This window comes from Mycoplasma sp. AC1221 (assembly GCF_054353815.1).
In genome coordinates, this window is record NZ_JBTHHH010000001.1 from 1 (window position 1) to 57,671 (window position 57,671).

46 protein-coding genes (1 of these 46 running past the window's edge) are annotated in these 57,671 nt (G+C 28.2%); 23 read left to right on the forward strand and 23 right to left on the reverse strand.

Features of this window, described 5'->3' with window-relative positions:
- Window positions 1-71: 71 nt before the first annotated feature.
- On the reverse strand, window positions 72-779 hold the full coding sequence (locus ACXYRK_RS00005; RefSeq protein WP_458617387.1) for an Mbov_0400 family ICE element protein: 708 nt from the start codon (window positions 777-779) through the stop codon (window positions 72-74).
- A gap of 161 nt (window positions 780-940) precedes the next feature.
- On the opposite strand from ACXYRK_RS00005, the gene ACXYRK_RS00010 reads away from it, so the two are divergent.
- Window positions 941-2,332: a DUF2179 domain-containing protein gene (locus ACXYRK_RS00010; protein WP_458597357.1), complete on the forward strand. Its 1,392-nt coding sequence runs from the start codon at window positions 941-943 to the stop codon at window positions 2,330-2,332.
- Window positions 2,333-2,579: 247 nt separating this feature from the next.
- On the opposite strand, the gene ACXYRK_RS00015 is transcribed toward ACXYRK_RS00010, so the two are convergent.
- From ACXYRK_RS00015 to ACXYRK_RS00025, 3 genes are read right to left on the reverse strand one after another with little or no spacing between them, the layout of a single operon-like run.
- The gene (locus tag ACXYRK_RS00015; RefSeq protein WP_458617388.1) at window positions 2,580-3,524 is read right to left on the reverse strand and encodes a hypothetical protein; all 945 of its coding nucleotides are present in this window, start codon (window positions 3,522-3,524) and stop codon (window positions 2,580-2,582) included.
- Window positions 3,512-4,561, reverse strand: a complete 1,050-nt coding sequence (locus ACXYRK_RS00020) for a hypothetical protein (RefSeq protein WP_458617389.1) — start codon at window positions 4,559-4,561, stop codon at window positions 3,512-3,514. The genes ACXYRK_RS00015 and ACXYRK_RS00020 overlap by 13 nt, the downstream gene beginning before the upstream one ends.
- Before the next feature lie 30 nt (window positions 4,562-4,591).
- A complete protein-coding gene (locus tag ACXYRK_RS00025) occupies window positions 4,592-5,380 on the reverse strand; it encodes a DNA-methyltransferase (protein WP_458607348.1) in 789 nt (262 codons plus the stop codon).
- Between the two features lie 151 nt (window positions 5,381-5,531).
- Between ACXYRK_RS00025 and ACXYRK_RS00030 the strand changes: the two genes are divergently transcribed.
- The 16 genes from ACXYRK_RS00030 (at window position 5,532) to ACXYRK_RS00105 (ending at window position 24,090) form a co-directional block, all read left to right on the forward strand.
- Entirely contained in the window at window positions 5,532-6,752 is a 1,221-nt protein-coding gene (locus ACXYRK_RS00030; RefSeq protein WP_458607349.1) for a class I tRNA ligase family protein, read from the forward strand.
- Between the two features lie 15 nt (window positions 6,753-6,767).
- Complete coding sequence (gene rlmB, locus ACXYRK_RS00035) at window positions 6,768-7,490, forward strand: 23S rRNA (guanosine(2251)-2'-O)-methyltransferase RlmB (RefSeq protein ID WP_458597352.1); 723 nt, start codon at window positions 6,768-6,770, stop codon at window positions 7,488-7,490.
- Entirely contained in the window at window positions 7,480-8,073 is a 594-nt protein-coding gene (locus tag ACXYRK_RS00040) for a hypothetical protein (protein ID WP_458597351.1), read from the forward strand. The genes rlmB and ACXYRK_RS00040 overlap by 11 nt, the downstream gene beginning before the upstream one ends.
- Before the next feature lie 65 nt (window positions 8,074-8,138).
- Window positions 8,139-9,260, forward strand: a complete 1,122-nt coding sequence (locus ACXYRK_RS00045; RefSeq protein ID WP_458617390.1) for a M42 family metallopeptidase — start codon at window positions 8,139-8,141, stop codon at window positions 9,258-9,260.
- Window positions 9,261-9,276: 16 nt separating this feature from the next.
- Window positions 9,277-9,513, forward strand: a complete 237-nt coding sequence (locus ACXYRK_RS00050) for a YneF family protein (RefSeq protein ID WP_458597349.1) — start codon at window positions 9,277-9,279, stop codon at window positions 9,511-9,513.
- Window positions 9,514-9,528: 15 nt separating this feature from the next.
- Window positions 9,529-11,316, forward strand: a complete 1,788-nt coding sequence (locus ACXYRK_RS00055) for a potassium transporter TrkG (protein ID WP_458617391.1) — start codon at window positions 9,529-9,531, stop codon at window positions 11,314-11,316.
- A gap of 8 nt (window positions 11,317-11,324) precedes the next feature.
- The gene (locus ACXYRK_RS00060) at window positions 11,325-11,999 is read left to right on the forward strand and encodes a potassium channel family protein (RefSeq protein WP_435130478.1); all 675 of its coding nucleotides are present in this window, start codon (window positions 11,325-11,327) and stop codon (window positions 11,997-11,999) included.
- 209 nt (window positions 12,000-12,208) lie between these two features.
- Complete coding sequence (locus ACXYRK_RS00065) at window positions 12,209-12,634, forward strand: division/cell wall cluster transcriptional repressor MraZ (protein ID WP_458597347.1); 426 nt, start codon at window positions 12,209-12,211, stop codon at window positions 12,632-12,634.
- Window positions 12,634-13,536: a 16S rRNA (cytosine(1402)-N(4))-methyltransferase RsmH gene (rsmH, locus tag ACXYRK_RS00070; RefSeq protein ID WP_458614149.1), complete on the forward strand. Its 903-nt coding sequence runs from the start codon at window positions 12,634-12,636 to the stop codon at window positions 13,534-13,536. Before ACXYRK_RS00065 ends, rsmH begins: the two co-directional genes overlap by 1 nt.
- Before the next feature lie 11 nt (window positions 13,537-13,547).
- Window positions 13,548-14,702 (forward strand): MAG3720 family protein, encoded by a 1,155-nt coding sequence (locus ACXYRK_RS00075; RefSeq protein WP_458617392.1) that lies wholly within the window; start codon window positions 13,548-13,550, stop codon window positions 14,700-14,702.
- Window positions 14,702-15,751, forward strand: a complete 1,050-nt coding sequence (locus ACXYRK_RS00080) for an FtsZ/tubulin family protein (RefSeq protein WP_458617393.1) — start codon at window positions 14,702-14,704, stop codon at window positions 15,749-15,751. Before ACXYRK_RS00075 ends, ACXYRK_RS00080 begins: the two co-directional genes overlap by 1 nt.
- Before the next feature lie 216 nt (window positions 15,752-15,967).
- Complete coding sequence (locus ACXYRK_RS00085) at window positions 15,968-16,324, forward strand: PTS glucose transporter subunit IIB (protein ID WP_458617394.1); 357 nt, start codon at window positions 15,968-15,970, stop codon at window positions 16,322-16,324.
- Between the two features lie 6 nt (window positions 16,325-16,330).
- Complete coding sequence (locus ACXYRK_RS00090; protein WP_458617395.1) at window positions 16,331-20,095, forward strand: DEAD/DEAH box helicase; 3,765 nt, start codon at window positions 16,331-16,333, stop codon at window positions 20,093-20,095.
- Complete coding sequence (locus ACXYRK_RS00095) at window positions 20,095-20,415, forward strand: hypothetical protein (protein WP_458607356.1); 321 nt, start codon at window positions 20,095-20,097, stop codon at window positions 20,413-20,415. The genes ACXYRK_RS00090 and ACXYRK_RS00095 overlap by 1 nt, the downstream gene beginning before the upstream one ends.
- Window positions 20,415-22,163, forward strand: coding sequence for an ABC transporter ATP-binding protein (locus ACXYRK_RS00100; RefSeq protein ID WP_458617396.1), 1,749 nt, complete (start codon window positions 20,415-20,417; stop codon window positions 22,161-22,163). Before ACXYRK_RS00095 ends, ACXYRK_RS00100 begins: the two co-directional genes overlap by 1 nt.
- Window positions 22,153-24,090, forward strand: coding sequence for an ABC transporter ATP-binding protein (locus tag ACXYRK_RS00105; RefSeq protein WP_458617397.1), 1,938 nt, complete (start codon window positions 22,153-22,155; stop codon window positions 24,088-24,090). Before ACXYRK_RS00100 ends, ACXYRK_RS00105 begins: the two co-directional genes overlap by 11 nt.
- Window positions 24,091-24,148: 58 nt before the next feature.
- On the opposite strand, the gene ACXYRK_RS00110 is transcribed toward ACXYRK_RS00105, so the two are convergent.
- From ACXYRK_RS00110 to ACXYRK_RS00140, 7 genes are all read right to left on the reverse strand, one after another.
- Entirely contained in the window at window positions 24,149-30,403 is a 6,255-nt protein-coding gene (locus ACXYRK_RS00110) for a glycoside hydrolase family 20 zincin-like fold domain-containing protein (RefSeq protein WP_458617398.1), read from the reverse strand.
- An 11-nt stretch (window positions 30,404-30,414) separates the two neighbouring features.
- Complete coding sequence (locus ACXYRK_RS00115; RefSeq protein ID WP_458617399.1) at window positions 30,415-37,548, reverse strand: beta-N-acetylglucosaminidase domain-containing protein; 7,134 nt, start codon at window positions 37,546-37,548, stop codon at window positions 30,415-30,417.
- A gap of 362 nt (window positions 37,549-37,910) precedes the next feature.
- Entirely contained in the window at window positions 37,911-38,789 is an 879-nt protein-coding gene (era, locus tag ACXYRK_RS00120) for a GTPase Era (protein ID WP_458617400.1), read from the reverse strand.
- On the reverse strand, window positions 38,789-39,187 hold the full coding sequence (cdd, locus tag ACXYRK_RS00125) for a cytidine deaminase (RefSeq protein ID WP_458617401.1): 399 nt from the start codon (window positions 39,185-39,187) through the stop codon (window positions 38,789-38,791). Before cdd ends, era begins: the two co-directional genes overlap by 1 nt.
- Before the next feature lies 1 nt (window position 39,188).
- Window positions 39,189-39,659, reverse strand: coding sequence for an rRNA maturation RNase YbeY (gene ybeY, locus ACXYRK_RS00130; RefSeq protein ID WP_458617402.1), 471 nt, complete (start codon window positions 39,657-39,659; stop codon window positions 39,189-39,191).
- A 17-nt stretch (window positions 39,660-39,676) separates the two neighbouring features.
- A complete protein-coding gene (locus ACXYRK_RS00135; RefSeq protein WP_458617403.1) occupies window positions 39,677-40,075 on the reverse strand; it encodes an MAG1140 family protein in 399 nt (132 codons plus the stop codon).
- Window positions 40,056-42,077 (reverse strand): Mbov_0121 family peptidase domain-containing ABC transporter, encoded by a 2,022-nt coding sequence (locus ACXYRK_RS00140; protein ID WP_458617405.1) that lies wholly within the window; start codon window positions 42,075-42,077, stop codon window positions 40,056-40,058. Before ACXYRK_RS00140 ends, ACXYRK_RS00135 begins: the two co-directional genes overlap by 20 nt.
- A gap of 121 nt (window positions 42,078-42,198) precedes the next feature.
- Here ACXYRK_RS00140 and ACXYRK_RS00145 point away from each other — a divergent pair, with 121 nt between their 5' ends.
- Complete coding sequence (locus ACXYRK_RS00145; RefSeq protein ID WP_458617406.1) at window positions 42,199-42,738, forward strand: hypothetical protein; 540 nt, start codon at window positions 42,199-42,201, stop codon at window positions 42,736-42,738.
- A 19-nt stretch (window positions 42,739-42,757) separates the two neighbouring features.
- Here the strand turns inward: ACXYRK_RS00145 and trmB are convergent, their stop codons facing one another.
- Genes trmB through ACXYRK_RS00165 form a run of 4 tightly spaced genes read right to left on the reverse strand, consistent with a single transcriptional unit; the run spans window position 42,758 to window position 45,602 of the window.
- Window positions 42,758-43,366, reverse strand: coding sequence for a tRNA (guanosine(46)-N7)-methyltransferase TrmB (trmB, locus tag ACXYRK_RS00150; protein WP_458617407.1), 609 nt, complete (start codon window positions 43,364-43,366; stop codon window positions 42,758-42,760).
- Window positions 43,367-43,373: 7 nt separating this feature from the next.
- Window positions 43,374-44,879, reverse strand: a complete 1,506-nt coding sequence (locus ACXYRK_RS00155) for a phospholipase D-like domain-containing protein (RefSeq protein ID WP_458617408.1) — start codon at window positions 44,877-44,879, stop codon at window positions 43,374-43,376.
- A gap of 43 nt (window positions 44,880-44,922) precedes the next feature.
- Entirely contained in the window at window positions 44,923-45,162 is a 240-nt protein-coding gene (locus tag ACXYRK_RS00160; protein WP_458614437.1) for a DUF2188 domain-containing protein, read from the reverse strand.
- Complete coding sequence (locus ACXYRK_RS00165; protein ID WP_458617410.1) at window positions 45,162-45,602, reverse strand: RpiB/LacA/LacB family sugar-phosphate isomerase; 441 nt, start codon at window positions 45,600-45,602, stop codon at window positions 45,162-45,164. Before ACXYRK_RS00165 ends, ACXYRK_RS00160 begins: the two co-directional genes overlap by 1 nt.
- A gap of 155 nt (window positions 45,603-45,757) precedes the next feature.
- Between ACXYRK_RS00165 and rpmG the strand changes: the two genes are divergently transcribed.
- From rpmG to nusG, 3 genes are read left to right on the forward strand one after another with little or no spacing between them, the layout of a single operon-like run.
- Window positions 45,758-45,910, forward strand: coding sequence for a 50S ribosomal protein L33 (rpmG, locus tag ACXYRK_RS00170; RefSeq protein WP_435130437.1), 153 nt, complete (start codon window positions 45,758-45,760; stop codon window positions 45,908-45,910).
- A complete protein-coding gene (secE, locus tag ACXYRK_RS00175) occupies window positions 45,911-46,126 on the forward strand; it encodes a preprotein translocase subunit SecE (protein WP_458597325.1) in 216 nt (71 codons plus the stop codon).
- Window positions 46,127-46,133: 7 nt separating this feature from the next.
- On the forward strand, window positions 46,134-46,733 hold the full coding sequence (gene nusG / locus ACXYRK_RS00180) for a transcription termination/antitermination protein NusG (protein WP_458597324.1): 600 nt from the start codon (window positions 46,134-46,136) through the stop codon (window positions 46,731-46,733).
- A gap of 42 nt (window positions 46,734-46,775) precedes the next feature.
- On the opposite strand, the gene ACXYRK_RS00185 is transcribed toward nusG, so the two are convergent.
- The 8 genes from ACXYRK_RS00185 to efp all read right to left on the reverse strand — a co-directional run bounded on the left by ACXYRK_RS00185 (window position 46,776) and on the right by efp (window position 55,539).
- Complete coding sequence (locus ACXYRK_RS00185; RefSeq protein ID WP_435130433.1) at window positions 46,776-47,702, reverse strand: NAD(P)/FAD-dependent oxidoreductase; 927 nt, start codon at window positions 47,700-47,702, stop codon at window positions 46,776-46,778.
- Between the two features lie 23 nt (window positions 47,703-47,725).
- On the reverse strand, window positions 47,726-48,709 hold the full coding sequence (lgt, locus tag ACXYRK_RS00190; RefSeq protein WP_458617412.1) for a prolipoprotein diacylglyceryl transferase: 984 nt from the start codon (window positions 48,707-48,709) through the stop codon (window positions 47,726-47,728).
- Complete coding sequence (gene hprK, locus ACXYRK_RS00195) at window positions 48,702-49,634, reverse strand: HPr(Ser) kinase/phosphatase (protein WP_435130429.1); 933 nt, start codon at window positions 49,632-49,634, stop codon at window positions 48,702-48,704. Before hprK ends, lgt begins: the two co-directional genes overlap by 8 nt.
- A 20-nt stretch (window positions 49,635-49,654) precedes the next feature.
- Window positions 49,655-52,498, reverse strand: coding sequence for an excinuclease ABC subunit UvrA (gene uvrA, locus ACXYRK_RS00200; protein WP_458617414.1), 2,844 nt, complete (start codon window positions 52,496-52,498; stop codon window positions 49,655-49,657).
- A 51-nt stretch (window positions 52,499-52,549) separates the two neighbouring features.
- A complete protein-coding gene (locus ACXYRK_RS00205; protein ID WP_458617416.1) occupies window positions 52,550-53,602 on the reverse strand; it encodes a nicotinate phosphoribosyltransferase in 1,053 nt (350 codons plus the stop codon).
- Window positions 53,592-54,599 (reverse strand): MAGa3780 family membrane protein, encoded by a 1,008-nt coding sequence (locus ACXYRK_RS00210; RefSeq protein ID WP_458614432.1) that lies wholly within the window; start codon window positions 54,597-54,599, stop codon window positions 53,592-53,594. The genes ACXYRK_RS00205 and ACXYRK_RS00210 overlap by 11 nt, the downstream gene beginning before the upstream one ends.
- A 62-nt stretch (window positions 54,600-54,661) precedes the next feature.
- A complete protein-coding gene (locus tag ACXYRK_RS00215) occupies window positions 54,662-54,973 on the reverse strand; it encodes an MMB_0454 family protein (protein WP_458614431.1) in 312 nt (103 codons plus the stop codon).
- A 2-nt stretch (window positions 54,974-54,975) separates the two neighbouring features.
- The gene (gene efp / locus ACXYRK_RS00220; RefSeq protein WP_458617418.1) at window positions 54,976-55,539 is read right to left on the reverse strand and encodes an elongation factor P; all 564 of its coding nucleotides are present in this window, start codon (window positions 55,537-55,539) and stop codon (window positions 54,976-54,978) included.
- A 395-nt stretch (window positions 55,540-55,934) separates the two neighbouring features.
- On the opposite strand from efp, the gene ACXYRK_RS00225 reads away from it, so the two are divergent.
- Both ACXYRK_RS00225 and ACXYRK_RS00230 read left to right on the forward strand, forming a co-directional pair.
- Window positions 55,935-57,371: an ABC transporter ATP-binding protein gene (locus ACXYRK_RS00225; protein ID WP_458617420.1), complete on the forward strand. Its 1,437-nt coding sequence runs from the start codon at window positions 55,935-55,937 to the stop codon at window positions 57,369-57,371.
- A protein-coding gene (locus ACXYRK_RS00230) for an ABC transporter permease (protein ID WP_435130416.1) crosses the window boundary here: on the forward strand, window positions 57,355-57,671 show its beginning. The gene runs 526 nt beyond the window's last position; the window shows 317 of its 843 coding nt (coding positions 1-317); its start codon is at window positions 57,355-57,357; the stop codon falls past the right edge of the window. Before ACXYRK_RS00225 ends, ACXYRK_RS00230 begins: the two co-directional genes overlap by 17 nt.

Consider the following 57,671-nt stretch of genomic DNA (forward strand, 5'->3'; position numbering starts at 1 on the left):
CAACTGATGCTTGTAAACCTAAATAAATTTGTTCAAGTTGCCTTGGTGAATATTTGTTAAAATCAAATTTTTTATCTTCGAAAAATTGTGGATAATCCTTTTTTTAAAAAAGATTTAAACTTTTCAAATAAATGATGTTTTTGAATTATTTCAGTATATGTTGTGTATATTCCACCAGCTAAATCATCAAGTTCTAAAATAGTATCTGGATAATTGTTATTATTTAGAATTTTGTTTATTTGTCATTTAGCAGAATTAAGATATTTATATCCATCTGGTTTTATTTGTAATTCAGAATAATTTCTTCATAAAAACTCTTTATGTGAATATTTAGTTTGTATATGAATTTTATTATTGCTGATATTTATATAACTAAGTGAAACATAAGGTGGATTTTTAGTTAAGTTTTGATAAATTTTATTATAAATACTTTTGATATCATTAATATCAAAATAATTTGTATTTAAAAATATTACTGAATCTTTATCAAAAACTTTATATAGATCTTGTTTATTTATATGAAAAATTTGTGTTGTATCAATATAACTTACTTTATTATTTAACATCTTTGAATTAGTTATTTCAACTTCGTAATTATATTTAAATCTCTTTTTATTATCAAAATCAGATGCACTACGAGCAGAAACATAATAATATTCATTATCTTGATAATTTTTAAAAAATATTACAGGATGCTTACCAATATTAATTCCTAAGCGATTATATGTTATTGAATATTTTGGCATTACTAATTTCATTAAAATATCTTTTTCTCTCATCATATTCCTTTATCACTTAATATCTAAACTATATTTGATATAATTATAAAACTAAAATTGAGTTAGATAAATGTCTAATTTTTAGTTAAAAAGAATATAATTATTCTAATAAAAAACTTAACAAGAATTTGTTATTTTTTTACTATGTAAAAGGAGGTTTGATGCAAGAAAACAAAAATGATTCGTTAGAAACTCAAAAAGAAAATGTAACAAATGAAACCAGCATTTGTGATCCAATTTTTGAAGAAACCAAAAAAGCCGAAAATGATAATAGTTTAATTTCAAAAATATCACGAAAAACACTTACATTAGAAATTGGAGAAATTCTAGCAGGAACCAGCGAAAGAAAAACTCGTTTAGTTAAAAAAAATACCATTTATAAAAGAACCAAAATGGCAAATTTCGGATTGAAACTAAGTTTGCTTTATTCACAAAAACCTTTTTGAAAACTTGTTTTAATTACAATTGCTGCTGCTGTCTTTTTTGGCGTTATTTCGGTTTTTTTAGTTAAAAATGTCGGAATTTATAACTTTGGATTAGCAACTTTTGGACAAGCTTTATCAAAACTTTTAATTGTTTTGCTTCCAAAAGGAAGTGTTACACTAGGAATTCGCAACTTTTTAGATCAATTTGTCTTTTGATTAGCTTATATAATCCTAAGCATACCGATATTTATTTTTGGTTATAAAAAAATAGGTAAATTATTTACGAATTTAACGGTAATTTTTTTAGTTGTTTCTTCATTAGTTTCCTTCGGATTAGGATTTATTCATAATATTGGTTCAATCTACTTAATTGGTGATTTTTCAAATGCTGAAATTAAAAAATCACTTTCTGAATGACAGCAACCATTAAGCGGGATAATCCCACTAACCTGAAAAGATGGTGGAAATATTATTGCATTATTTGTTTTTGCTATTATATACGGATTTTTACTTGCATGAATTTTTGCAATTATTCAGATAATCGGTGGAACTGCTGGAGTTACAGGGATTATTGGTGAATGATATGCAAATACTAAGCAAAAATCATTTGGTTCTATTTCAGGGAATATTAACATTATAATTGTTTTAATTGGTGTGTTAATTGGTTCATGATTACCTGGTTCACTACTTTTGGAAGCAGCCTCAAAATCAGGTAATATTTCTGGTCATGAACTTGCTCAAATAAACTCCTTAAAGTGATCATTTCAATTATATTTATCTCCAAATTTTGTTGCAACAATCTTAACAAATATTGTCTATATCATTGTTTTAAATAAGTTGTATCCAAAATTTAAGTTAGTCCGTGTTGAAATTTACTCACTCAAAAAAGCAGTAGAAATCGCTCAAATCATTAAAGTTGACCGTAAAATTGTTACAGGTGTAAGTTTGTTTAAAGCACAAGGTGGTTATTCAAATGAATTATTAGATGTTGTTACATCAATTACATTGTTTAGACAAGTAAATCGAATTATAAAAGATGTCCGAAAAATAGATAGCGATGCATTTATAGCAATATCCGATGTTACCAGCATTGATGGACACATTTTCTTACCACAAAACAAATTTTAAAAAACCAAGTTTCCTTGGTTTTTTTTGTATCATCATATTATTTGCTACTAGCAAAAGGACATAAATGAATAACTTTACACAATTTGAGAATTATTTTTTACCTTGGGGGTACAAGGCTAAATAATTATAATTAAAGAATTTTAAAATATTAAATATTTACAAATAAAATTCACTTTTTTATTCTATAAATAAAATTATTTCCACATTTGTTCCATTTTTTTATTTTTAATACTTTTAAATGTATTTCTTACTCTTTCGTTTCTACATCATTTAAAATTTGATTAAAAATATCTATTATTAATGAATGTGGTATGGCAGAAGCGGGTCCTGCTTCACATATTTGTTCATTTACCATTTTATTTTTTTGAACAGGTGTTTTATATCTTTGCACAAAATCCATTGCGCCCATACCACTTTTGACTTTACGAGCCTTAATCATCCGATTCAATGAAGCCAATCCTAACATCCTACTATCCAAATCGCGTCTAAGTTTAATGTTGTGATCATCTTTTAATACATAATACTTTTCACCATTAATTTCTTGTATCGTATAAGGTGGATCGATTCTTCCTTTTTTTAAAATTAATTTTAAATTGCTATAAAAATAAGTTGCTTTAGTTGTTAGAAAACCATATTTTCCATAGCTTGCTTCATTAAAGTAATGATTTTCATTGTGAAAATCTTTACGGTTAAATTGTATATATTTTCACATCATTGATTGTTTAGGATTTTCAATATAAAAATATTTTGGTTTATAAAACTTTATTAATTCAATTGTATTATTTAAACATTTTTCACCCAGACGTTTGATAAAAAGTTGCACATCTGCCTTTAAATTTTTAGTAAAACCACCCTTTAATCTTTCAAATTCTTCTACACTTCGTTCTAAAACATAATCCTTGGTTTCATTTAGCTTTCAAAAAGGAGTTCCTCCACCCTTCATTGCTAAAACACAACTGAAACTTTGACACAATGGACTAGCAACGATAATATCAGGTTTAGGATATTTTCAAAATAATTGCACTATATTATCTGATGCTAAATCTAATTTATAATGGTTATTTCTAGTAGGTTCAGTAATATCTCATGTATATATTTCAAATTTTTCTTTTAAATATTTATCTTCATTTATTGCATTAAATACTGAGTTTTGACCACCACCGAATAAATCCCAGACAATTAATTTCTTCATAATTCATCCGTATAAATTTCAAATAATTTTTTTATTTCTTTAATATCAGTGTTTTTGATAATAAAACTATCAAAATCACTTTGTATATTTTTATTAAATAAATTGTTATAAAGCGAATTAATTATTTTAAAGCTAAGTTCTTTTTTAATAGTTTCTTTCGAAGAGCCTTTATGAATCCCTGTATGACAAGCAGCACACAATGGAATTAAATTTGTGCTACTATGAATCATATTTCAATCAATTATTTCACCTTTATCCTTAAAATACTTAATAAAATATCATTTTGGAACAATATGATGAATATCTACATAAGATAAACCGTAATTATTTAATTTATCTATATCAATGTTTTCACCAAGTGGGCATTTATAGTCATAATTTGAGCTTATCAAGGCACATTTATAATTTCATAAACTTCTAATTTTTAAGACTTCATTTTGGTTTATTTTTGGACCTTTGTTTATAAGTGAATTTTGAATTTTCATATTTTCAGAATATGGATTAAAATTCATCTTATTAACTGTTTCTTTAAAATTATCAAAAATTTCTTCATCAAAGTCATTCGATGTTACATAGTATAAATATTTTATTTTTGATTGCTTATTTTTCTTAATTCAATAAGGCAAAATTACATCCGAATTTAATGGTAGTATCTTATTTTTTAAATCACTATATTCCATTAAAATAAATGAATTTGATACAGATACTTGTTTGTTATAACCAAAAAATGATTTACTCATAAAAACTAAGTAAACATCTTTATTTTCACGGTATCCAGCTACTAAAATAGAATCTTTTTTATTTATCACATCATCTAAAAACGAATCATTTCTTAACCTTATTTTGTTAGGCTGATAAATATTACAAAAAGATGTAAAGTGTATATAATACAATGATTTTTGATTCATATTTTTGAATTTTGATAACTGGTATCCTAAATTAGATAAATAACTAAATAACCTTGTCTTTTTAAAATCTTCTAACGGTATTTGTGATTTAGATAAATGTTTATAAATCTCTTGATAATTCTTTTGCATAAAATCCTTATAAGTTATAAATTATAACAATTATTTTTGTTGCTGCTTGTTTATATCTAGTAATTTTATGTTTATTTTCATAACATATTCTGAATCTAACTCACATCCTATGAAATTTCTATTTAATTCTTTTGCTACAAATGATGTAACACCACTACCACTAAATAAATCTAAAACAAGATCACCCGGATTAGAACTTGCTTTTATTATTCTTTCAATCATTGTTTTCGGTTTCGGTGTTGGATGATTAGTCTTCACAACCTTGCCGTTAACTTTATTCGTATGTCTAACCGACGGAATTTCTCAAATATCAGTACATAATTTACCATTCGGATTAGGTGTTCATCGTTTCCCTTTTTTAATTATCCCTTTGTTTTTAGCATTCAAAAGTCGCTTCTTCGAAAGATATTCAGTTCTTATATCATTATAATTGAATGTATATTTATTAGATTTTGTTAGGAATGTAATTGTCTCTTGATTATTAACATATTTTTTCTTACTTGGTGAAAAACCATCTTTTTTATATCAAATAATATTATTTTTAAATAACATCCCTTTGTTAATTAAATAAACTAAAATGAAAGCAGAATTATATGAATTATTGAACAAATATATGCTTGCTGTATCTTTTAATTTCATAACTGCTAAATCTAATCAAGAATACATAAATTCAAAATATTCCTGATTAGATTCAAATTTATCTCAACTGCTTTTATTTAAATTATAAGGTGGATCTGCAATGATTAAATCAACTGAGTTATCTTTTAAATTCTTTAAAAACTCAATAACATCCATCTGATACACTTTATTAACTTCCATATTACTCCTATAACTTTTATATTATAAATCTTAATATATGAATATCTTCACAAAACGTTTTATATATTGTTATTTTTGATGTTTTTGTTGAATAAATTCCATATTTTTTGTTCTTTAATTCTCTTCTTTTGAAAAACTATATAATAATCATATGCTAAAAATTTATGTTTGTGGACCTACTGTATATAATGATGTGCATATTGGGAACCTTAGACCAATATTAACTATGGATCTTATTTTAAAAGCGGCCAGAGTATTAAATATCGACTTTAAATTTATACATAATATAACAGATATCGATGATAAAATCATTAATAGAGCTTTACAGGAAAATGTCAGCGAATCAGAAATAGCTACAAAGTATGCAACTTATTATTTAGATATTTTAAAAAAGTTAAAAGTTGACACAGTTTATCAATATGAATATGTTACAAAAAATTTGGATATTATTGAAGATTTTATAAAAAAAATGACATTAAAAAATCATACATATATATCACAAAATTCATTATATTTTGATATAAAAAATAACTTATCACACTATGGTATAGTATCAAAACAAAAAATTGAACATATGATTTTTGATGAAAATCTTAGAGAACATAAAAGGTTTTATGCTGATTTTGCTTTATGAAAAACAACTGATAAAGGGATAAAATATCATTCATCTTTTGGAATTGGTAGGCCAGGTTGACATACTGAGTGTGCAGCTTTAGTTTATAAACATTTTAATAATGATGGACTCGATATCCATGGAGGCGGTATGGATTTGACATTTCCACATCATGAAAATGAAAATATCCAATATTTTGCAGTAACAGATAATGATATCACCAAAAAATGATTGCGAACTGGACAAATTAATTTAAAAGGACAAAAGATGTCTAAATCATTACAAAATTTTATTTTAGCAAAAGATTTTTTGAATCAATATACAGGTGATCACTTAAAATTATTATTTTTGCTAAATTCTTTTACAGCAAATATTAACATCGATGATAATGCAATAAACAATATCGAAATTTTGTTAAAAAGAATTAAGAAAATCTTCTTTTTAAAATACCTAAAAAATATTAAAAGCAACTATGATAAAGATAAATACAAAAATATTATGCGACTTTTATATCAACAAAAATTTTCTGATTTTAATAAAAAGATTAATGATTTAATTAAAAACATTAATATCAATAAAAAAAGTAATGATATTAGTTTACTTACTGAAATTTTTAGTACCTTAAGATTTGATATCTGTGATTTTGATTATCTACCTTATGTCAAAATATATCATCAATGACAAGAACATCTGCAAAATAAAGACTACCAAAATGCAGATTTACTCAGAAATACCTTAATGGAACAAAAATTGGTCTAAATATGGACAAATGTTATGAAAAATTTTAAAGAAAATATGAAAGAATTATTAGTGTGTGGAAAAAACACCTTGCTTGACGCAATTGCTGCTAAATATAAATTTAAAAAAATATATTTAGCTAAAGCAGAATACACTAAATTTTTAAAGAAGACTAACAATGTAGAAATAAAGGATAATGCTTTTTTAAATAATATAACCAAGGAAAACCACCAAGGGTTTATTGGTATATTAGATGGTTTTAATTATAAAGATATAAATCTTATAATTAAAACCAAACCACAATGTATTTTAATTTTAGATCATTTACAAGATCCACATAATTTTGGTGCAATCATTAGAACTGCTAATGCAGCCGGAATCAAAGACATTATTATTCCAAAAGAAAAAAGTGTTTTAATTAATTCTACCGTGTTAAAAGTTGCATCTGGTGGTTTTGTAAATATCAATTTTTACAAAGTATCTAGTCTTTCGGCAACAATTTTGAAACTTCAAAAATTTGGGTATTGATCTTATGCTACCACCATAGATGCTAAGGCAATTCCACACACACAAATAAAATATAATAAACCAACTATTTTAGTTGTAGGAAATGAAGGAGATGGAGTTTCAAAAAGTGTTTTGTCAGTCTGCGATCAAAGTGTTTATATCAAACAATATGGAAGCATACAATCTTTAAATGTTTCGGTTGCAACTGGTATTATCCTTTTTGATTATATCAGTAAATTAAATGAGGACTAAGTTCCAGATCAAAAATCTTGATTCAGAAGTTATTGAGTTTTTAAACTTGGATGAAAGCAAGAAACACATCACAAATAATCAGATTATTCAATCATTTATAAAGCAATACCAGCAAATTTTATTCGCTGTATGTCATAAAATCCAAAATGTATATTTTGATCATGTATTTAGTTTTGATGAGATATTAAATGCAGCATATTATGAACTATTGCAGATGTTAAAAACAAAACGCAATCAGCAGGACATCCCTTTTGCTAACTATTTTTGAAGTATGCTAAAGTATCGCATTATCAATTTTTTTAATGCTCATTATGGAAGTCAAAGTCGTTTTGAAAACAAGATCGGTAGACACAATATAAATTTCAATCGTTTGCAAAACAAACTTTCATGATATAAAAACTTTCAAGAAAGAAACAATAAAAACGAAGCATATGTAAAATTAATTTCAATTATGCATCTGTTAAATGAACAAGAAAGAAATTATTTGCAAAACTTATTAAATAATAATAAAATGCATTATACAAATTCAAAACAAAAAGAAATTACAACAAACATCCGAGCAAAAATTACTGATTTCTTCTAAAAAAATAGTCCAATAATTATGGGCTATTTTTTAAAATTTGGTAGAATATATTACAAAAGGAAATTATGTCAAATCAAAGCAATAAACCATCTTATAATGTTACAGAACCAAGACAAAATGAATTTAAAAATAAATTAATTTCTTATATGCAAACTGATGCAATGTCGCGTTACGAAGAACCTGTTGCAAGTTTGCTTCGTAAAAATATTAGTAGTGCATTTGAAGTATCTAGAGATAAATTTGGTTCAATTATTTTTTATAAAAAAGCAAAGAATCCTAATGCTCCAAAAGTTATGATTGCTGCTCATATGGACGAAGTAGGATATTTAGTTCGTGATTTTACCAAAACTGGACAACTTCTTTTAACTCCAGTAGGCGGAATTTGAGCCTCTGTTGTTATTGGAACTAAAGCAAAATTAATCACTTCATCAAAACAAGAGTATATAGGTGTTTTCGGGCATACCAGCATCCATATTATGGAAGCATCAAAAATTTCACAACCTCTTACAAATAATGATTTATATGCAGATTTTGGTTTTTATTCAAAAGAACAAGCAATTGCTGCAGGAGTTCAAATAGGGGATAGAGTTTATTTATCAGGTGAAACAATTTTGTTCAATGATACAAATTTAATTGGTGGAAAAGCAATGGATAATCGTGCAGGTGTAGCAGTTTTAGATGATATTGCTTCACAGATAGCTAATTGTGATTTAGATGTAAATTTATATTTAGTAGGGACTGTACAAGAAGAAGTTGGAACCCGTGGTGCTCGAACATCAGTTTCAATTATTAACCCAGATATTGCAATTGCTCTTGATACTACATCTTCACATGATACATATGCAACTATACCAGGTAGCACCAAATTAAATGCAGGTGCTGCAATCCGTGTAAAAGATGGTGGAACCTTGATGGATCCGAAACTAATTGATGCATTTATAAAAATATCAAATAAATATCAAATTCCTACTTATAAATTTGTTGCTGCTGGTGGAGGAACTGATGCTAAGGAATTACAATTTGCTCCAGGTGGGGCATCTGTGTTAACAATTTCACTACCACAAAGATACTTACATAGTCCCATCGGGGTTTGTGCAATTTCTGATTTATTAGCTACTAGTGATTTGATAGTTAATTTTCTTAAGGATTTTAATGATTCAGAATATCAAAAAATTAAGTATAATTAATTATTAAGGAGTAACAATGGTTGAAATGTCAACAGGAGCATTTGTTGGTATGATGATAGGTGTTATCATTTTTGTTATTTTTGCCGCTGCAGTTGTAACATTTATTGTTGCAAAAAAAATGTTTCAAAAACAACTTAAAGAAAATCCACCTATTACAGAAAAACAAATTCGAATAATGTTTAAACAAATGGGACGCACTGCTAGTGAATCACAAATTAGACAAATTATGCGTTCTATGCAATCTGATAAATAATCTCTAAGGAGTTACATGAGTTTTTGGTTTAAGGTTCGTAAATTCCTTAAGTCTTTAAAATTAGTTCAGCTATTTATAAAATTTTTAAACTGACGCAGAAATATTTCGCAATTAAAATATCTTTTAATTGTTTATTTTTTTGTAGTTTTGATTTTTAGTTTACTGCTTTGAAGTCCAATTACTCAAAAGACATATAATCATAATTGAACTTCATTTGATAATTATATCAATGCTTTATTTACAACAGCTAGTGCTTTTTCAGATACCGGATTAGTTGTCTATGATACTTTTTCACATTGAAATTATTTTGGTCAAGCGATTATTGCTATTTTAATTTTACTTGGTGGAATCGGGATATTTGCCTTAAAATTCTTTATTTTCAATTATTTATTAGGTAGACAAATCACATCAATTGGAAATGTGAAACTGCTCCAGCATGAACGCGGTAGTTCGGATGTTAATGTAACTATAAAATTAATTATATCTTCTTTGAAATTTTTATTAATTGTCATACTTATTTCAAGTATTTTAATGTCGATTTATTTTTATTACACTCCACCACAACAAACATTAGGAATTAAATCATATTTACAAACACAAGGCGCATATATAAATCCTTATAAAAACTGAGCACACTCATTTAGATTTGGTTTCTTTCACACTATTTCAGCTATCAATAATGCTGGTTTTGACATTATTTCTGGTAATTCAATCATGCCTTATTATCTTAATTTTGGATTACAAATATGATTTATCATCCTTTTTGTGATAGGTGGCTTAGGTTATCCAACAATATATGATATCCATCGCTATTTAAAACATAAAATCCGTAGATACCAAGGAAAACATCGCTTTAGTTTATTTACCAAAGTTTCAATTATTTCCTATATTTTAGTATTTTTAGTAGGTTTTATTTTAACAATTTCCTTTGAAGCAACATCTAAATCACAAAATACTATCTGAAATAAAGTTTATATCCCAGGAGCATATTATCAAGAATACAATACTTGATTATCTGCAGTTAATAATAACCAAAAACTTCCACATCTTTTAAATATCACAAATTCAAATAATCTTAGCGATTCAGAATTAAAAATATACAAATTATTAAACACAAGTAAGGATAATCTTGAAAATTTAAAACATTATATTAATCAAGGTTATATGTACGGAAACAATTTTGATAAAACTTTTGCGATAATATTCACAACTTTTTCAACACGTTCTGCTGGTTTTTCAAGTGTGAATTTACGAGATTTTAGTGCAAGTTCAATTTTAATATGAACAGCTATGATGTTTATTGGTGCTGCACCATCATCAACAGGTGGTGGAATACGAACAACTACTTTTGCTGTCTTGCTAATGACTACCATCTCTGTTTTAATGGGTCGCAAACGGGTAAGAATGTTTAAACGTGCTATTGAACAAAAAACCGTCTTTATGGCTACACAAACTTTTATTTTAGCTTTTGTCTTAGTCTTTTTTGTCACTTTAATCACATTTACTTCCTTTGATGTTTCAGGTGGACACATCAGTACATCAAATATGATGCAAACTGGTTCAAATTTATCAAAACCTTATTATGATCCAATGCATATCATTTTTGAAGTTTCTAGTGCTTTCGGAACTACCGGATTAAGCACTGGAATAACTAAAGATCTCAATGTTGCTTCAAAACTTGCATTAATATTAACAATGTTTATCGGTCAATTCGGTGTTTCATCAACCTTGTTGGTATGAAAACGTAAGAAATCAAAAGATCGCAGTTATGAATACATCGATGCTGATCTAGCAATCGGTTAGGAGAAAATATGAAATTTAAACAAAGCGATGACATCGCTGTTATCGGGTTAGGTCGCTTCGGACAGGCCGTTGTTGAAGAGTTAATTAAATTAGGCAAGCAAATTACAATTATCGATACCGACTCAGAACGGTTAAAACTTTATGAAGATGATGCACAAAGGCTTATAGTAGGTGATGCTGCGGAAACAAAATTGCTAAAAGCAATTGGTGTAGAAAAAATCGGAACAATCGTTGTTGCTGTCCCTGATAATATCGAAATCATTGCAGCCTTATTAGAATTAAAAGTTAAAAACATTATCGCTCGCGCTGTAAGTCGTCGTCACGCAAGGGTGCTAAGACAAATTGGTGTTAGTGCAATTTTGCGGCCTGAACAAGAAGCCGGAATCCGTGCTGCATTAATTGCATCAAATGAAAAATTTATTTTATATAGCAAGAATCTACAAGAACTCGGTGATGGTTTTGTGTTAGGAAACTCTGTAATTAAAAACAAAAGTATTTGTAATATACCAATTCGTGATCTAAATTTAAACAAATGAGAAATAACAATCGTGTTAATTAAAACCCAACAAAAGAAAATTAGACCAACTGCTGATACTGTCTTACATGAAAATGATACAGTTACTGTTATCGGTGAAATAGAAAATGTTACTGCTGCCTTTGAATGATTTAATAACCAAAACTAAAATTATTTTCCACATTGATAAAATGTGGAAAATTTTTTCACAAATTTTTTAACACCTATTTTTAAATATACATAAAAATAGGTGTTTTCTTTTGTTTTAGTCAAAACAAAATTGATTAAGAAACTAAAAAAATAAAAAATATAAAAATTTTATTTATAAGTGGTGGTAAATAGTGGTAGAATTTTATTAGATAGTGGGAGGACGTGGTAATGGTTGGACAACATACAAGAAACCTAGATGACAAAAACCGTGTTATCTTACCTCCAGTCTTTCAAGAACAGTTGGGTAATCAATTTATGGTTAGCATCGGTTTTGATGGTAATGCCGAACTACGCAGTATTGAAGAATTTGATAAATATCGTCAAAATATTGAATCAAAAAGCTTCTTTAATAAAGATGTGAGAAAGGTAACTAGATTTATTCTTGGTAATTCCTTTTTGGCCACACTAGATTCAGTGGGTCGTTTTAGCATCCCGAAAAAAATTACTACTGATCTTGCTATCAAAAAAGAAATAACATTTGTGGGTATGGGTTCGCTTGTTGAAATTTGAGCTAAGGAAAAATTTGATGCAGAAAATGCTGAAATATCACTTTCAGATATGTCGGCATTAGCAGAAAAAATTTCGCTGCTATAATGACAAACTTACATTATTCTGTACTCCTTAATGAAAGCATCGAATCCTTGCACATAGATAAAAATGGAATATATATCGATTTAACCCTTGGAATGGGTGGTCACTCAGAAGCGATATTAAAGCAACTTGAAAACGGACACTTGTATGCTTTTGATAAAGATGACTATGCTATTAAGATAGCATCTGAACGTCTTAAAAAAGTATCGAATAACTTCACGATAATCAAAAGTGATTTCAAAGATATAAAATCAAGATTATCGGATTTAGGTGTTTATTCAGTTGATGGAATTATTGCTGATTTAGGTGTTTCATCTCCACAAATCGATCAAGGTCACCGTGGATTTAGCTACAACAAAGATGCAATTTTAGATATGCGTATGAATCAAGATCAACAATTAACTGCTTATAAGGTAGTTAACGAATATAGTGAAAGTGATTTAGTACGGTTGCTATATAAATACGCTGATGTAAAACTTGCTAGTCGGGTTGCGAAAGCCATTATAGCATCGCGTCCTATTGAAACAACACTAAAATTAGTTGATGTGATAAAAAGAGCATATCCTGCTGCATTATTACGTGCTAAAAATCCTGCAAAACCTGTATTTCAAGCAATTCGCATCGAAGTAAACGATGAAATCAACTCTTTAAAAACAATGCTAAAAGATGCCATTAATTTGTTAAAAATCAATACTTCCTTAGTAATTATCACCTTTCATTCAATTGAAGATAAGGTAGTAAAAGAGCATTTTAATCAGCTTTGTAAGTCAAAACTACCAAGCAAATTACCGATTCAAGAACCAAAAGCATTTATTCAAAAGCAAATTTTGCCTACTCAAGCAGAAATTCAAATTAATCGACGCTCAAAAAGTGCAAAATTACGTAAATTAACTAAATTAATATAGAAGGAGTTAAAATGAAAATATTTTTAAATTTCAATATTCATCAAAATCATTTTTACTTTTCTTCTATTAAAAATTCAAATAACAACTTTAGCAAAATCGCCGAAGATGTTAAAATCTATTATCAAAAATCCATAATTATTTTAGATTTTATTAAAGATAAAATCAACACTTATACCAAAAAATACAAAAAAGATGATATTTTTATTAATATCAATTTAAAAGATGACTTATTTTTAGAAACTAAATACATCCTTAGTCAAAAGCAAGTTAATACAGATGTTTTAAATGAAAAACCTGAGCAAATTGAAGATTTTATTCATTTGAATACCTTTAACTACCAATATCAAACATTTTATAATGGTGTTTATAAATACTATGATACTTTTCCAAAAGACAAAGATTATCAAAGTTTGCATCAATTTCAAAGTCAATTATTTGTTAAAACAAATAATTTACAATTAAATTCCTTTCTTGTAAAGACATATAAATACTTGACAAATTTAAACAAAAAAAATATTACATACACACTTGCAACCTTTCAACAAATTCTTGCAAGCTCACTTAATCAAGAAAATAACAACCTTTTAGTTAACATATGTGATAGTAATATTTATGTAAGTTTTATAAAAAATGGTTATATTCTCAATACTATTAACATCACATTGGGTACCGATATTATAGTAAATAAGTTTTTAGATCAAAATTTAAGTAAAAAAGTTATTTTTGCAAGAATCAATGAAATTTTATCTTGTGATTCTGGTCAAATTCTCGATGAAATCAACAATGATATATATTCACTTTTGATAAACTTTGTAAATATATTATGTTCAAAAATCAACCATATTTTAAAATATAATAACAAAGAATTAAAAGTTTGAATTAATAGCAGCAATGACTTATTAACAGACTTTATAACTAAAAAACTTACAGAGCAAATAAACATTGATTCAAAACTACTGAAAGGTTTTTATCAATTAAATTCCATTACCCAAAGTGGTTTTAACTTGATACATAAACTTGATCCAATTATTAAACAGTCAATTATTTTTGCTAATTCATTTAACTATGATGATAGTGGACACTTACAAACCGTTACGCGTGAAATTGATTTAACATATATTAAAAACAAAAGTTTTTGACAAAGAATCTTTGCTTTTAAACATTAATGAAAAGTATTAAAATTTTAGATATATGTGGTAGTTTTTGTGAAAACCCAATTTCTTTTCAGCAAAATGATGAAATTGAATATATTGCAATTTCTGCAAATAAACAAGAACTCAGTAAAAGTTTTTGTGAAAGCAAAATATTAATAAAAGAGAATCTAAAAGATAATATTGATGACTTTAGCAGTCATATTGATGCATTAATGTTAAAAAATATACTAGCAGATGCTGAAATTGTGTTAATCAGCAGTTATATAGATAATGTAGGAACTTGGTTAACTCCTACAATAACAAAATTAGCAAAAATGCTAAATAAATTAGTTGTTTCAGTTATCAAAATACCTTTACAAAATTCATATTTACCTAATATAAAGCAATATTTAGATAAAATCATTGAATGTTCTGATGCATACACTTTTGTATCAACGCAAAAAATACATCATATGTATCCATACTTTCCAGATCAAGAAATTAATAAAATCGCAAACTTACAATTAAGTTATTTAATTAACTTCTTAAATGAAAATGCTAATAATTCAATAAATCTTGCAAATTTAAAGAAGACGTTAGAGAATTCAGGATTAACTTATATTACTGCTGCAAAAGCATCCGGAAGCAATTTAAGTAGTAAAATAATTAAGAAGTTTTCTACATATAATTTAAATGATTCCCAAATCCAAAATGCTGCAAAAGTTTTTGTAAACATTAAAACAGATGTCAACACAAATAAAGAAATTAGCCGAATAATTTCCGAAATTGTTAAATATTTTAATTTATCTAATGATGTACAAATTATAAAAAATATAGTTTATCAACAAAAATCATTTAGTTTTATAGATGTAAATGTATTTATAAGTGGAATAAATCAAAATTTAGTAAATCGAAATAATTCTCTTGATAATAATATAAAAAATTTACATATAAATGATGTTGAATCTACTGATGCAAAATATTCGCAAGGATTGAAGCAAGCAAACTCAGAAAACACAAAAATTATTTCGAATCAAAAAAACTATAATTCAATGTATGATTCATGATTCTCGAAGTCTTAGAAGATAATTATTAATCAGAATTATAGTTTGCAAACTAGTAATATTTACTAGTTTTTTTATATAAATAAGCATAATAATGTTTATCATATAAAAATAATTAGTTATTTGAATTTTTAGTTAAATTGAATTAAAAACAACTAAAAAAAATAAGTAAATTTTGACTAAATTCATATATTCTATTTTATATTATGGTAAATGTTGTAAAATTAATAATATATGAAAAAAAGAACCTGAATTATTATTTTTTATACCATTATAACCTTTGGATTCATTTGATTAAAATGAAAAAATAAAAGTAAAAATCATCAAAAAAATACTATTTACCAAGAAAACAATTTACCATTTAAAATTCAAACATTAATTAATGCATTAAAACATGAAAATATTATCGAAATAACCAATACACACTACAGAGTTAATATCATCTTAAAAGATACTAAAATAATTGATATACAGTCAATAAAGGCTTTAAAAGGTGTTCGTGGGTTGTTTTTAAAATCTAATTCTATTTCTATCACTTTTGAACAATATACAGCAGCAGTAGCAGATGCTTTAGCAAAATATATCAAGTAGGTACTTATGCAAGAAAACAAATACCAAGTAATTTTAGATAATTTGCTCGATATCACACAAAATGATGCATCAATTTTTACTAAACTTAGTGAAAATAATTGTGTAGATATTTATAATCTTTTACGTCTTGAAGATTTTAAAGAAGTTTTGAATAAGGAAAAATTTGAGATCAGTTTATTAGATGGAAACTTGATCGATTTTATCGATCAAGTTAAAAATACTTACGATTTTAATTCTTTAAAATCTCTTTTAGAATCAAAAGCAAATAAATATATAAGAACATCTAAGGTAGATTTTAAAGCTAATTTTGAATATGAACAAAAAAATGTGATCAATTTTTTAGAACATATACAACAAAAAGCGATTCGCAAATGAAAAATTTTAGATAATAAAGTAACATCCATTTTGGATGAAACCAATACATGACCGTTACACATCGGATTTTTGTTTGTTTCACTGCGCAAAGATGACAAAGTTATTTATGCACCAATGTTTTTTAAAGAAGTTCAAATTAAATTTAAAAATACTATTCCTTATTTATTTTCAGATGGAGATATTAAAGTTAATGAAAAACTCATTTTCTTTTTAAACAACTCAGGATTTAACCTTAACATCGATTCTAACTTTGAGAACTTTGAAATTAATGCAATTTTTGAAAAACTAAAAACCGATTGAAACAATTTATTTACCTTACCTAATGATTTATATGATAAATTTACTCCACTTCGCAGTGATTTGATTATTAATGAAAACTTAATGTTTCATAAGGGTATGTTATTAGGGATTTTTCAACCTTGAGGTGGATATTCACGCAATCGGATGAAAGAAATTATTAATAACGATGAAATTAATGATATTTTTAAGGTTGAATTTGATAAAAACAAATATAAAAACAAAGTGATACAACTTCTTAAAAATGAAAATATTTCATTATTTAATGTTGCTAAATCCAATCTTTCACAAGATAAAGCAGTTTTATCTGCATTACAGCAAAATACCATTATCTGAGGGCCTCCTGGAACTGGAAAATCACAGACAATCGTTAATTTAATAACAAATATTTTAATTTATGGTAAAAAAGTTATTGTTGCTTCACAAAAGAAAGCTGCCTTAGATGTTATTAATGAACGTCTTGGAATTTTAAGTAAATTTTGTTTATTTTTACTTAATTATAAAGATGTTAAAAAGAAAAAGTTTTATCAACCTATTCAAGAATACCTTGATATGCTGGAAAATTTTGATTCAAAGCAACAACTACAAAAATATCCAGTAATAAGCCAACAAGAAAGCAGACATATTGTTAATGTAAATAATATCCTGAATCAAGATGGGATAAACCAACTATTTCAAGCATATTACTATTTATACAAATACAAAATGGATGTCGATTTAGAAAATGATCCACAGTTTATTAATGATTTACCAAAAGATATTATTTACCCTTCATCAACCTTACAAGAAGGAAAAGTTGCAAAAAGCATTTTAAAAGAAAATAATAGTTATTTCTTATTTTTTATGAAAAAATATTGAAAGATTCGCGATGTTGCTAAGCAGATCGAAAACAAATTAAGCAACTTTTCAGGAAGTTTATACCGATTAATAAACAATTTTCATTCTATTAAAAATGTTAGTAACTCGGTAAAATACCTAAATCGCATTATCAACGAATCTAAAAATATCAATTTCGATCAGCAAACATTAAGTGCTGAGATAGTTAAAAACATTACCTTAGAGCGCTATGTAAAGCAAATCAAAGAATTTAACCCACAATTGCAACGATTATATCGTGAATTTTCACAAAGTGTTCGCATCCAAAATCTTGAACCGTATCGTTTTGTTAAAAAATATGCTGAAATGATTAAATTAATCTTCCCTGTAATTGTAGCAACACCAGATACAGATTTATCTGCTTGAAATAAAGAAGAATTTGATTATGCAATCTTAGATGAATCTAGTCAAATATTCATTGAAAAAGGTTTACCGATTTTATATTTAGCTAAAACTAAGATATTAGCCGGAGATAAACAACAAATGCGTCCAAGCAACTGATTTGGTTCACGAAATACTGATGATACCATTTTTGGTAAAGTAGATTCACTACTTGATTATGCTTTATCACTAGGAGTGTATCAAATTATTTTAGATAAAAATTATCGTGCTAAAAATGCTGCATTAATGACTTTTTCATCTAAGTACTTTTATCAATCAACCCTCGATGTAGTTGATAATGCATCTGCTAGTGATGAAAATTCAGTTGAAGTATATCAAGTTGATGGAAACTGAGAAGATAATCACAACAAAGTTGAAGCACAAAAAGCATTACAGTTACTTAATTTAAATTTAGATAAATATAATAAAATCATTTTATTAGCATTCAACTCACGACAAAGTGATTATTTAACTAACCTAATTTATTCATACCATCCAAATTTAGAAGCAGCAATTAATCAAAAAAAACTATTAATCCGTAACATCGAAAATATCCAAGGAGATGAAGCAGACTTAGTAATTGCTACTATTTCATATGATAAATCCACTAAGTTAAATTCTACATATGTTTCACGAAGTGGTGGTTCAAATGCTTTGAATGTTGCTATATCGCGTGCTAAAGAGAAAATGATAGTGATCAAAACTATTAAAGCAGATGATATACAAATTCTGCCAAATTCATCGGATGATTTAATTATTTTTAAAAAATGATTACAGTTTTTAGAAAGGGATGCTGATTCAAAAAGAGAGCTTCTAAAAGAAACATTTGCATCTAAAAAACTTGATTCATCGGTAGAAAACCAAAGTAAAGTAACTTGATTTAAAGAACTTGTGAAGACTGAATTTGAAGATATTATTAAAGGTAAACACAATTATGAATTATTTACCAAATATAACATCGGATCATTAGATATCGATTTAGTTATTACTAAGAATGAAAAACCTTATAAATGTGTGCTTTTTGACACTTTTGAATACGGAGAAAATGCTATAAACGGATATTTAGCCATCCGCGATAAATTTCGCTTCTTAAAGGCTAAAAAATACGATGTTATTGTAATTAATCCAATCAATTGAATTACTATGCAAAATCAAATTAGTTTATGATTTGATTTTGATGAAGTAGTTTCAGAAAACCAACCAACCAATACCTACATTTTAAATAAAACTAATATTTTTGTTGCTACTGATGCTGATATTAAACTTACAAGTTCGCAAAATACCTTGCAGCAAGACCAAAATACAGAAGTTAAAAAGGTTACACAACAAATTAATTATCATTCAATTGAAGAAGATAAAAATGATGCTATGATTCTTACATCACTTATCCAAAATGATGATCATTTAGATGCAGAATTACATAAAATTTTTAGTCAGAGTATCCAAACTAATGAAGATATTAAGGAAGAAACAGGAAATCAAACCCTTGATGTCAAAACCGAAGATATTTCAATCCCAGATGATTTAGATGCATCAGTTGCTGTGATTGGTAAAGATGAAGAAGTTGCAGCACCGGTATATTTAAACGTCAGCAAAGAAGTAGAATTTACCGAAAATGAAATTGGTTATTGAGATTCAATTGGGATAAAAGTTGATAATAAATCAACTTTTGATAATTTGACAACAGATTATTTATACGAAGATCCAAAAGATTGAATTATGAGTAATACCGATGAAATATCTGATGAGCAAACTAAAACCGTGGTAAATGATGACTTTTTAAAAGATGTTGATGAATTTACCAAAACTGTTGAAATGAAAATAGAACGAAAGGATAAATAATGAACCTTTCTGATGTTTTATCAATACTTTCAAAAAATATTAAACGAAAAATTATTTTGCACTTATTTACCTGTCACGAACAAGAATGCGATGTTTTAACACTTGCTCAAACCTTAAAAAGCAAACAAGCCAATATTTCAAAACACCTTAGCGATCTAAAGAAAAAAAACATCATTGATGCTAACAAAAAAGGTTTATTCACTTATTACTTTTTAAATAAAAAATTTAAAAAGAAATATTTTGATCTTCTTAACACTACACATACATTAAATACTGAAAATGTGGATTGCAAATGCATTAACGATGGACACATCAAATAATGAATCATAAAATTTCTTTATTTTCTATTACCTATGGAACCAGAATTTTATTTCTGGTTACTATTTTGCTAGGTGTTTCTAGCATCATTTTAGAAACATATATGCCTTTATTTGTTAAAGACATCACTGATACAGTTTCTGATGCATTCAAAAACTATGATGATAAATATCACATTGTGCTTAAAAATGCTGCATTATTAGTTTCTTTTGGTATCTTAATCGGTGGTTTCACTATGCTTAGTGCTTATTTAAATGTTATTGCTCGGTATCGTTTTGCAAAGAATTTACGTTTAAAACTTTTTTCCAAAATACAAACTTTTTCATTTGAAGATATGGATAAATTTTCAACAGGTGTGATTGTAAACCGACTTAATACCGATATTGATAACATTGTAAAGTTGTATGGTATTATGGGCCGACCGTTATTTAGACTACCAATTATGTTTATCAGTTCTTTGGTTTTTGCTATTACACAATCAGGTGTGCTATCAATTATTTTTGCAGTCAGTTTACCATTATTATTTGGATTCTTTTTAATTATGTGAAAATACGGTATCCCAATTTTTTATAAAACATTTAAAAAATCTGATCAATATAATACAAAGTTGCAAGAAAACCTTAATTCAATGAGACTGATTAAATCATATGTAACTGAAAACCAAGAAGCACAAAACCACGATGCTGTAAACAATCAAATGCGAGATATTAACATCAAAGGTGAAAAGGTTTTTACTTGATATCATATTGTGATTATGAATAGCATTTTTATGTCGGTGATTGCCTTAGTTGTTATTGGAGTAAATCAAGTGCTAGCACAAAAAATAAAAATCGGTACTATTACAGCTTTTTCAACTTACATATGAATGATAACTGGTTCTTTTCTAGGGATTTTAAACATCTCAGGTGAACTGTTTCGCTCTATACCAAGTGCTAAAAGATATAATGAGCTAATTAAGCATCAAGTTTCGATTATTGAAAAAGAAACTTGCATTAATAAAGAAATTTTAGGTGAAATTGAATTTAAAAATGTGTACTTAAAATATCATAGTAACTCATTTTACTCATTGAAAGACATTAATTTAAAAATTAAGGTAGGTCAAAGTATCGGGATAATTGGTGCTACATCATCAGGAAAAAGCAGCATACTTTCGCTGATACCAAGGTTTTATGATGCAACCGATGGATGTGTTTTAATAGATGGAATTGATGTAAAAGATTATTCTTTTTCTTCGCTTCGCTCTGGTATTTCAGCAGTTTTTCAAGATACATCACTTTTTTCAGGAAGCATTCGTGATAACCTCAAATGAGGTAATCCTGATGCCAGCGATGAGCAAATTATCGATGTGCTAAAACAAGTTTGCATCTGAGATTTTGTAGCAAGTCAAAAAGAACAATTGGATTATCAAATTTTACAGGGTGGTAAAAATTTATCAGGTGGACAAAAGCAAAGGTTATATTTAGCAAGAGCATTGATTAAAAATCCTAAAATACTACTTTTAGATGATGCAACATCAGCATTAGATGCTAAAACTGAAAAAAGTATTTTATCAGTTTTAAATAACATTAAAACTACCAAAATCATTGTTTCACAAAAAATTGCTTCACTTGCTATTTGTGATCAAATTGTTGTGATTGAAAATGGAATGATAACAAATGTAGGTACTCACAATGAACTTATAAAAACTAATTCATATTATCAGAAACTAAATATGTTGCAAGGTGCTTTAGGAGGTCTTGATGCGAAATAATTTTCATACCTCTTTTGCTAAGCAAGTTCCAAAACTAACAAATAAACAAAAAATTTCTACCTTTAAAAATATTTTAAAACTACTATGAAAAGATAATAAAATAACTTTAATTATTTCACTATTTTTAATCATTATTGGTTCAGGTGGTCTGCTATATAATCAAGTTTTTATCGGAAAAATTATTATTGATGGATTTTTGCATAATTTTTCTGCTAATGCACAAAATTATGCAAAAACATTTAACTATAAATGGTTTTATATTGTTGTTGCTTTATCAGCTGTATGATTTTTTATAACAGTTTTCGCTGGTTTTATCTGAAAAAGATTATTAATTAAAGTTTCGAATCATACATTAACTAAGTTACGTAGCAACTTATATAAGCATATTCAAAGTCTACCCATTGCATTCTTTGATGCTAATTCTAAAGGCGACTTAATGGCTCGCTTTACATCCGATATTGATACATTAAGGGATTTTTTATCTAACTCGCTTCCTAAGGTTATTGATACATTTATCACTTTAAGTGTTTCAGTAGTAGTTATGTTTTCGCTGAATTGAAAACTTGCCTTAATTATGCTTGCAGTGATGTTACTGATTTTAATGTTTTCATATTTTATCGGGATGCAATCTAAAAAAGGATTTATCAAGCGTCAAAGAAGCAATGGTGCTTTATCAGGATTTACTGAAGAAGTAGTATCAAATTTAAAGACATTAAAAATCTTTGGTCAAGAGCAAAATGTTTTAAATGATTATCAAAAATATTCAAATTCTTTATACCAAGACGAACTAAAAGCCCGTGGTTATGCTGATTTGTTGTTTCCGTTTGCAATGTGGACAGGTAACATAGGATATATTATTGTAGCTGTTTTTGGAGCAATTTTATTGATCAACGGACAAAGTGAAGGTTTCGGATTAAGTGTTGGGGTATTAATTGCATTTACTCAGTTTGCTAAAAGTTTTTCTGGCCCTGTTTCATCAATTTTAGAAGTAGCCAATTCGATAATCATCGCATTAGCAGGTGGTAAACGTGTGTTTGATATTCTTAAGCAATCCCCAGAACTCAATCACGGTAACATCCAAGCTGTTAAAGTTGTTTTAAAAAACAACCAATACATCGAATCTGAATCAGATGCAGCATTTTGAGCGTATAAATTTACTGATGCATATGGATATTTAACAGGTTATCAAAAAGTGCATGGAGAGGTTGTTTTTGATAATGTGTCTTTTGGATATGATCAAAATATTGCTATAAAAAACATCTCATTTAAAGCAAAAGCAGGAAGTAAAATCGCACTAGTTGGGCCAACTGGCGCTGGTAAAACCACCATCACTTCCTTATTAATACGCTTTTATGAGCAAAATAGCGGAGATATTTATATCGATGGGATTAATATCAAAGAGATTGATAAAAACTCACTACGTAAGGTGATAGGTATGATTTTACAGGATGCATCATTATTTTCTGACACAGTAGCCAACAACATAACTTACGGATTCGATACAATTGACCATCAGCAGTTACATAAATCCATTCTTGTCTCAAATTTAACAGAACATATAGATAAGTTGGATGCTAAAGAACACACCTATCTCAAAGATCGTGGTAGCAAACTCTCACAAGGACAAAAACAACTTATTACAATTGCAAGAGTTACTTATAAAAATCCACCTATTTTAATCTTTGATGAAGCAACATCAAATATAGATACCTTAACTGAATCTCAAATACAAACATCGATGGATAAATTAATGCAAAATCGAACTACTTTTATTATCGCGCATCGATTAAGCACCATTAAAAATGCTGATCTGATATTAGTAATTAATAATGGACAAATTATCGAGCAAGGCAGTCATCAGCAACTGCTACAAAATCAAGGTAAATACTTTCAGTTATGAAATAATTCACAAAAGCAAAATATCTAACACTGCTTTACAGTGTTTTTGAATCAAAAAAACATCGCAGATGCGATGTTTTTAAAAATTATTGATTTGATTTTTTCTTCTTGTTTTTAAATCAAGTATATCCAAAGGTTGCTATACCGAGAACAAATGCTAATACAGCGATTACAATACCAGCAATTGCTCCACCAGTTGGTCCAGTAGATTTTTCAACAGTTTTTGATGTTTGTGTATTTTTATTATCTTGTGGATTTTGGTCTTTTGGTTTGTTTTCGGAAGTAGGTGGAGTGGTTGTTGATCCACTATTGCCTCCTTCTTGTGGTTTTGAACCTTCGGTATTTGAAGGGTTATTAGTGCTTCCGCCTTGCTCTGGTTTTTGAGTATCATTATCACCATTTTCTGGTGTACTTGGCTGAGCAGGTAAGGTTGGTTTTGGACTTAATAGTTGTAACACTTTTGATTTAAAGTTTGCTAATTCATTTTCGGTTTTAGCTTCATTAACTTCTTGCTCTAAGTCTGCTTTCAGTTTTTCGTTTGTTAGTTTATCTAATAAACGTTTGATGCTATTAGATAAAACTTCTTTATTTTTCTTGCTTTGTTGCACTTTATCATTAATTGCATTAATAATTTTAGCTAATGCAGCAGTATCTTTTGCTTTTGCAAGTTGATCTTTAAATTCTTGTTGAACATCTGAATCTAGGCCTTCAGTTAATGTGACAGCTTGTTTTTTAGCAGTTTCAAGTTTTGTTGGTGAAATTGCTAACATACTTTGTGCATCTTGAATTTGTTTTACATATTTTTGGATATCTGATGCAGTTAACATCGATGGATCGTGATTGATTGTTTTAATTTGATTGATTGTATCGAGATATGCTTGGTATGAATCATTGGTATAGATTTCATCAGTATTAGCAAGCGGTGTTAATAAATTATCTAATGAAGCAACTAATTCATCTTTTTGAGTTTGTGCATCTTCATTAGCACGATTCATCCGATCTAAAGCTTTTTGTAAATCCTCTAATTTAGCATCTTTGTTGTTTAAAGTTGCCTGTCATTGATCAATTTGTTTTTGTAATTGTTGTGATTGTTGTGGGAATTTTAGAGCGTTTTCAGCAATAAATGTTTTTGCTTTAGTAATTGCATCTGCAAGGTTTGTATATGTGGTTCCTAAATCATTTGGTTTTAAACTATCGATTGATTGTTTTACTAATTGGTTAACTTGATAGTAATCAGCAGGGGTTGCTGTTCCAGATTTAATTTTTGAATCAAGTTGTTTCTTTGCTTGCTGTAATTTTGCAAAAGTTTGTGGATCATAGTGACTTGCATCTAATGAATCGATTTTAGTTAAATTAAAATCAGAAACTTGTTGATCGAAGCTGGTGTATTTTAAAGTAGGTTGCACTTGATCGAATCTATCCTTTAGAGCTTTATAATCAGCTTGTGAATAAAGATTTTGATTCTTTGGATCAATCATTTGTTTTGCACTAGTTAATAATAACTGATATAACGCATAGTTAGCATCTTGCACATATGAGGTATTAGGAAGTGTAGCATTAATAATATCATTTAATGTTTTAACATTATCTGCTGTTATTTTAAGATCACCTTTTTGTGCATTATCAATACTTTCTTTGATGTTATTTAAAGTATAAATAGGTAATTTTGCATTATCTGCAACTAATGCACTAACTTGCTCTTTTAATTTATTTCAACGATCTTGAGCTTCCTTAGTTCAAGCATCAAAGTTTTCTGGTGTCTTATCAACTTGTGTTTTTAGTTCTGCTAAGGTTGTTTTTCCGTGGCTATCATCACTAGAAGTGGTAGGACGCCTTGATGGAGCAAGTTCATAAATAACTGGTTTTTTATCACTTCAATCTATTTGAAAGCCGATGATTTTCTTATTGCTATCTGATTGAGTTAAATCAAAAGTCATATTTGAAAATGCTAATAATCCAAGTTTTTGTGTTTCTTGTTTTTTAGTGCTTTCATCATAAAGCATCACTGAAATGGTTGCATTGGTTGCTGATCCATCAGAATATACTAATAAATCCTTACCATCATATGTATTAGGATCAACATAGAATTTTAAACTTCCATTTTGTGTATCTGGACTTCAGTAAGTGTTGTAATTTCCATCTAAGAATTTAACTGGGTAGTTATTTTTGTTAGCAGGTAAATAATTAGTTCCATCAAATCTTGGGTCTTTTGGAACATTATCTCAATTATCATTTACCACAATTTCATTGATTTGTACTCCACGAGATAAATTATGATTATTATTATCTAAAAGTATATTAAGTGTCTTGGTAAATACTATTTTTACATATCTAACATTCTTGTTAGTTAGTTCAGAAATTTTATCAGCATCAAAATATCTATAATTTAGTCGCTGTGGATCTACTTTTACAATATTTTTAAATTGTGGATATGATAAGTTGTTAGTTTGAATATATTGTGGATCTTTAACTTCTGATAATGAAGTAGGATTAGTGCTACTTTCACCTGCTGGTGTACTGTTATAGATTTTATGTCAATCCGAATCAGTATTAGTATTTTTATCAGAAACTAAGATTTTAAAGAATCTTGGATAGTTATAAGTATCTTTATCTACATACATCTTTAATGAATTTAAGGTTACTGTATTTCCTAAATCATAAATGATATAATCGCTTTTAAGTGGATATCCATTATAAATATCATATGTTGATACATTACCATCGATAGCATTACCTGAATAACGAGTATCATCACCTCATCCATTAATTGTTTGCACATTTGAACCAATCATTCTTCCGTATGTTTTACTATCTACAACTTTTACATCCAAACTAGAAAGAGTTGGCTCCTGTTTATTTTCAGTTGTTGTAGTTGTAGCCTTTTTAATTCTAATGTATCTTGCAAACTTGTTGTTATCATCAAAAGTTCCTGTATATGGATATCATACGATTCCGTTTCTTGATGTTTCTAATGATACATTATTAGGAATGCTATCTTGTCCATTTAACTTAATAGTATTAAGTTGATACATTTGCTTTAAGTCTAAGCCAACATATTTATCTGTTGTTAAATTTACCGGTGTAGTTGATGAAGCACCATCGGAACCAGTTGTTTTACCAACAAACAATCCAAATTCATCTTTATCAACAACTTGTGTAAATAAATTAGTTGTTTGATTTGATTCTTTATCAGTATATAAATATTGATTTCCTGGTCCAAATAAATGGATCGAAACTAATGATAATGGTCCAGAAAATGAAGTATCAGTAGAACGCAATCTGAAAAATTGTGCAAATGCCTTACCACGAATGATTTGGTATCTTTGTGATGGAACTAAGTTACCAAATTTAACTCAAGCACCAGTAGCAGATTCAGAACCAGATACTTTAGCATTAGCATCTCAATATTCAATTACACCATTATTTAAATAACTAACTGATGAGTCATTTTTTCCTTGGTCGATAACTACTGATGAAACCTCTGCTGCATTAGCTAATTTAAATTGAATAAATTTATTATTAGTAAAATTATTGATTGAAACACTATTATCAAAAATAGATTTATTTATATTTGAAACATTATCAGATGTAAAATTTAGTTTATTAGCAGAATCACTTCCGTGGGTTTGGTCATCATGTTGCAAGACTAATGCAGTTGTTCCAGCCCTTGGAGCTGTATCTGTATTAACAACAAATTCATAAATACGGAATCATTTATTTCTACCACTTCCAGTTTCGGTATCAATCATACGAATGGCACGAACATTTTTTATGTTTACTGAAATTTTAAAGGTATTTGAAGTTGAAAAACTAGATGTGCTTAAAGTATAAGAGTTATCTGTTGTAGTCGAACCATCAGACGAACTACTTGATTGAGCATTAGGATCCTTAGGTAAATCATTTCATACATCTTTGTTATCTGTATCTAGATGATATTGAATTTTAAATTTAGTGAAATACTCTTCAAAATTAGAAGTATTGGTTCCAAATTTAATTTGTAAATCTTTAACATCGATTGGTTTATCAAATTTAACCCCAAAGTAGTTGTTAGGTAAGATACGATTATTATTTGTTCGATTCGCATCCAATGTATAGACGAATTGTCTTTGGTTATTTAAAGTAAATATTGAACCAGGAATATTTTGTTGAGTATTCGGACTAGTTAAATCGGTAATAATACTCATTCCATTATTTTGCGGATCTGCAGCAGTTGGGAGTAGTTTTTCTACCTTTGCCAATAGCTGTGGTGTTAATAACGAAGTAAGATTACGGGTAAAGTGTGATCCGATACCAATATCCCTAAATGAAGTTGAATAATAGTTACGACTTTGATATGATAAAAAATAATTTTGCGCTTTTATATAATAATCAACAATTTCTTCATCATCTGGATTAGATTTATTTGCTTCAATATAAGTTAACACAAAGTATTTTTGTGCTTGAAAATAATCCGAAGCAGCTAAAATAAATTCGGAAATGGTATCAATAAATTTAGAATGCGATTTATTTTCTTTTAAAATCTGTATATGTGGAAACAGATTATTTATTTCAGTTAAATAAGTCTGCGCTTCTGTTTCATGATAAGTGCTAGTTCCCTTGCTATTATCACTATTTAAAACATTATAAAAATTAGATGCTGCAGGAGTTAATCCATCTCCGACAAAAAGTGCTTCTGAATAAGTATCTTGAGCAATGTATGCTCCTAGTCTTCTTAAAGCAATTGATTCAGGTGTTTCAATTGCAGTGTTATTAGCAATAGCACGAAACGAAGCTTGATATATAAGATCCTTTTCAATTTGTCTACCATCACCTGCTGGTAATATTTTTCAAGTAATGTTAGCTAAATCAAAGAAACCAAATTTTGAAAACTCTGCTTTTTTATTTCCAGTTGATAAAATAAATCCGGTAAATTTACTTGGGTCAACATTAACTGATGTATAATCACCATTATAACCATTTTGAGCATTTGGCCGAATCAATTCCTCAGCAGTTCTTAAATATAATTTATTTGCATCGCGAGCAAAATCATCTGGGTATTCTTTAAAGAAGATCGGTTTAATTTGTTGTCCATCTTGGGTATATTTGTCTACATCGTATTCATTAATGTATTGGTGATCATTAAATTCATCATCTAAAATCAACGGTTGCACTTCTGATGGAAGCGATGCATAATATGAAATAAATCCTGGTGTTTTAGTAGAAGCACTTTTTTGTAAGCGTGAAGTAATCGCAGATGAGCGACCAAAATATCCTTGGAAGATAATATTAGTATCTAAATCAGGATAGGTGCTTTTTAAACTCTTGATTCAAGCAACTAAATCAGTGAATAATTGCACCGTTTTAGGCGATTGCTCATCCATAGACATTAATCCGATTTTACGAACACCAGCCTTAATTGCTTGTAAGTATTTAGCTTTTAAAAGTGTTAAATTAGCATCATAATTTTCATTGGTAAAATCTGATAAAGCATCTAAGGCAAAAACAAATTTAACGTGAGTTTCTTTTGAAACTTTGGCTAATTCTGTAAGTTCATCCAGTTGTGCTTGATTGAGTGGAACCTTTCAAGCTTTTTGTGTTTGTTTATCTGTATCTGAATCACCTTCTTTAGTAGTTATTTGATTTTGGTTATTAGCATAAGCTCCAGCTAGTGTTTTATCAGGTTCAAAGATATAAGTATTGATTTTATAGTAGCTTGAAAAGCGCATAATATCAATCATTTCATCTTTAGTCTGATTATGTTCAGCACCATCAAAAACTCGGTGTGAGTCCATAAATCCACGGATTTTAACATCAGCGTAATCTTTAATGGTAAAATCTTCTATTTTATATCCATCAAGTTGTTGGAAGATATGTCATAAAGTAGTTGCACCAAAGAAAGCTGCATCTGAATCTTTTGCTAATAATGAAATGTAATTATCTTGAGTTTTAATTACATATGCATCATTTTTAGCAAAATTACTTGCTGCAAAATCATCGCTTGAATCTATTTTTTTAATATCATTATCAACTAAATTGTCACTATCTCCTTGGATACCAACAAGGATGTTGGTTTTTCCACTCACAACACTTCTTGATTCACTTGAAGTAATATGTCTAAAAGCAAGCGCTTCATGGATACGGTTTTTAGTTGCTGAATCGATTCCGTTTTCATATACTAAGTTAACATCTTGACTAATCAAAGAAGTTTTGTTTTGATACAAAATATTATGAACCATTGGAAAAATAGCATATTCTTGGTGCGAAGCAGTTTGTTCACTTTGGTTGCTGGTAGCAGCTGCAACACAAGCAGTTGCTAATGCAGAAGCGCCAAAAAATAATGCTTTAAGTTTAGTTTTCTTCATTATATACTTCCTTAATTATCCTTTTTCTTAGATTTTTTCTTAAAGACAAATACTGATGCTGCAACTAATACTGCTGCTAAGACTAATAACACAACGATTGCTGCAATGGCACCTTTGTTATTTGAAGTTGTAACAACTTTTGGATTTTCATCTTTAGGTTTTTGCGGAGTTGTAGGTTGCTCTGGTTTACTTTCAGGAGCAGGTTTTTGAGCTTCTTTATCAGCTTGTTCTTGGGCGTCAGCAATTTTTTTACGTATTTGCAACAACTGTTCTTTTGTGGTTGCATCTTTTAACTCGTTCTTAAAACTTTCTTTTGATGCAGCATCTTTGATTTGATCAGCTTGCTGTGAAACTATATTTAAAAGATAATTGAAACTAAGTTTTTGTGCAATTGTTAATTCCTTAGCTAATAAATCATTATTAGTTGCATTATTAACATCATCTAAAATACTTTGTTTAATATCTGGTGTTAAATCTTTAATTTCTTCAGAAATTGCTTTAGAAGTTTGGTTTGCATCATTTACCTTAACTTTTAGCGCAGCTAAAGCATCTAAGGTAGGTTGTGCTAAGTTATCAAGTTTATCTGTGCTTTGTAAACTATTTACCATCGCATCATATTGTGCATTTAGTGCTGTAAGTGAGTTAGAATAAGTGTTTTTTAAGGCCTGTGAAGCTAATCCAGCAATTAAAGCATTGATGTCTTGGTTTAATGTGGTTACTTGGTTTTGTTTGTCTAATAATGCTGTAAGTTGACTTGCAACTTTGTCTACATCGGTTTTGGTAAATGCTTTTGCTAAAAGATTTTCAAGAGCTGCTTTTTTAGGTTCTTGCAATAATTTTGGTAAATCTTTGTTTACTGCATTTACAGCATCGGTGTATTTACTTCATTCTTGGAATGAATATTCTTCTTGAAGATGTTCGATGATTCGAGTAAGTTCAGATGAGTTATTAGTTGCATCAACACGAGCTAAGTAGTTGGATTTATCATCTAATTTAGCAATTAATGCTTTTGCTAATGTTTTTGCATCATCTAAGTTGGTAGAATTTACAACTAATGCTTTAGCAGTCTCTTTAAGATTGGCTTCATCTTGGTTAATTTGTGCTTGTGATAATAAATCAATTTTAGAATCAGAAACATTAGATGCAATGCGATCTAAAACAGCTTGATATTCACGATATGATGCATCGGTTCAGACATTATTATCATTAGAAATCGGATCTAATAATAATAACTTGTATTTTGCAATTGCTAAATTACGTTCATTAATAACCGATTCGGTAACAGCTTTTAATGAATCTAAGGCTTCTTGCACTTTATCAGCTGTAATATATTGTGAATATACTATATTATCATCATTTTGCACCTCAGTTAACAACTGATTTGATAAAGCAGGGAACTTTAATTGGTATTTATCATTAAATGGATATGAATGAGCATCACGATATGCTTCGTATTCTTTAATTTTTGCACCGACAGTAGATTTTTCTAATGCAGCATATTTAGTATCAAATTGTTCATTTAGTTGTTTGTAATTATCTTCAGTTGTAGAATCACTAGAAATATTAACTTTTGAACGAATTGATTCCACATGAGTTTTAAGATCATTGAAACTTGGATATTGATATTCGATTGGATTTAATAAATCAAATTTTGCAACATTTAACTGAGCAATTTGCTTGTTAAATGTTGGTAGTTTAACTAATGCTTCTTTAGTTTTCATAAGTTGATTGATCATCGCATTTGTAACTGATGTAGTTAAATTATTTGGATCTGCTAGTGCTAATTTAGCTTCATTAACAGCATCTTGATATGGCTGATATGAAGTTTTTGTATATAAAGCAGGATTTACGTAACCATTTAATAAATATTGCAGATAAGTAGCTGAAGAAACATTAGCATATGTTAGAAAAGGAACAGGTATTTTTATAGTATATTTTTCTACATCCACATTAGCAGTTGCTTTAATGGTTGGAAAGTATAAAGTGTCTACATATTTATCAACATAACGCTGAAGAGCTTGTCTTGTAACTCTTTGGATGTTTTCTTCTGCTTTTGCATCTTTTTGATTATCTGTCGTATCAGTTGTGGCTGCTGCACGTTTAGCTCTTGTATTTTTTGCTGGTTCAGTAGCTTTATCCTTAGAATCAATTAATTGCTTAAGAGCATGTTCAGCGTTTACATATGCATCCTTTGATTCTTCGGTTCGATTATTAGTATCATTTTGTTTTTCATAAGATGATTTTAATTTATTAATTGCTGTTTTATCTGCAACTTCCCCGGTAATTACATAAGGGTTAAATTGCACAATTTTTGGTTTTTTACCACTTCATTTAATTTTAAATCCAACTAAGTTTACACTGTTTATACCCTGTAAATAGGCCTCAGGTTTATATAAAGAAAATGTTACGATGTTGTTAAATAAGGTTCCAAGTCTTTTGTATTCATATTTACCATCTAATATATTATATGTAATTTGATAGACAATAGCATCTGATGGTTGTCCAGTCGAAACTACCATTAAGTTTTTATCTTTTCAGTTGGTATCAGCAACGTTATAATATAACTCACCAGTTTCTTCTTTCGGCTCTCAATAGGTAGTATAATCAGCATCCAGCATTGCAGCAGGTTCATGTTCTACCGAAGCAGCTTGATAATTAGTTCCATAGAATCTAGGATCAGTTTTTGAATAATATTTTCCACCATTAACTTGGATTTCGTTGATTTCTAACAAACGATCGACTGGATAATCTTTTTTAATTAATAATTTTACATATCTAGCTTTAGTATCTGTTAAATTATTAACACCTCATCACTTAAATCTTGGATGTTCGGTATCAATAGTTCCACTATTGGTGCGAGCTAAAATATCTTCTAAGTTATTTGGATCGTTTCCGATTTCAAATAATGATTTTCATACGGTATTTTTATCATTTGTTTGAGCTACTAATACTTCTAAGTCTCTTGGATAATTATATGAGTTGTTATTTGCATAGATTTTTAATGATGTTAAATCAATATCAGAACCTAAATCATAAACAACTTCGTTATTTGCTTTTGGAGTTGAGATAAATTTAGTTGATGTATCTAGGTCACTATCAAAACCACCATAGTTATTTTCAATGTTAGAAGCTTCTAAATCACTATCTACAATGCGACCAAAACGATCAAAGTCTTTAACTGTTACTGTCATACCACTAAAGTAAATATCTTTTGATGTTGTATCAGTTTTAGTTTCGCCTAAACCAAAATCACTATTATCATATAAGTCTTTTGAGTATTGTAATCGAATGTATCTAACCGGCTTATCAGTTAGTTGTGTGCTATTATATAAATTAAATCAAGTTACACCATCAGTTGATGCTTGACTAATAAGGTATTCTGGAAGCACACTTGCAAATTTGACATCTTTTAAAGTATAAATCTTTTGTAAATCTAATCCGAAACCACTTTTATCTTTTACTTTAACTGATACTGTATTTCCTTCTTTGGCAAATAATTTAAAGGTATCATTATTATATGATGATAATAATTTATCAGTGTTAACATTATAAGAATGATATATATAAGCAGTTGTTACCGGATTTTCAAGTGGGGTAATAAATAAATGTTTAATATCTCATGATGGTTTTGCTGTAAATCCAGTTGTAGGTTTAATACGGATACCATTATATTTTTTAGTATCAGTAATTTTAATTACATCATCACCTGTAGAATTTTGAATAGTCGATAAAGTGGTAAAAGTATCATTAACATACCCTTGCACGATATATTTATCTAAAAAGTTATCCCCTTGCACAAAGTGGATTGAACTAATCGCACTGTGACGATCAAAGTTTACATCAACATAGTCTCCAGAATAATCTACATTATTGCTATTATTATTATTATTAGAAACATTATTTGTTCCTGAACTACCAGGTGATGTAACTGATGTAGTAAGTTTAGTAACAGTATCTGAATCTGGGTTAACAATATCATTGATTGATTGATCAGATGTATATTTCATTACTGTAAAAGGATAAAAATGCACTCCTTCAACAGCTTCATTAGGTCCATATATTTGTAAACCTGCTAGTTTTAATGGATTTTTTCCTAGTTCTCTGTTTGTTGCTCTAGAAACAAGTGAGATATATTGAGTTTTTGCATATCCATATGTTTCATAGTATTCTGCTTTTGCATCTTCAGCACTTTGTGCTTTAATATAAGAATTATCATAACCTTTACCAAAATTCTTTCAAGTAGATGTGGCAGAATCATAATATTTAACTTGGATTAGCGGGAAACCTTTGTTAATATCGTCTATATCTTGTTGGAAAGCAACAGCAGAAACTTCTGATAATTTATCTAATTTAAAGATAATTTGATCTAAATCTGCTGCATTTGTAGTTCCAAAAGTTTCTGTGGTAGAAAAATTGTCATCAGTTAATTTTTCTAAATTATTTTTAGTTTTATCAGTAGGTTCTTTCAACTTCGAAGTATCTACCCCACTAAGATGATCGGTTGAATTAATATAAAATTTATAATTTAGTTTTTGTAAATCATTTATATCTGTTTGTGGATTTACTAAGAATTCTAAAAGTCTAAATTCATCATTATTAGTAGTGTTGCTAACATTTTTAATTCTTACCCCAATTACATCATCGATTGGTTTAGTAAGCTTAATTACCTTACGAACTGATGATTGGATTTTGGTTACCGTGGCAACGGATGCATTTTCACCATTAATATCATATCACGAAGATTCTTTGATTGTTTTTTTTGTTAAATCAATTATATGTGTGTTTCGTTCTTGTGTTTTTTGTCTTTTCTCTGCAGTATATGTAGTAACATCCAAATCTGATGCATAATCTACATCATCTGCATAGAGTACTTGAATTTTAGCATTATCAAAGTGATCCTTGACATTACTATTTTTATATCCTGCATATCTTAATCAAAGTTCTCTGAATTGAATTGGTTTATCAAATAATGTTCCAAAGTATTTATTTTTGTTATCGGGTGGTACTGAACCTGTTTGATTTCCATAAATTAAAACTCTTTGGTTATTTTTTTGTAAAACTCATTTTACATCAGATTTAGAATCTTTGTTTTGTAAGTTTGTGATCACTTCTTGATTTCTCGGAACATCTCCAAGACTCTTGTGTAATTCATGATTTACAACTGGGATAAGTCATTGAATAAAGGGTTTAAGAACCTTGTTTCCAGCATTTACTTCAACTGCTACACCATCGTAGTTATACTGATGTGATTCAATAGCACTCTTATATAAATTTACTCCTAATGTGAATGCATTAAGTGCATCATCATATTTATTTGCTTTAATATCAACAGCTGCATCAATTAGATGATTTGCTGCTGTTGATAAATCTTTAAGCATATTTGCTCAAGGTTTAATTTCTGAAAAGAATGCTTTGGTTTTTGTTGCTGTTGAAATTTTTAATAAATCCACTGCATCAGTTAAATTAGTTAACTCATCTTGTAATGTATATACATCATATAAATTAAATGCTTTAGTATTATATGTTTGTTTAAACTTATTAGCATGACTTTCTAAAGCAACTGAATCGGTATTAGCAACAGTGTTTGTTGCTGAATAAGGATTATCAAATAATCTTAATGCAATGGTACGTAACGCTTGTGCGTCTTTGCTCTCTAAATCTGAATCATTTAAAAGATAATTAAATGATTGTACTCAGGCATCGTTAGATGATTGTCATACCTTTCATCCATAATTTGCTGTTTCAAATAATGCGATGCGAGAAGCAAGTTTGGCTTGCATTGGTTTTACAATAATTCCATCTAATCCTTTAGTTAAAGATTGATTATTTGTAATTGATGGTAGATATGTTGATAAACCACCTAAAACCATATTTCCTTGATCTTCATATTTTTGTGTTGTCGGTCAATTTAATAATAAACTAACTCCACGATTTGCTTTATTTACAAAGACACTTACATTTGATGCAACTTCTGCTGCATTAGATTTAGATAATTTTACAATCTCAATTTCTTTTGGTAATAAATTGTAATAATCTTGGTATTCAGCATTAGATACTAAAAATAAAGTTGATGCATCAAAATCTGAAAAAGCAGTAACGACTTTTTCTTTAATTCAAGATGTTAAATCTTTTAAGATTTTAGTATTTAAATTCGCATCATTGCTTGCATATAACGCAATACGTTTAACACCAGCTGTTGCAAGTTGTCAAATTTTACTTTCTAAACTTGCTAAATCGGAATTATATGTATCTGCTGTAAAGTCATCTTGGTTAAATGGATTGATTGTATATACAAATCTTACTTTAGTAGATTCTCCAGTTGTTGCTAATTCTTTGATATTAGCAAGCTCACCTGGTGTATATAATAATTTTCATTGACTACTATGTTTTAAGTCGTCACTAGCAGCATATAAATATGTATTTAATTTATATTTAGATGCTCATGCAAAATAATCAAGACGATCTTGTTGTGATCACTGTGATTCTTTGAAATCATCTAATGTTCCACGCATTTTTATATCTGCATAGTCTTTAATGGTAAATTTTTCAATTTCATAACCATTAAGTTGTTTAAAGACTTCTGCTAAGGTAGTTGCAGCATAAAAAGCAGCATTAGTATTTTTTGCTAAAACAGAAACATATCCATCTTTTAAAGTTGAAATTCAATATGCATCAGTTTGAAGTCATAAATTATCTCCATAAGGTAGATTATTTGATAAATCTGATAATTTATTATCAACTAAAACATCTGAATCTCCATGAATCCCTACTAAAATATTTGTTTTACCTTTAACAAACCTTCTAGAAACAGAATATTTTAATCCTTTATCTTTAAAAATTGTTTCATATTTTGCTCTAGTAACAGAATCAATTCCGTTTTCAAATACTAAATTGACTTCTCTAGTAACTAAAAAAGTTCGTTTTTGACTATTAGTTGTATCTGTTAAATATGAAATAGAATGCACATATGGAGTAATTTTATATGTGGTTGTCTGTCCTTGTTGGTCAGAAACACTTGATGTTGTTGAAGCAGTCTGACTTTGTCCTTGTGTAGGTGTTCCTGCTGAAGCAGCAGCAACACCAGCAAGTAGTCCTAAACTACCACTAGCACCAAGAAATAATTTTAATTTTCTTTTGATTTTCATTTCACCTCAATAAAGTAATAATTAGGTATAACTTTAAACTTTTATTAACATACAAATGTATGTTTTTATCTTTTTAAAGATATACAAAGAAATTATAAATGTTTTTTTTTTTTTTTGCTTACATTATGCTATTAATTCGTTACTACTTTTAAAATCATTGAAATATGTAAGTTAAATCTTTTATGCCTATAAATAATGTAAAAAAGTTTAATACTATTTATATTTTTACTTATTTAAGTTTTAAATATACACATTATTATTAAATTTTTTTGTATGTATATAAAATAAAAACCAATAAAAAACTAAAATTATTAAAATTTTGAACAAAAAATGTTTAACACTTTTATCAAAGTGTTAAACAACTATTTATAACCAAATTTACCCAATAAATTTAAATCATCATTTCACTTTTTAGCAACCTTTACTTTCAATGATAAGGTTGTGGGTAATCCAAATTGATGTGCGATTTTGATACGTGCCGATTTTCCTATTGCTTTAATTTTTTCGGCTTTTTTTCCTATTAACATTCCTTTTTGTGAATCTTTTTTAACATAAATAACTGCATCAATCATTATTTTTTGAGAATTAGATTCATCAAATTCCAAGATTTCAACAGCAATTGAATGTGGTAATTCTTCATATAATAAATTAATTGCTGATTCACGAATAATTTCCTTTGCGATAAATCGCATCGATTTATCTGTGATATATTCACTATCATATTGTGGTTGTCCATCATAAGTATATGTTTTAATTAAATCTATTAATGCATTAATAGATTTATCATTATTGATGTTTGTTGAAATAATATGTTCAAAATTATACGCAAGTAATTGCTGCATTTTTTGTTGTAAAAGTTCAGGTTTACCTTGAATTTTATCAATTTTAGAAATTACAGCAATTTTGTGTTTTACATTCTGTATTTTTTCTAAAATCATTTTATCACCATTACCGAGATTCTCATCAGCAGGACTTAAAAACAACAAAACATCAACATCTTTAGTTGCTTCATAAGCATTTTTATTTAAAGCTTGTCCTAACTTATTTTCAGGTCTATGGATTCCGGGTGTATCAGTAAAAATAATTTGGTAATTATCATCGTTATAAATACCTGTTATTTGATCTCGAGTAGTTTGAGCAGTATTTGTAACAATTGCAACATTGTAACCGATAATAGCATTTAATAAACTGCTTTTTCCAACATTGGGTCTACCAAGAATGCTTGCAAAACAAATTTTCATTATTTAATATTCTCCGAGTGAATGGGATATGGACAAAGTTCGATTAATTTATTAATACGAACTTTGCTAGCATCATTGCTATATTGATAAATCAATGCTTCATCAGGCATAAATTCTGTCATTACTTGCCTACATCCTGCGCACGGACTTACTTCTGATTTTCCTGAAGAAATAATATGTATTTCCTTGAATTTTCCAACTCTTCCACCATAAGCTACCGAACCAAACAAGGCACTTCTTTCGGCACATAAACCAGATGGAAATGCAGCATTTTCTACATTAACACCTTTGTATTGATTTCCATTTTCATCAATTGCAATTGCTGCTACTGCAAATTTTGAATATGGACAATATGAATATTTTAATAATTCTTTTAATTCTTCAACATTTATTTTCATTTTATCCCCTTGTAATATTTAATGGATTAAAAATTATATCTACAATACTATCCATTTGTTGTTTTTGACTTTCATTTAAATGATCATAACCTTGCAAATGTACCAATCCATGTGTAAATAAATAACAAAATTCACGTTTAAGTGAATGATTAAACTCTTTTGCTTGCATCTTCATTTTATGTCAACATATTACTAGCTCACCTAAAAAATAAATCGGTAGTTTGTCATATAAATTATTTTCTTGAAAACTAAATGAAAGAATATCGGTTACATAATCTTTATTACGATACTCTGAATTAAGTTGTTTAATTTTATTTTTTGAAACAAAGCTTACATCTAAAATAATTTGCTTATTTTTATCAATTTTAAAATAATTAGCAAAATTATTTAAAATATCATACATTTGATTGATAAAAATATCAGTATTTTTAGGTTGATTTGAAAGGTTAATTTGCAGGTTATATTTAAACATAGCATAATTATATAAAATTAGTTAAATAAATGTATAAATCAGTTATAAATATATTTATAAATTAATTCTTTTGATTCAATTAAACGAACTGGGATAAATTCAAGGTTTTTTTGTTTTAAAAACATTGATAAATCTGAATTTTTGATAATAATTTCTTCATTTTCATTTATTGCATCAATATTAATTTGATATTGATGCAATTTATCTTCAAAATTAAAGTCAATTTGATAGTTTTTTAATGCTAATTTATCATAAGCTATATTTTTTAAAATCAACTCATTATTATTTTGCTTAATTATCACCTGCTGATATTTATTAATCGACTGATACATAATCAAATAAATAAACATCGCAAGCAATGCTAATAATGAAAAAAGTAGTAAATATTCTAAAAAACTAATTTTGTACTTTTTCAAGATTAATTACTTGCGAATCAGCAAAAAGATATTTATTATTATGTGAAATTTCTACTACTTTTTTGTTTTTCAAAATATATCGAAGTGGTTTTTGTAACATCAAAAAAATCTCTTGTGAAATCGATTCAAACGCCTCATCAAGTAAAACCACATCGTAATCTAAAATAAAAATTCTTAACAACTTGATTATTTGCATTTGTCCACTTGATAAGGAATTGATATTTATATTTTCTATATCATCCAAATTTGCTTTTTTAAAAATAGGATATAACTTAAATCTATTAATGGTATCATTGAAACCAAAAGAATCAGATATCATTAAATATTCTGATATAGACATATCTAATTTTTGATTTTTATCCCCTACATAATAAATTTTTTCACGTATTTGGTTATTGTGTAAATTTATTTTTTGATCATTGATTAAGATTTCCCCATAATCAATTTGATATTTACCACTAATGATGTTGCATAATGTAGTTTTACCACTACCATTATCGCCTTTGATGATATGTTTTTGATCAATTATGAGCCTTGGAATATTAACAACTTTGTAATTAGGATTGCTATTATATGAAAAGGATACATATGATAGATGTATTTTATCAATCGAATTGATATTCTCTAAAAGATTTGAATTTGCAGGTTTACCAGTGCTAAAAATATTAAGCATAGTTTTGCTAATCTTATAATCCTTTGACATCTGAAGTGCTTGTGGAATAAATTTTAGTGGTTTAATAAACAAATTTGATGCTGTGATAAAAAATAACAGTTCATATACTTTCAAATTCTGCGATCATATTTGAAATGTTCCATAAATTAGGATGCAAAATGGATAAAAAACATCTAAAAACAATTCAAAATGATTAAAATTTTGCATCTGTAAATTAAAATTAGAATTTTCTTGTATATATGCTGCATAATCATTCAATAAATTCTTTTGATATAAATTTGCAAATGTATAATCAAAATTATCTTTTAAAATATTAATATAATTATTGATTTGTTTATCGGTTAGAATACTTTGAGCAACAATTTGATTTTTGTTTTTAAAATACCAAAACATATAAATGCTAGCAAAAACACTTGTAATTATTCCAAAAGCACCTACAATAAATAACAATTTTTTATTTATAGCAAAAATAATAATCAATGAGATGATAAAACTGATTATGTTTACAAAAACCTTAGACAAAAAAGTCTTTTTATGAATTAAGTAATTCATTAAAGAACTGATGCGATTTTTTATCTCTATTTCACCTAATTGATTAATAATTTTAATATTTTGATGACTTCAAGATTTCAATAAATTATTGAATTCTTTTGAATAACTAGTCAATACTTTATTTTCAAAGATTCTCGTGATCATTATTTGAATTAAACTAATAATTACAAATAAAATAATAAAAAATCCACTCATTAATCATAATTCCTTTTTAAGATGAAATGGAATTATATTTTCAAAAATATATTTTGTTGTTAATGGTGTAATAAGTGAAATAATTATTTGCAGCAAATACATAAAAATCAACTTTATGGAAATACTTAAACCACCGAAATAAGTATTTCTATACTTTTTTATTATTTGTTTTTGTGCTACTTTATCTTTGCTTATTTTGATCAATATTCCTTGATATAACTTTAAAAAAATATTTTTATCTTGTTTTATTCTTCCTTGTTTTGGATCATAGATTAACAATTTATTTCCTTGCACTTCTTCAATTAGCACCATATGTTGCATATTTTGATTTAAGATAATTGCAGCAAGTGGATATTCATCAACATCAAGTTTTTCAAAATCTTTTACACTACATTTAAAACTTTGTAACTGATATTGGTATTGTGATAAAGTTTTTTGAAAATGAAATAGACTAATACCTTTTTCATCATAACTAACATTTAACTTTAATTGGTTTATGTCGTATTGTTCGTTATAGTATTTATTTGCTAGATGTATAAATACATATAAAGAACAATCTCTTGGATCAATTTGTTTATACATAATTTTTATATTATTTTTCAAAAAAAAGTTACTAATAAGGAACAAAAAATGTGAATATTATGTAAATAATTTAAAAATATGACAAAAATTAGTATAATTACAAAATAAACTAAGGGGTAAAATGGAAGCAAAAACTAAAAGAAAGTTATTTTGATTTTCTGCTCTTGCAACAACTGTAACTGCTGGTGCTTTTGGTTTATCAATTGCAGTTTTAAATACAGGAGCAAGTGATAGAAAATATTATGAATATAAATATTCAACACTTGAATCTTATATAAATTCTGTTAAATTACCTGGTTTAGCAGATCAGCAAGTGAAAAATTTATTACAAAAAGCAGATGTTAATTATCATAATCCTAATCAATTTGATGATTTAGATTTTTTATATCAACAATTTCGTGAAATTTTAAAACAAGCATTGAAACCACGATTAGATAAATTTACTAATTATAATATTTCATTAATTGTCCAAACACAAAACACTAAACAATTAGTGGATGCTTGAAATAGCATTGATAATATTGAAGAATTTTATCAAATCTTGCCTAAAATCAAGGATGTTAATAAACAAAACCAATTAGAAACAGAATTTAGAACAAGCATCACTCCAGATAATACATCTGCTGTTTTATCAGAAGCACAAATGGAAATGCAAAAATAAAAATCGTCTTTTGACGATTTTATTTTGGTTTTGCTATTAAAAAATTTATATTCTTTCCTTTTTGACTTCATTTAATTTCATAACCTGTTTTAATATTTTGATTATTATATTCTGATTTATGTAAATCATCGGTTTGATAAATTATTTTTCAGTTATTTTGTATTAACGAATCAAGTGAAAATTCAAAAAGTTTGTCATTATCTGTTTTAAATCATAACTTTCCTCTTTGTCCTAGCAATTGCTTATATGCATCTAAAAATGTTTTATATGTTAGTCTTCTTTTAAAATGTGCATTTTTAGGTCATGGATCACTGAAAGTAAGTCAAATTTTATTACAAGTTCCTTTGAATATTTCATTTATTTTGTTCGCATCAGCAGTTATAATAAATAAGTTAGTCAAATTAAGTTCTTCAATTTTTTTGAGAATTTTAACTGCAACAGTTGCATATTTTTCAAGAGCATAATATTTGATATCAGGATTTTGCTTTGCAAGGGCTGTTATCATTTCACCCTTACCTGCACCTATTTCAATAACATCAGTGTGATTTAATTGTATCGGAAATTCTTTTAGATAATAAATAGATTCATTTAATTTACCTTGTGCATTTTTATCAAATCTTAACCTCATATACTCCTTATATTAATAATTTCATTCAAGAAAAAAAGAATTTTTCAAAGATGTTGTAATCTTTATTTAACTTTGGATTATCTGTTAAATCACTGCAATATTTATCATATTCATCAAAAATATCATTAACTTGCGCAACTGCATCTCCATAAATAATATCCATTGTTTCATACTGCGAATTCATACTACGACTATCTAAATTAGCACTACCTGCTCAAGCAATTTGTGAATCAATGATACCGATTTTAGAATGCATAAAATGGTCATTATATATTTTTACCTTTAACCCATGTTTAATAAGTTTTTTAAGTTGTCATAATCCAATTTGATGCACTATTTTCTTATCTGGTAAGCCTGGAAAGTATACAGTTATTTCTACCCCACTTTTTAAACATAATAAAAATTGTCGATACAGAGCATCGGATGCTGAAAAATATGGTGATGCAATTTTAATACTTTCTTTAGCGTTAGCAAATAACTTTAATCAAGTAAATTCGGAAACAGAATGTGGAAAACTTGGTGATTCAGCAACTAAAACAGAATGATTGCGATGGTCATCATCGCAAATTGATGACAAATATTGAGTAGGTTTTAGTTCTTCTTTAGCAAAAATATGTCAAAGTTTTAAAAAAAGCAAGATATAAACATTAACATATTCACCTGTTATTTTATAATTAACATCAATTCAGTGCCCATATTTTTTTGATAATGAAGCATATTCATCAGAAATATTATTTCCGCCAGAAAACACTATTTGTGAATCTATAATAATAAATTTTTGATGGTTGCGGTTAAAACTTGCAGCATTAATAAATGGATAATAAATTTTACCAATATAAATAATTTTAATACCTAACTTAATTAATTTCTTTATTTGTTTTTTTTGAGAATGATATGCACCAAAAAAATCAATTAATCATCTTATTTCGATACCTTGTGAGTGTTTTTGTTTAATAAGATCTAAAAACTCTTTTGAAATTTCGCTTTTTTTGATTATATATGAAATAATAAATACTGATTTTTGAGCATTTTTTATTGCTTCAAATAATGTTTTATAAAACCGATAACCTTCGTTATAAAAATGGTATTGGGAACTTTTGGTCTTGGTATCATTAATGCGAGCAACAGCCTTTAAATTTGCATCATAACATTCATGTGTGCTAGTTAATCCGAGCGATTCGTATGTATTAATTTTATATCTAGGATCATTTTTTAGTTTGATTTCACTTCTGTTTCGTGAAATTCAACCAAAACCAAAGAAAAGAGCATGTCCTACAACCGGGAATAAAATTAAGATATATAATCAACCTAATTTTGCTTCAAAATTGCGCCGTTGTAAACCAATAAAAAACACAAAAAAAGTATTAACAAAATAAGCTATTGTCAAAAATAAGTAAATATAGTTAGCATTGATCAAAAATAACAGACTTGCTATCCCTGCTAATAAAGCAAAAAGAAAAATAAATTGAGCTATAAAGATAAAAAATCTTTTACTAAAAATTCCTGTTTTCATAATTTAATGAAATACGCAATATCAACCAATATTGCGTATATTTTTATTCTGGTTTATAACCTTTTCCAGCACGGATTTTTCCGTTTTCTCCGTGTATATAGTATGTTCCGTTATGTTTTTTAGCTAAATCACGAGCATATGGAATCGCTTCTTTTTGAGTATCAAATGTAATAGTTGCGCGTTCTGAACCTTCACGCGATACTCTTCATTTACCTTTTTCTTTATCTAATGTGATATGTCAGGTAGGTTTTAAGTCTTTTTTCTCAACTAACTTGTCTGCCATTATTTATCTAACTCCTCTATTCTTGATTGGTGTCTACCACCTTCATAATTTGTTTTTAAATACTCATCAACCATTTTTTTAGCATTTTCTGGAGCAATTTGACGTCCTCCGAATGCTAAAACATTGGCATTATTGTGTAATTTTGCTAAATGAGTATCTTCTAACGAAGTAACTCTAGCAGCTCGAATGTGTTTATGACGATTTAGTGCATATGAAATTCCTAAACCTGTACCACATACCCCGATACCAAATGCAGAATCTTCTTTATCCATATATTCAGCTAATTTATGTCCTTGAGTCGCATATGAACTTGGAACTGCATCAGTGTTTGGTCCTAAATCAACTACTTTATAACCTAAAGATTCAACATAATTTTTAAGTTCTTCTTTAAGTTTATAACCGGCATGATCGCTTGCAAAAGCAACAATTTTTTTATCCATTTTATTCCTTTTTTGTGTATTTTTTTGTATTATACTAAATTCTTATAGTATTATAAAGAAAAAATGAAATTTTACATAAGAATTATAAAAATCTTAAATTGTTTTGTTTGCTTGATTTATAGCAAATTTTAAATAATATGGTAGAATTAATAAATATGAAGACTAATCATAAAGTAGCAATGTCTTGTAGTGAATGTCGTCGTAAAAATTACACAACTAATAAGAGTTTAGGTAAAACTGAACGCTTAACTGTTAAAAAACATTGTATCCATTGTCACAAACATACAATACATAAAGAAGAGGTTTAAATGTCACAAGAAAACGAACATATCGTTAAATCGAAGCGAAAAAAACGTTTTTGGATGCGCAAGCTAGTTAAAGAGGTTAGACGTGTTAGATGACCCGATGCAAAAACAAATTCAATTAACTTTGTAAAAATTTTAATTTTTACTGTAATATTCACTATTTTTGTAACAGCCTTATCATTTGGCTTTACACATTTATTCAAATTATGAAACATTTAGGAGGCTTATGAGTAATTTGAAATGATATATGATTTCTACCGTTAGAGGTAAAGAACAACAAGTTATCGAATCATTAAATAACCGAATAGTTGCTGAAGATTTATTACATGATTTTGATTTAACCGCAACACCACAAGGAGCATTTAAAATCTTTCAACGTCCAACACTAACTTCTAAAGAACATCAAAAGAAATTAGAAGGTAATGAATTTAAGGTTAAATATGTAAATTTATATCCAGGTTATATTTTTGCTCATATGCATATGTCTGATAAAGCTTGATTCTTGGTGCGTAACACTCAATATGTTACTGGATTGGTTGGTTCTTCTGGTAAGGGAGCAAAACCTACTCCAGTATCTAATCTTGAAATTACTAAAATGCATAAAAAAGAAAAAGAAGCACAACGACGTTTTGATTCAGGTGAATACAATTTCGGTTTAGAAGAACATAATTTTGTTGAAGTTATTGAAGGTCCATATACTGGTTATGTTGCAGAAGTAATAGCGATTGATCATAAAAATAAAGAAGTGACTTTGTTGATTGAAAGTTATGGTAAAAAATCTGAAGTAACAGTTGATTTAGATTCGGTTCGCTTAGCAGATAAATAATTGATCAAAAATAAAGGATGCAATTAGCATCCTTTATTTTTCTTACTTAAAATTAATATAATCTGATATTTTTTTAGCAGCAATTGCTCCATCTGAGGCAGCTGTGATAATTTGACGAATATCTTTAGTTCGGATGTCACCTGCAGCAAAAATTCCTTTAATTCTAGTTTGCATAAATTCATCGGTTTCTATAAACCCGTTTTTATCTAAAATATTGAGGTTTTTAGCAAAGGTTGTGGTAGGAACCATTCCAATGTAAGGGAAAAATGATCCAATTGAAATAGTTGTTTCATTTCCGTTTTTATCTACAATAACAGCAGATTCTAACGAATCATGTCCTTGTAATTCTTTAATTTGTGATTCACGATAAACAGTAACATTTGGCTTAGCAAGTAATTCATCAACTAATCTTTTTTCTGCTGTGAAATCTGCATCTTTGATTACAATATGTACATGTGAAGCAATATTGGTTAAATAAGTTCCTTCTTCAACTGCTGAATTACCTGCACCAAGCACCAATGATGGAAATCCTTTATAAAGTGGACCATCACAAATTGCACAATAACTAACTCCGCGGTTTAAAAATTCTTGAAAGTTTTTAATAAAGTTTGGTTCGCGGTTTTTCATTCCGGTTGCTATCAATACAGTGCGACCAAATACTGATTTCCCGTTTGTTAATTTAACTTCTTTTTCATAATCCGAATGGTTAATCAGTTCTTCAACTTCACCATATTGATATTTTGCACCAAATTTTTTAGCATGTTCTAAAAAATGTGTTGCAAGTTGTCACCCTTCAGTCATTTCGGTTCCAAGTCAATTTTCCACCTTATTTGTTACCACTAATTTTCCACCAGGTGCGCCTTTTTCAATAAAAATTGTTTTTAATTCTGCACGTGAAGCATATAATGCTGCATTTAAACCAGCAGGTCCTGCTCCAATAATAACTAAATCATAAATTTCTTTTTCCATAATAACTCCTTATTTAATTCAACTTATTTAAATCATATATAAGAATATGCTTTTTTAAACATATGGATTATTGATGTAGCATCAACATATTGAAAGTAAGCATTTTGATTTTGATATTGATAGAATTTAAACACTTTATGTCTGTATTCTACTTTATATTTAACTTTAGCTCACATTTGATAGTAAATAAATACTAATACACCGACAATAACAAATGCTATCGCAACATATTGATATAATCCATATGCTTCTTCACGCAGTGGTTCCATCGCCATACGTAGCAGTCCGTATCAAATTAAGTATAAACCAATGCTGCTTCCAGGTTTAAAGATACCAAAGAAGTTTATTACTCATACAATTAAAATATATCCAACTAAGTTTGCTAATCCTTCATATAAGAATAATGGATAACGATATGCTCCGTTTAATCCCATTGAATTAGTTAAAGCATCAGAGATATACATATTTTGTGCAAAGGTTTTACCAAAGATTAATGAACTTTGTCCGCTTCAATCGATTTTTCCATAAACTTCATGGTTTGCATAGTTACCCCAACGACCAATAAATTGACCTATTAAGATGGTAGGAATAATTATTGATGCAGCTTTTCGAATATCTAAGTGTTTGCGTTGTGTATAAACATAAAATAAATCTACTAAAATCGTTACTACAAGTCCACCTTGAATACTTAATCCACCCTCTCAGATTTTATACCAAGCCGAACCTTTAAATGGTTCATCTTGATAAATAAGTTGCTCGATTATATATCCAAGACGCGAACCTAAAATCCCAAGTGGGATGGTAATAATGATTAACACAAAGAGTTTATCCATATTTAACTTCTCTCGTTTTCAAAAATAAATGATTGTTAAAATGGATGCTAAATAACCGAGCATAATCATTAATGAATATACCTGCACGCTAAATGAACCAATACTAAATAAAGGTGCATCTGGTATCCCTTCGTGCTTTGCTGTTTCAGGTACTCATATCGGAATACTAGTCATCTAGTTCTAACCTCCTTTTTTCTATTTCTTTCAAGATATCAAGTCCATCGTGACGCGATAAATAGGCACTGACAGCAGCTTCAATTAATGAAGCAGCTGAACCCCCTTCTTTGATTGGAACTTGTATTTTCTTAATGCTACGACCTAAAATTGGGTATTTAAGAAAATCGACTCCAATGCGATCTAACTCATTTTGTTTTTCAGTACGAACCAATTCAACAACTAAATTGATAATCGATGATGGTGCTACAGCTCGAATTCCGTATGTATATTTTACATCAATTATACCAATTCCACGTACTTCTAACATATTTTGAGTTATTTTTGGTGATTTACCGATAAATAAATTTCCATTATCTTTGATTAAAACTGAATCATCACTAATTAAAACATGACCTTTTTGCACTAACTCTAAGGCTGCTTCAGATTTTCCTATCCCTGATACACCTGTTATCAAAACACCAGTACCACCTACTAAAACTAAACAACCATGTACTAATTTTTCATCTGCAAAATGGTTATTTAAATAAGACCCGATATTGGTTGCTATATAAGATGAAGACATCGGAGTCAAGCAAACTGGTACACCATATTTATCAGCCATTAATTGAATTCAACTTAAAGCAGGTTTAGAAATACGTCTTGAAAGCAGCACCAATGGTGGATTACCTAAAAACACATGTTCAATTGCTCGCAATGCTGCTACTCGCCCGATGCTTTGAAATCATATAGATTCGGTAGTTCCTCATGAAATTATATTTCCTGATAAATCACTATTTCCGATATGTTCGGTTAATTCCAGACCAACTTGTTTTATTGCAGGCCGATACACACATCCTCAATTAACTTTATTTAAATCATTATTTAAAAGTTTTAAATTAAATAAGTTCACAATATGTCTAACACTGATATTTTTACGATTCATATTAATTAATTATAAAGAAATTATAAAATTTTGGATAAAAATTCAGCTGTGTATCCAACATGTCATTTAGCAACTTCTTCAGGACTTCCAGATGCAACTATTCTACCACCTTTAACTCCGCCGTCAGGACCTAAATCAATTAAATAATCACAGTTTTTAATCACATCTAAATTATGCTCAATCACAATTACTGAATCACCTTTATCAACAATGCGATCTAAAATTTCAATTAATTTCTTAACATCATGAATGTGTAATCCAGTTGTTGGTTCATCTAAAACATATAATGTTTTACCTGTAGGTTTGCGTTGTAAATAGGTTGCTAATTTAACTCTTTGTGCTTCTCCACCTGATAAAGTTGTAGACATTTGCCCAAGTTTGATATAACCTAATCCAACATCTAATAAAAATTGAAGTTTTTCACTAATTTTTTTATGATTTTTGAAAAATTCAAAAGCTGCTTCCACACTCATTTCTAAAATATCATTAATATTTTTATCACGGTATTTGATTTCAAGTGTTTCACGGTTGTAGCGTTTGGCATCACATTGGTCACAAGGGATGTAAACATCTGGTAAAAAATGCATTTCTATTTTCAAATAACCATCACCAGAACATTTTTCGCAGCGACCCCCATTAGTATTGAAACTAAAAGTTCCTTTATTATAACCTCTAGCACGAGCTTCTGCAACATTAGCAAATACATCTCGGATGTCATCAAAAACACCTGTGTATGTAGCAGGATTAGATCTAGGAGTTCGTCCAATCGGGCTTTGTGAAATAGGTACAACTTTATCAATATTAATAAGTCCTTTAATGGTATCAAACTTAGCTTTTCGTTGCACACTTCCTTCGGTTAAACCTCGCATATGTTGAATTCCTGCAACTAAAATATCATTAACTAATGTACTTTTCCCGCTGCCTGATACACCTGTTATTCCTACTAGCATCCCAAGTGGGATTTTAACATCAATATTTTTTAGATTGTTCTCACGAGCACCTTTTATTTCAATAAAATTTTGATTACCAGGTCGACGCTTTTTAGGTATTTTGATTTGATATTCACCTGATAAATATTTACCAGTAATTGATTCAGGAGAATTAATAATATTTTCTAAATCACCAAAAGCTACTATTTTTCCACCATGTTCACCGGCTTGCGGGCCAATATCAACTATATAATCAGCAGCAAAGATGGTTTCTTCATCGTGTTCAACAACTATTAAAGTGTTACCTAAATCAACCATATTTTTCAATGTTTGAATTAGTTTTTGATTATCTTTTTGGTGCAATCCAATTGAAGGTTCATCTAAAACATATAAAACTCCTGATAAATTTGATCCGATTTGGGTAGCTAAACGAATCCGTTGCGCTTCACCTCCTGACAAACTTTCTGCGCTACGGTCAAGGGTTAAATATTCTAAACCTACATTCTTTAAAAATGATAATCGATCGATAATTTCTTTAAAAATTAGATTCGAAATTGAAAGTTGATGCTCACTAAGTTTTAATTGTACTTCTTCGATTTTTTCAAGCAATTTTTCAATTGACATTTTTATATAATCAAAAATATTCAACTTATCTATTTTTACTGATAATGCATGCTGATTTAAACGGGCTCCTTTACATAATGAACAAGCAAAGGTTCCCATATATTTTTTTAAATAATCACGACGATTTTCAGAAGTTGTATTGTAATAATGATTTTCAATTAAGGTTATAATTCCTGCAATTTTATCGCGACGGCGATATTTATTCCCTGATGATGAAATCAATACATAATCTATTTCATCATTTTGCGAACCGTATAAAATTCGCTTCATTTGCTCATCGTTCATCTCATCAATTGGTAAATTTTTAGGAATATGATAATATTCTAACATTGCATCATATTCTTGTCATTCAAGATTTTGAGTATTTACAGTATTAGCAAAATATTTAATTGCCCCTTGTTCGATTGTTCTTCATTGCTCAGAGATTAACACATCGATATCTGCTTTAAATTCTAAACCTAATCCCTTACAATTTTCACACATCCCATATGGAGCATTGAAGGAAAACATTCTTGGTTCTATTTTTGGAACTGAAAAATCCTTATAAATACATGCATATAACTTTGAATAAATATTTACTTGTTTAGTAGTTAAATTCTCTATTCTAACTATCCCACCTGATTTTTCAGTAGCAATATTAATTGCTTCTGAAATTTCATTATACTTTTGCTCACTTACTTCAATTGCTCTGGTAATAACTAAATCAATGTTATGTTTATTGTTCTTATTTAGTTTAATTTCATCTTCAAGTAAATACATATCTCCATCAATTTTTACCCGTGTGTAACCATCATTTTTAAGTTTTTCAAGTAGGTTTTGATGGCTTCCTTTTTCACCTTCAACCAATGGAGCATATATTGCAATTTTTTGATCTTGATTATTTAAAAAAATTTGATCAAGAATGTCTTTTGAAGTTTGTGAACTTATTTCAATGTTATGATTTGGACAAAAAACCCTACCAATCCTTGCAAAAAGTAATCTAAAGTAATCATACAACTCAGTTACAGTTCCAACAGTTGAACGTGGATTATTATGAACAGTTTTTTGTTCAATTGAAATAGCAGGACTAAGTCCTTCGATTTTATCCACATCAGGTTTTTTTGTTCCACCTAAAAACATTCTAGAATATGAACTTAGCGAATCAACATATCGTCTGCGACCTTCTTCATATATAGTATTAAAAGCAAGCGAACTTTTCCCGCTTCCACTTAGACCTGTAAAAACTATTAACTTGTTTTTCGGGATTGTTAAATTAATATTTTTTAAATTATTTTCGCGGGCACCTTTAATCACTAATACATCATCTTTCATATCACCTCTTTAAATATAAATGTTTATAGCTATATACCAGTAATAAACATTTTATGCTTTATTATTATTTGATTTAGGTATATAATCAATTAGGTTTGGATTATAGCGATATCCGCGGCCTTCTTTAGCTTGTTTTTTACCATTTAATAAGGTTGCATCAGCAGAAAATGAATTATTTAATTTAAATATACTTTGTCCAACTCCATAAAAATCTACAGGTGCATTTGAAGCTTCAAAATATGCTATTTTAGATGCATTAAATCCAGATGAAACAACAATTTTATAATTCTTAGCACCTACATCATCCAATGCCACACGCAATCTTTTTACTTGTTCAACATTAACACCATAAAAATCTGGATTATCAGGTTCATTATCAAACATATGATCCTTCATATTCTTAGATGTATCAATCCGAACACCTCAAACCTTATCACCTAATGCATTCCATACTGCTAACGAATCTTTAACAACATCATTATTGTAATCTACTAAAGCGATAATTTTATCGTTTGGAAAACTATTTTGAAATGCAAGTGTGGCTGCAACTACATCACCATCAAAATTTTGTATTAAAGCATGAGGCATACTTCCGAAAACACTTTCTTGATTGTTTTTTTGAGCAAATTTCTGCATCGGCGTTGATACAATGTGAATACCTGCAATACCAACTGCATATCCATCGATTGTTTGATTGATAAAATGATCAGCACGATCACCCATAAAAATTATTTCTTTGTTATTAGCAACTTTCTTAATATCATATGCATTGGTGGCAATCGAAGTATAGCGAGCCAAAATCCCGTCTATCATACCTTCTCAAATTCCAAAATCTTGATAATGTCCTGTAAGTTCTAATACAATCTCTAAATTATTGATTTTGCTACCATCAGGTAAATATTTAATTTTATATTTAGAAGTGTCAGTTTGTTCTTCAAGTAATCCTAAAACTTCTTGCATTCCTGCTAAAATACTATCATCTCGACGCTGAAAAAACTGTAGTGTAATAATATTTTTTGGATTATGCTGCTTTATAACTTCTTGGGTTTTATTAAAATAACTTGCAACATAATCGGTTGCTTTATCATCCTTTTTATTTTTCATTTTTTGCTTCCTGCATAACTGCTTTACGTTGCTCTATCGCTTCAATTCTTTCTTTAGTTTTAATAAAGTAAACTGGAGGTAAGGCTTTTTGTCCTGGTTGTAAGATTCTCAATACTTTTCTAAGGATAAAACCAACAGCAGGCGCCGAAAAGAAAGATAGAGAAATCATTATTAATATTAAAATAGATTTTAAATATAAATTATCTCCACTATAACCTAGTGGATGTCAGAAACTGATAACTGAATAAATTGCTATCCCGCGATCTAATTCGGTATTATATATCTTTGGAATAATATAATTTTCTTCATTAGTTTGTGCTACTATACTCGGTAAAAAGTCATGTTGACTAAGATTTTTAAATTTATAACCAAATGTATATATAAAAATAACAAAAATCAAATATGTAACTGGATAAATCGAAAAACTTCATATAACACGGGTACTTACACGAATTCTTTTTCTTTCTCAAAAAAGAGTAATTATACCAAAGAATGGAGCGATCGCATGTCATACTAAAGTTCGATAAAAATCGTTATCTGTATCATTTCCACCGATGCTAGAATCAACTATATAACCAAATCAAAAAGCTGATACAACTATGATAATATAAACTATTCCAGAAAAATAAAATTTTTGCATTTTACGGGATTTTTTAAAAAACGGAAAGATTAAAATCGTAATTGCCATTAAAACATTTGACATAAAAGTAAATCAATAAGTTGTTCCTCCTCACAATAATAGCACTGCATTAGGAAGCAAACTGCGATATACTTCACGTTGCATATTTGGATTTGAATCTGCTATTTCTTTGATTTTCCTAAGTAAATCTGGATTTTGATTATATACTTTTCAAGTTTCATAACTTTTATCTGCTCAGTTTCATAAAATAATTGAAATATATAAAAGAATAAGATTGACTCCTATAATAAAGGTTGCTCAATCTTTGGAATCGAAATGTTTATAAGTATAATAAAACTTTCTAAAACCTTTTTCCATATATTTCCTTTTATTTAACTGATGATACATAAGACAAACTTTTAATATTATTTTATGTAAAACTAATAAAATCCCTTTAAAATTAATTGAATATTTTTTGGTTTAATATCAATTAAAGATTTTATAGCACTTTTTAACTGGTTACTGATATTTTTAAATAATGTATTTAATGATTTTCGCGATGTTTCCTTTACTTTTATTTCTAGGTATATCATTAGATTTGTATGATTTTCTTCAAATACTAAATTAGGTTTACCAACAACTTTAATTTCTTTAAAATCTGACATTGTAAATTTTATAATATCTAAAAAAGCACCCTCTTTAACAACATAAATTTGATCTGAATTAAAGGGAACATTAATATAATTTGACATAATTACTCTTTTGATTTACCAGAATACTTACCTGTTTCAGTTGAAATAATAATAATATCACCTTCTTTAATAAACATCGGTGTTTCTAGTTCATAACCTGTTTCAACAATCACTTTTTTTTGTGGATTTGTAGTGGTATTACCTTTTACAGCATCTGGTGCTGATGTAACTTGTAAAGTTACATTAACAGGTAGCTCGATATCCAAAACTTCGTTTTCAAACATACGAATCTGAACTTCCCGTCCTTCTTTTAAAAAGTTCATTTCTCAAGTAACTTTATCAAGTGAAATTTCAATTTGCTCATATGTTTCTTTGTCCATTAAAATAATATTTTCACCATCTGAATAAAGATAATCCATTTTTCTTTTATCGATGTGAGCCGGTTTTAACTTGTCTCCACCTGTATAAGATTTTACGGTGGTTGAACCTGTTCTTAGATTTTTTACTTTTGTTTTAACATTTGCTTGTCCACGTCCTTGTTTAGAATGTTGAGCTTCTAAAACAACAAAAATTTCTCCATCATCTTGAAATGTTATTCCAGGCTTAAATTCATTTACATTTATCATATTTCCTCGTTTCTGACTTTTTTTATGTTTTATAAATTATAACTGAAAAAATTTAAATATGCATCCTTTTTATCTCATAACAAATAAAATCATATTTGTTATTTTAAAGAATTTATATATAGTCTTATCATACGAAAACATATTAACCATTTACTTCTATAAATAACATTACAAAAAAATTAAGAATTTATTATGATTTTTTTTGCTCTTATATAAAATATAAAAATATGAAAAGCAAAAATATTTTAATTCAAAAATTAGCTATTAAAAACATCTTAAGCAATTTTTGTGATTTAGAATATCCGTCTTTATCTTACAGTATCGAAGAATACTGTGAGAATCTTTTCGATACCGTCTCCCTGCTGCTTATTTAAACCAATAAGAAAGGAGATACAATGTATATTAATTCAGATAATAATCAATCAAAACAAATTGAAACAACTCGTGAAATTAGTTTGAAAAAAACTAAAAAAGCAAATATGCCAATTATCGAACTTAAAGAAGTTGTTAAAGAGTTCGGTGACAAAACTGTCTTACATAAGATAGATTTACAAATCAAGCGTGGTGAATTTGTTACTATGCTTGGTCCATCTGGTTCAGGAAAAACTACCATCTTAAGACTTATAGGTGGTTTTGAATGAGCAACTCGTGGTGAAATTTTATTTAACGGTTATGATATTAAAGACCTTTCTCCGCATAAACGTAATGTTTCAACCATTTTTCAAGATTATGCATTGTTTCCACATTTAAATGTGCAAGGAAACATTGCATATGGTTTGAAATTAAAACGTATTAAAAAAGAAGAAATCAATCAAAAACACATCGATTTACTTAAACATAAAATTGAAGAATGAACCAAAAAAGCCGATGCAAAAATGGATAAAATTGATACACAGCAAGATAAATATATCGAAGCTTTAAAAAAGATACCAGCAGATACATCGCAATATAATCGCATCCAAAATTGGTTGGATGATTTAGATTTTAAATATTCTTATTGAGAGAATTATGTTGCTCAAAAGAAGGAAGCATTTGAAAATAGATATTTCAAACGTAAGATGACTGCTAGTGAAATGGATGAAAAAATTGAAAAAATCATCGAATTAGTTGGTTTAAAAGGTAATGAAACTAAAGCAATTTCTAAGTTATCAGGTGGAATGAAGCAACGTGTTGCTCTCGCTCGTAGTTTAGTTATTGAACCTGAAATTTTGCTGCTTGATGAACCTTTATCTGCTCTGGATGCTAAAATCCGTAAAAAGATGCAGGAGTTACTAAGAAGTGTACAACAAGAATTAGGACTCACTTTCATCTTTGTAACCCATGACCAATCTGAAGCACTTGAACTTTCTGATCGCATTGCTGTAATGCGCGATGGAATAATCGAACAATATGATACACCTAAAAACATATATGACTACCCTGTAAATATATGAGTTGCTAGATTTGTTGGAGATTCAAATATTTTTGATGCTAAATTTTTACCTAACGGGAATGTAAAATTGTTAGGTAGAGAATTCAAAACTATCTATGATATCGAAGAATTCGGAAGTGAAAACACCCTCGATGCATTAATTAGACCTGAAGATATAGATATAACAAGTAATCCAACATCGATGAGCGGAAAAATACCAAGTTATGTAAAAGATATTTCCTACCGAGGAAGTTATTATTATTTAACAGTTGAAACAGAAGATGAAGATATTTTATATGTTGAAACAGCCAAAAAATTCGACATTGATGAAAAAGTATATTTAAGTTGAACAATTGATACCATTCATTTGATGAAAAAAGATCCAAAGTGAGATTATACAACTAATGTTTTCAAAAATTAAACAAACATTCACTTTTGACAAAAAAGCCTGGTTATTCTTACCTTACTTATTAATTGCAATTTTCTTAATTGTATTACCTGTATTAATGATTGTTATCAGTGCTTTTTCAGCAACCAATAATGAATCTTTTGATGCAGCAGTGTTGCTTAAAGATCTTAACACTTGAAACATTATTGGTCGTTCATTATGAATAGGAATTGTTTCTGCCTTCTTATGCTTAATCATCGGTTTTCCATATGCTTATTTTATTTCAACATCTAAATCAAAAATCTTTAAACTTTTTGCATTAAGTTTAATGAT